We start from the raw sequence: 43,533 nt of genomic DNA, 5'->3' as shown, positions 1-43,533 counted from the left end.
TAGAGTTGAATTCCTTGACGGGGTAGATTCATATATCTCTTTTTTTGTCAACTTCTAATACTGTACCGACGCTCTAGCTGTTTTTTGGGCCAGCTAAATATCAGGGAGTGCATCTACGTGTCAATAAATAAAACGCTCAAAGGCAGAGCCACTACACCTGCCGCCGGTTTTACAATGATTGAGCTATTGATAATGATTTTAATCATAGGAATATTTTGTGCGATCGTCGCCCCCTCTTGGCTCATGTTTATCAACAACCACCGTTTAAAGCTATCGCTCGATCGAGCTTATTGGGCAATGGAACTTGCCCACAGCAACGCCAAACGTGACAAAATTTCATGGCAAGCCAGCTTCAAACAAGTAGGAGAAAATGTACACATAGCTGTTCACCCAGCCGACATTCCCCCAGCCCTAATACCAGCCAGTCAATGGAAAAACCTAGAACCGCAAATTCAAATAGATACAGTTATAAACGACAAAGGAGGATATGAAACAACACTACTTCCAGTAAATGAAAACAACGAGCAAAAAGAAAACGGCACAATCCGGCGCGTCATGTTCAACCACAGAGGTTGCCCCGTATCTCGAAGCGACCACGACTGCACCCTAACGAGTATAAGAGCCAAAGGAACCCTAACACTATATCATCCCAATTTGAGAAACAGCCAACGCTGCATCATCATCTCCACTCTCTTAGGACATAAACGCACCTCCCAAAGACAATCAAAACCCAACGAAAACAAAAGATATTGTTACTGACAGGGGGATAAGAGGAATTATTTTGGAGTAGGGAAACGGCATTACCGCGTCCTCAATAGTCCTGTTGTCGATCGTTATATCCGATCGCGCGATGAATTATTTTGGAGTGGGGAAACGGCACTGCCGTCTCCTCAATAGCCCTGTTGTCGATCGTTATATTCAAGATCAATTCCTGACGCCACATCTCAGATATAATCAACTACTTCTTACTCGGCGCAATCTTCTCAATAGAAATCAACGCCTCCATCACCGACTCCACAATCGGCGCCGCCACCGTACCCCCCGAAGAACCCTCCTTCGGCTCATCAATCACCGCCAAAACCACATACCGAGGAGCCTCCACAGGCATGATCCCCACAAAGCTAGTAATAATCGCCTTGTCTGAATAACCCCCACCAGAATTAGCTTTTTGAGCCGTACCCGTTTTCCCAGCAATCCGATACCCAGGAATTTGTGCAGCTTTCCCTGTACCACCATCAACCACAGTTTCCATCATTTCTAAAACCTGCTTAGTAGTTTCCGGTGAAAAAACCTGCTTCGGAACAGCCCTCGGAAGTTTCCAAAAAGCTTGACCATCCCTATCAAAAAGTCCCCGCACAACATGAGGAGTCACCAACTTACCGCCGTTGGCCAAAGCTCCATTAAGCTGCACCAACTGCATCGGAGTTATCGAAAAACCCTGACCAAAAGCAGTAGTGGCAACTTCCACAGGAGAATTAATAAATTGCTCTCGATTTTTAAGCTGGCTGGTTACTTCAAAAGGCAAATCAGTTCCCGCAGTTTGTCCGAGTCCGAGTTTTTCTAAAGCTTGATAGTAAAGAGAAGGTTTCATGGTTCTCATGATGTGCACCATCCCCACATTACTAGAATATTTCAAAATCTCAGTAACAGTCGAAGGGCCGCGCGCGCCTGCTCTTTGGTAATCGGAATTTTGGATAGTCCAGGGATTCATGTAAATCCGACCTTCATCGTTAAACACAGTATTAGGTTTCACCGCACCCGCTTCCAGAGCGATCGCCACATTAATCGCTTTAAAAGTCGAACCAGGCTCATAAACATCAGTTACAGCCCAATTTTTATAGCGCGACAAATCGAAATTAAAATATTGATTCGGGTCATAAGAAGGTTCCGCTACAACTGACAGTAACTCCCCATTACGGGCATCCATCACTATCACTGTGCCCCGCTTCGCATCGTGTTGCTTCATTTTTTCCTTAAGCGCATTTCGGGCAGCCCGCTGCAAGCGACTGTCGATCGTCAGTTGTAATTTCAAGTCATCAAGCTGCACAAATCCCGCCGTCAGGCGATCGGGAACCCAATTCCCATTGCTCGACCTGCTAAACTGAATCGACGGCATCGATCGTTCCAACAAATTCTGCTGGCTGTATTCCACCCCGGCTTGTCCCTTCCGTTCCCCGTCCACATAACCGAGGATATCCGCCGCCAACTCCTGCTGCGGGTAAAAACGCTGCTGCTGCCGCAGCAACTCCAAGCCATCGACCAGACTCTCTTTAATTTGCATCCCAGCGACGCGATCGGCAACCTCTTGAGGCAGAGAGTCAGCAATTGTAATACCGCTTTCAGCAAGATTAAACCTGCGTATCAATTCAGTTTCCGACGTAGTGCCCGGACTCAGTTCGATCGCCAGCATCGGAGCCAACTTAGCAGCAATTTCCGCCTTCGAGTGGTTAAACAACTTCGGGTGAGCGTAGAGCGTGTACACCTGTCTGTCGATCGCCAAAACATTTCCTGCGCGGTCAATTATCGGGCGTCTCGGTACAAACGGCTTCGTTTTGAGAGTTTGCTGCTGCTCGGCCTGTTTACGTAGCGCCGGAGCTCGCGTCACCTGCAAATAAAACAAATTCACAGCCAGCCCCAGCCCCCCCAGCATCAACACCGCCCACACTGCCCACAAACGGAACTTGCTGCGCTTTAAACGCTCCACCGGTCGTCCCCAAGATGAAGCCGTCTGTTGTGGCGAGCGGCCGAAACTGCCGGAAGATCTAGGTTTGGCTGGTTTTTCCCACCCAGTACGCGCGGCGAAGCTATCCCGTAGGGAATCGCCCGCCTGTTTTGTGCGTTTGAAATTCGGCGATCTGTAGCGGTCAAAACGGGGGTCGTAGCTCATGGCATTAAAAATTCAATAGCAAGTTAGAGCGTTTTAGAATTTAGAATTTATAACTTAAATCTCAAAAGATAAAATTCACCACTTGGGAATGAGCAGTCCCTATCAGGGTTTGGATCACATCTACAGTTGCATTCTGTTTTTTGAAGAAGTGGTCTTAATTATTTTTAATCTGTAACTTGCGGTTGGAAGCAGAAAATCGATCGCGACTTGCAAAAAAGTCAAAAAGGAAATTAGATCCTCAAATTCTCAGGCCCTCGGACACTCAGGCCCTCGGGCGCTCTCCGCTTTGACACAGGTTTAATAGCCCAGCGGTGTTTCCACACCGGCTCGACTCTTGAGAGCGGGCTCAGAATTTGGTGCCGCAACGGGCGATCGGGTTTCAGGGGCCGGCTGCAAGAAAATCGTGTCCCCAGGATTCTGCGGAGCCAAACCGGTTTCTGGATTTTGGGCTTCTTTAGCAAGTTGGTGTTTCAAAACTTCGCTAGCAGCGCTCAACTGCTGTTCTTGGAGGCGCAGAGTTTCCAGTTTTTGATAATCCTGACTCCAGCGCTGCTCGCCGTAAACTGTCAAGCCGTAGAGACTTAGAGCGCCGCCCAAAAGCATAACTGCTGCCACTGAGGAGGCGCGCTGTGCCTGCAGGAGCGATCGCAACCACACTGGCTGCTGCTGGCGATCGGGCATGACTTTCAGCACCGATGCGGACTGCCGAACCTGAGCCTGTTCGTCGGCAGGCGAGTAGTTGGGCAATACCGGCCCTGTCTTCGCCCGCCTAGCTCGGGCAATAGAAGTAACTTTGCTTTTGGCTGCGCCAGCAGCGGGCTTGCGGGTCGATCGGGAGCGGGGAGAATCCGGGGATCTGATAGCAGCGGTCATAAAGTTCACCAATACGTAAAGTGGGGTAGCTTCAGCTTGATTGAGGTTAAGAGTTTTTTGTCTCCCAGATCGCCAGTGGTGGCTATCTGCGTTCGATCGGTTATCCTTACCAAGGATACCTCACAAGCCAACCAACCCATCCTACCACTGGTCTCTTTGACTTCAGGATTTGCCAAAAAAAAGAAATCTTTGCTGGTTAGCGATAATCTATGTGAAATTTATTAATAAATGCAGTATTGTAATCAACGAGCGAATCGTTGAGCTATTCGTGCCAGCATTGTTTCTCAAGTACACTATTCCCTTCCTTGCGATGGGTTTTCAATGTTAAGGAGTTTTTATGAACAAGGGATTAATTCGTTTGACTTTGGTAGTGGCCTTGGCAGCAGCCCTCGGCGCCTGCGGCGATGCCACTACTACTCCGGGCAGCACTAGCCCCTCTCCGGACGCCTCTGGCACTACTACTCCTCCTGTTTCTTCTCCATCTCCAAAGGCTACTCCAACTACTAGCCCTGCCCCTGCTCCTAAAAAGACTCCCTAACTAGGGCTATCCCGGAGTTGGTTCCCAACGAGCCTAGTCTTGGGGTGAAAAATGGTTCGCTCCTCGCATTTTTTCATCTCATCGGTCTAGGTCTCAAGTTGGGTGGTAGTGATTGTCTGATGCTTTTACTACTAAAGTTCAGTGCGTCCCTTACAGCAGCAAAGTCCGCTGATTCGCTGCGTTAGAGGAACATTCCTTTTCAAGTAGAAAAATTTACTCCCGGCCTGCACGTTTTGTTTTGAAACTCAAGCCTGTGACAGGATGCTTGAGGACATTGCCAGTGCTGCTGCCTCAACTGAATATCAACCGGAGGCGATCGCAGACTCGACGCAAATTTTGCACTCGATCAAGTCTCGCTTGCCTTCCCCGCCAGTGTTCCCACAGACGAGAGGAAAGCAAGCAGAGACTTAGATACCCGAAAACTGGCGAGATGAAAGCATCGGCATTGCTACTCGATTTGTTGACTACGAGTTTCGCGCCGGTGCGGGCAAGCACATCGACCCGTCTGTTTTAACCAAGTTTAGTGATTCAATTGGCGTCGCGCCAGTTCGGTATTAACCCTGCCTAGGCAAAACTCGCTCCTGTTGCGCCTGAGTGGTGCTTTAAACCTATTGCACCGTCACTGGTAGGCGATGCCTTGAGCATGGCAGATATGGCTTGCTGCTGTCGCCACGCTGAGTCCTTTAGCTTTCATTCCTCAATATCGAGTTAAGCATCCTTAGCTGTTTGAGGGTATTGCCCAAATTCACTGGCTTTGTGGGCCAACCCAGCCTCTGGGATCTGAAAGTCTACCGATCGGGCGATCGTCCCTGCCGGAAAATTCCAGGTAAACTATTAACTGTTGCCCAACACTTACAGGCTTGACCCTCCGGGAGCGGCAAATCGACAATAGGTTGAAAAAAAATAATTATCACATATTAAATAATAAGTCAAGGGTATTGGGGAAAAAATATAAATTTTTCAATTTGTTTTAATATTTCTATACTTAGGTGTTAGCAGTAAAACCCCAGCTCTGCCGCCGGCAAGGCAACAGCCTGCTGTGTGTGCAAGGGCACGCGCTGGAGCTGCAGCAGGCAAGATCATGCTAATCAGTGGTAGGATCAGCGATCAAAAATGTATCGAAATGTAAAGTGCAGCGCCGCTCTAGGTTTTGAAAGCCATTTAGTTAAAAGATTGAGGTAAGTAGTTTTATGCCCGCGACCGTCCCCTTTGAACAGATTGACCGCATTGTTTGGAATCAGCACCACGATCCATTTGAAGTGCTAGGCCCTCACGCGATCGAAGAAAATGGCAAAAAAGTCTGGGTCGTCCGAGCTTATCTGCCGAATGCGGATGCGGTATCGGTAGTTTTGCCGGAGGCCAGGGCCGAATACCCGATGAAATCAGAACATCATCCTCACTTTTTTGAATGTACGATCGACACCCCAGAACTAGCAAACTATCAATTGCGGGTCAAAGAAGGAGAACACGATCGCTTTATCTACGACCCCTACGCCTTTCGATCGCCCAAACTCACAGAATTTGACATTCACTTATTTTCAGAAGGCAACCACCACCGGATTTACGAAAAACTCGGGGCGCACCTCACCGAAGTAGGCGGCATCACAGGAGTATATTTTGCCGTTTGGGCTCCGAATGCTCGCAATGTCTCTGTTTTAGGAGATTTCAACTATTGGGACGGCCGCAAACATCAAATGCGGAAATCGCAAAACGGCATCTGGGAATTATTTATTCCGGGACTATCCGTGGGAACTTCCTACAAATACGAAGTGAAAAACCAAGACGGACATCCCTACGAAAAGTCCGACCCTTACGGTTTCCAGCAAGAAGTGCGGCCGAAAACAGCATCAATTGTCACGGACTTAGACACCTACACTTGGCACGACAGCGCTTGGATCGAAAAGCGGCGGCACACAGACCAACTGACGCAGCCGATTTCGGTTTACGAATGCCACATCGGTTCTTGGCTGCACGCCGCTACTGACGAACCCGCCGTGCTACCAAATGGGGAAATAGAACCCCCCGTGCAGGTTTCGGAACTCAATCCCGGGGCGCGCTTTCTGACTTACCGGGAATTAGCCGATCGGCTGATACCCTACGTCAAAGATTTGGGCTTCACTCACATCGAAATGCTGCCCATCGCCGAACATCCTTTCGATGGTTCTTGGGGCTACCAAGTAACTGGCTATTTCGCCCCAACTTCCCGCTACGGCAAACCTGAAGATTTCATGTATTTTGTTGACCAGTGCCACGCCAACGGCATTGGCGTACTGGTGGACTGGGTACCGGGACATTTCCCCAAAGACGGCCACGGCTTGGCTTTTTTTGACGGAACTCACTTGTACGAACACGCCGACCCCCGCAAGGGCGAGCACAAAGAGTGGGGAACCCTAGTATTTAACTACGGCCGCAACGAAGTGCGGAATTTCCTAGTATCAAACGCTCTGTTCTGGTTTGACAAGTACCACATCGACGGGATTCGCGTAGATGCCGTAGCCTCGATGCTTTATTTGGATTACTGCCGCGAACCGGGAGAATGGCTGACCAACCAGTACGGGGGCCGGGAAAATATCGAGGCGGCAGATTTTCTGCGTCAGGCGAATCACGTCATTTTTAGCTATTTCCCAGGGGCGCTGTCGATCGCCGAAGAATCCACCTCTTGGCCGATGGTATCTTGGCCGACCTATGTAGGGGGTTTGGGTTTCAACCTGAAGTGGAACATGGGTTGGATGCACGATATGCTCGACTATTACCACATGGACCCGTGGTTCCGCCAGTTCCACCAGAACAACATAACTTTCAGTATGTGGTACAACCACAGCGAGAATTTCATGCTGGCTTTGTCGCACGATGAAGTAGTGCACGGCAAAGCCCACATCATCGGCAAAATGCCAGGAGACGAATGGCAAAAGTTTGCAAACGTGCGGTGTTTGTTTACTTTTATGTTTACTCATCCCGGAAAGAAAACGATCTTTATGGGGATGGAGTTCGGCCAGTGGCACGAGTGGAACGTTTGGGGGGATTTGCAGTGGCAGTTGCTGCAATTCGAGCCACACCAAAAGTTGAAGCTGTTTTTTAAAGATTTGAACAATTTGTACCGCAGCGAAACGGCACTTTACAGTCAAGATTTTGCTGAGGATGGGTTTGAGTGGATTGATTGCAGCGACAATCGACACAGCGTCGTGGCATTTGTGCGCCGAGAGAAGGATGGCGACGAGTTTGTGGTGACGGTGTGCAATTTTACGCCCCAGCCGCACTCTCACTATCGCGTAGGAGTGCCGGAACCTGGTTTCTATACGGAGTTGTTTAACAGCGACGCGCGGGAATACGGCGGCAGCAATATGGGGAATTTGGGGGGCAAGTGGACTGAGGAGTGGTGGTTCCACAACAGTGCTTATTCGATCGACTTGTGTTTGCCACCTTTGGGGGTGTTGATTTTAAAGCTCGATCGGGCAAAAACAACAGCAAAATCTCAACAGTTTTAAGTTGTGAGTCATGAGAGTTTTGAGTTAAGAATCAAAGCTTTATTAAACCTAAAACTTTGAGGGTATTCAGAAACCCGGTTTCTTGGACAAACCGGGTTTTTTCTTTTTTGTTGTGGCAAAAGAAGGAAGTTATGCAACGGATTCGTTTCCTTCGGATTTAAAAAAATTAATATTAATTCCGGTTGCATCGGAATGATTTAACCGCAGAGTACGCAGAGTTCACAGAGGAAGAGAAGAGAGAGATGAATAATTTCGATGCACACGGAAAGGATATAATAACTCTTCTAAATACTTAGGCTACCCCTCGAGTCCGATCGGCGGGGGAACCGCGAGGTTAAAAGTTCCAAATACTACCGCTAGGCGAGCGTACCTCTTACCAATTTTTAATTTCGAGTATCGGAAGCACCAAGATTATAAGAAACTTTTGACGGCTCAACTGTTACTACTTCCGAAATAGATTGTTCTGCTGCTACCTCTAAAGTTGGCAGTGGTAGATGCTTCATTTCCCAAACTTTCAGCAAAATTAGATATTCATAAAAAGCTTGCAGCGTGCACCAAGCCAATCCCGCTTGGCCGTCAAGAAATCCGCCCAGTAAAATATACATATAGAAAAAGCGCACCACAGGCCGCAAAGGCAAGCGCAAAGAAAAATCTTTCAAAGCGCGGCGCCTTTCCACCTCCGACGCGCCAAACAATAAACCCCACCAATTTACTTGACCTGCTTCTAATTGGCGGAGAGTTTCAGCCGCCTCGTCAGTCGAGTAGCGGTTGTGCTTTTCAATCCAGCGGGAAAGACCTTTGCTGCAAGTATAGTGAGGGTAAGTTTCCTTCAAAAAGTGAGTAGGCCCGTTGCAGACTTCGCGTTCAGTGTGACCGTAGTCAGTAAACCACACTCGGTCTTTGCGAAAGAGACGCATTTGATAGCGGGGATATTGAGTGCTGCGGCGAATCCAGCGCTCCATAAATATTACTTTTTCAGCTACGTAATAGCCGATATATTCTTGACTTTCGATCGCCTTTAAGCATTCAGCAAACAGTGCAGGCGTCATCCGCTCGTCAGCTTCGAGGATGTAAACCCATTCGTACTTGCACGGGACTTCTTGGAGCATCCAAGTCCGCTGGCGTCCGTGACTTTCAAAGCGGTGCTGCACTGTTTGCACGGCATAGTTCTGAACAATCTCAAGGGTGCGATCGGTGCTGAAAGAGTCAACTACAATGATATCGTCACAAAGCAGTGCCGATTCAATGCAAGCGGCGATATCAATCTCTTCGTTGTAAGTCAGAATATAAATTGAGAACATTCCCAGCTTTCAGTAAGGGCAAACTATTGGGTAAACAAACTATTTCTCAGGGATGTCTCGACCAGCGCGATCCCTGCCAGCGCTGGTCAATTTTTGCGGCGGCCGAACCGCAGAATTCCCATGCTTCTCAATCCCGTCCAACCAACAGTAATGTAGCCGATCGCTAACAGCAAACTGGTGATTCCCGTCTGCAAACTCGAATTTCTCGATCGAGTTCTTAACTCTTTCTCTTTTTGTTGCTTGCGGGTGCGAATCTCGTTGCGAGCTTGAGTGGGGAGTGATTGAGCTTGCTGTTCCAAGAACTTGTCGAGGGCTTTCGGGTCATTCTTCGACTCCTGAAGCACAGCTTTCAATTCCTTGGGAACCTCTGGACTCTTGAGTGCTTCTTGCAGCTTCCCGTCGTCTTGCAGCAGCGCCCCTATCTGGCTGCGACGCTGGCTTTTGAGCTGTTCTACCTGAGCTTTAAATTGAGGGCTTTTAAGTTGTGCCTCAAGTTGACCTTCCGCTTGTCCGGCTTCTTGATCGACTTGAGCCAGAGCATCCTTGAGTTCCAAACGAGTATTGTTGAGGTGAACGGGAACCAGAGATAGGTAAACTAGACCTAACAAGCTGGAAATCAACAGCGCCCAGAATCGCAAGTCCAGCCAAACGTTGCGTCGCTCAATAGAGACTCCACTGCTGCTGTCCACCCAAAAGCCAGTCATCAGGAGGGCGATACCGATCAAAGGAATAATGCCCTTGTCAACTATCTGAGTTGCAGCAGTCAACTGCCAGCCTCGATTGAGAAGGTCTGAAGTTTCTCCCGGCAGCGACAGAACAATGCAGTCAAGCAAAGCAGAGAGAATCAAGATAATCCCGACTACTTTGAGAGTTCGAGCAGCTACTGAAGAAAATTGACGGCTATTACTTGCTTTCATAATTCGTGTTAGATAATTCTACACCGTTAGATTCAAGGGGGTAGTTGAGTGGATTTTGTTGAACGAGTTTAGCTATTTTCCACCAAAATAGCTGCTTCGGATACCGAACTCGACTTTCCTCTGGGTTTTCACAGGCTGCGGTTGCGATCAAAAAGGTCGAGTTTCTGCACAGCTATATAGAGTTGGACACAGGAGGCTGTGCGCTTCTGGGTTGGCTGTAAAGCTTGGTCAAGATAGCGCCCAGACTCTGCTGCAAGCAACTGCTGGCTTCTTCTATAGTCTGACGAATCCAGCGTAAAGATGAGTTCTGCACGCTTGGGCTCGGTGCTTTTAACTAGCTTTCGCTCGCGCGGCGGTGTCAGAAATAATAGACACAGGAGGAGCGCGTTTCGTTGGGTTTCACCCCCTAGGGCTCTCACTCCCCGATCGCCTGCCCGATGCGGTGGAACTCTCATCCCTTGTCTTATAGTAATTGATATAAGAGAGGGCGGGAATAAATAATTGTTTACCAACCTTTTTAACATCCAATTACCAACAGCACGATACGGCAGTCACAAATACACGAATAGCGGTTTTTTACTGGAAATTCTGTTTACCATATCAGCTTCGTCGCAGGTAATTTTACTTCTATATTCTTGCTTAAGAGTCACACATTACTAATGCCTAGTTAGTCATGTCTGACTATTAATTATTGCCAGGTTGAAGGATTTATTGTTCAATATTAAAAGTGCAAAAATTCAGTTTTTTTGGTAGGATAATTTTGCTCGCTGTTAAAATTTTGTGGTAATGACTGCAATGATTTCTAATGTTTACACGTTGAAAGAACTTGAAAAATCGCTCGCATCCGATCCGGACAAGTGGCGTCCGCTCGTGTTTACTAACGGGTGCTTCGATATCCTGCACTGCGGTCACGTCCGCTATTTGCAGGCAGCAAAAAATTTGGGGCGATCGCTCGTGGTGGGCTTGAATAGCGACGCCAGCGTGCAAGCTATCAAACCCCAGCAGCCGGGATTGCCACCCCGCCCGATCGTACCGGAAAATCAGCGAGCCGAAGTGTTGGCCGCCCTCAAACCAGTAGACGCCGTAATAATTTTTGCCGAGATTACAGCAATTAAACTGATAAATATCCTGAAGCCTGATATATACGTTAAAGGAGGCGACTATCAAGTCGAAACTCTGCCAGAAGCACCGGCTGTTATCGCCGGAGGTGGCAAGATTTCCTTAATCGAAATAGAAGTTCCGAGTTCTACGAGTGCGATCGTCAAACGCATTTTACAATTAGGTACTTAACCCTCGATCGCAAACAGCAAACAGTGAGCTAAACTCAGAAGTTGCCCCATCATCAAAAAACACGCTTGGTGCGCGCGTGCGAAGCTATCCCGTAGGGAATCGCTCGTACAACTTCATTCCAATTGCTAAGCAGGAGATAATTTTAATGGAACTCACAAGCAATAACACGATCGCGGAAATCTTACAAAGACACAAAGCAGAGTTACTAGCAGACTGGCTCAAAGAACTGCAAAATACCGGGCTGCGGCGGGACGACTTGATGAGAGCCAAAGAATTGCGCTCCGAGTGTCAAGAGTTCCTGCAATTGCTCCACATTGCAGTCGGGCACGGTAATTTTAGCGACATCCAGACACCCGAATGGGAAAATATGCGGGTGTTGCTAGCAGAAGTTTCGCGATCGCGCGTTCAGAGAGGCTTTACTCCTTCAGAGATAGCGAGTTTCATTTTATGCTTCAAAAAGCCATTGTTCGATCGGCTTTGTCATGAACTGACAGAAAACCGCGACGCACTTGTCGAACAACTTTGGCTTTCCACCAGTTTATTAGACCAGCTTGGCCTTTGGGTGACAGAAATTTTTCTCAAAGCTCGCGAAGAAGTCATCGAACGCCAGCAGCAAGAAATGCTCGAATTGTCAACACCCGTAGTCAAACTTTGGCAAGGCATTCTCGCTTTACCCATGATCGGGACTCTCGACAGTGCCCGCACTCAAATAGTAATGGAAACTCTGTTGCAGGAAATCATGGAAACCGGCTCAGAATTTGCGATTTTAGACATTACAGGCGTGCCGACTGTTGACACTTTAGTTGCTCAACATTTATTAAAAACTGTCGCTGCCGCCCGTTTAATGGGTACTGAGTGCATCATCAGTGGCATTCGCCCGCAAATAGCTCAAACCATAGTTCACTTGGGAGTTGACTTGCAGGATATTCTCACAAAAGCGACTTTAGCAGATGCTTTTAAAGTCGCTTTGCAGCGCCAAGGTTTAACTATAAAAAATCTTAAAGAGGAAAGATAAAAATATTTAAATTTGACATGAAAGTTTAAGTAAAAATCAACACACAGGTGAATTTGTGGAACGGATACCAATACTTCAAATGGGAGAATTTCTGCTAGTAACAATTCAAGTAGATATGCACGACCGATTGGCAATGACTTTGCAAGACGATCTGACAAACCGCATAGTCAAAACAGGAGTTAAAGGTGTTTTAATAGAAATCTCTTCCCTGGAAATTGTAGATTCCTTTATCGGGCGTATTATCAACAATATCGCTAGTATGTCGCGAATTTTAGATGCGGAAACAGTTGTAGTCGGGATGCAGCCAGCGGTTGCTATTACGCTCGTTGAGTTGGGGCTTTCCCTGACAGGAGTTCGCACAGCTTTAAGCGTTGAAAAGGGCATGATTTTGTTAAGAAAATCATTGAGTGTGTCTGTTGACGAGGAAGCGTAAGCAGTCGCTTAATTGTCCCCTGACTGAGGCACAGGCAGTCAAGAAACCTAGTTTGTTTGTAGATACCTTGTTGACAAAGTGAAGATTTCTTAGGACAGGACTTACGCACTCAATGGGGTTAAATCAAGGGTTTGAGATTCCTGCACTATCTTCTCTTTTGAGAGAAAATCGTAGTAAGTGCGTAATTCCTATTAGCAGAAACTAAGTTGATGATCGTAAGTCCTATATTTTGGGGAGAAGTTCTATTTTGGTACAGTAGCCGCCATGTCAAAACGTGAGACACTAGAAATCCGATCGTCATCCGATATAGTCCACGTCCGACAGCAAGTGCGAACTTGGGCTGTAGCAATGGGGTTCGGTTTACTTGACCAAACGAAAATCGTTACCGCAGCCAGCGAACTCGCCCGCAATACTGTAGACTACGGCAAAGGGGGAACTGTAACTCTCGAAACGCTCCAATTAGGAACCCGCAAAGGGCTGAGGCTGATATTTGAAGACAAGGGCCCGGGAATTCCAGACATCGAATTGGCTATGACTGACGGTTATACTTCTAATCACGGTTTGGGTTTGGGGCTCAGTGGTTCCAAGCGGTTGATGCACGAATTTGAGATTGTTTCCAAAGTGGGTAAGGGGACTAAAATTGCGATCGTCCGCTGGCGGTGAGTAAGTAATACGATTTGAGAGTTGAGATTTTAGATTACAGCATTTGGGAAGGACTGAAAGCATCCAGGATACAAGCCCCCGGATGAATCCGTGGGCTTAATGCTTCAATTCTAAAATCTAAAATCTAAAATCTAAAATCGATTGAGTGAGGACGATCGGGGTTTGGAGCTTGCGTATAGTTGTATTATTTTTTAAAATTGGTATAAATAGCAACCAGCAAAACCAAGAAGTGATTCTTGGAATGCCACACCATACCCGGAGAGGGTTGGCGTATGGAGGATTTCATTATGAGAACTGGTGACATCCTCCTGCGCCAAATCAAAGATTATGGTGTAGGCTTCCCAAGAATCACTTCCTAGGTTTCCTGGTTGCTCTCTTGCGAGATTTCGCCACTTGCCTAGACTCAGTTGCCTCAGTCCCTGGTAGATCGGCTGCACAGGCGCTTTCGATTCCCGTCTGTCCAACGGTACTAATGAGGCATATTCCTCGGTTTCTGATATTCTGACCTGCTGCCACATCTCTATTCGTTGTGTATCCACAGTGAGGACAGCTATGAACTCTAACACTCAGGTCTTTTTTGACGAACCCGCCACACTCAGGACATTCTTGAGAAGTCCCCCTAGCATCAACTTCGGCAAAGAATTTCCCACGCTTCCAGCACACATACTTAACGATGGTTCTGAATTGTCCAAAAGCAGCGTCAAGCATATGCTTCCCAAACATCCCTTTGGCACTGATGCGGTAATCCAAGTCTTCCATGAAAACCATATCACCAACATCACAAAGGGCATGGGCTTGCTTGAAATGGAAGTCTTTCCTCGTGTTGTCAATTTGATGGTGAAGTCGGGCAACTTTAAGGCGTTGTTTTTCGTAGTTTTTAGACCGCTTACTTTTTCTCTTCAGTCTGCGTTGCAGCACTTTCAGCCTACCTTGCAGACGTTTAAAGAACTTTGGCGGTTTTACAAGAACACCGTCACTTGTTGCCAAGAATTTCTCCAACCCAATATCAACTCCAATGGGATGACCGTAGGGTGTTGGGTCGGGAATGTTGACATCACATTGCAGCGAAATAGATGCGTACCATTTATCGGCTTTCCTCAAGATTCGCACTTGTTTGACCACAAACCCTGTCGGGATAGGTCGATGCAAGTTGAGGGGAATCGCCCCAATCTTGGGCAGTTTAATGTGCAAATTCGTCACCGGATTCTCTTGAAACTGAGGAAACAGCAACGACTTAAACTGCCCATACTTCTTGAATCTGGGGAAGCCGAACCCTCTGTTCTGAAAATATTCCCATCCTCTATGCAACTGCTTAATAGCATGCTGGAGAACTTGAGAAGGAACCTGACTCAACTTGGGAAATTCTTTCTTAGCTTTCGGCAAGTTGTTAAGCTGTTGAATTTCGCCTGGGAACTTTAGCTCCGAAGAAATGATGTACTCTTTCTCCAGAGAGCATCTGTCAATCGGACACTTACGACTGTCACACCAATCTTTTATCTCTCTCAGTGCATAGTTAAATGCGCCTCGACAGATTTCCATCCACTCAATGAGTTGTTGCTCTTGAGCGGAGTCTGGATAGATTCGGTAGCGGTGTGTAAGTGTCAGCATTCCAGTATTATACAGTGTTTACTGGTGAGTAGTGTAGCGTTAAATGTTAATTTAAGGGACATGGAGTCCCATAAAATTAACTTGGGGGAGTCCATGTATCCCACATCAAATCAGAGATTATGGTGTGGGTCTTATAGCTTCCCCAAACCCCCACGAAAAGATAAAAAATGATAGATGCCGTAGCCCTGCCCGTAACAGAAGAAAGTCAAGTGGGAGAAGCGCGCCGAATCGCAGTCGCCCTGGCGGCCGAAGTCGGATTTAACGAGACCGATCGCGGTAAAGTAGCAATTGTTACCACAGAAGCAGCAAAAAACGTGGTCAAGCACGCCCGCGAAGGAGAACTTTTGCTGCGAACATTAAAAACAACGGCAGGATATAGCATTGAAATAGTAGCGCTCGATAGGGGGCAGGGAATGGCAAATGTCGCGCTGTGTCTACGGGACGGTTTTTCTACAGCGGGAAGCCCTGGAACGGGACTGGGGGCAATTCAACGCCTCTCTACTTTTTTTGATATTCATTCTGTACCAAAACTGGGGACAGCCTTATTAGCGCGGCTGGAACCGACCCAAAATAGCCGGGAAGCATCCCAAAACAGCAATTACTTGGAATTTGGGGTCGTCCACTTACCGAAAGCAGGAGAGCAAATTTGCGGCGATTCGTGGGCGGCAGAAAATCACTGTGAGAAAAACCTGATTTTAGTTGCAGACGGGCTCGGCTACGGGGATTTGGCCCAGGAAGCGTCTCAGGAAGCAGTGCGGGTATTTGAGGAAAACGCCAAACTTGGGCCGAAAGCAATTTTAGAGAAGGCGCACGCTGCTTTAAAAAATACCAGAGGAGCGGCGGCGGCGATCGCCCAAATCGATCGTACTCAACAAACAATTTGTTTTGCCGGAATTGGCAACATCAGCGGTGTAGTTGTCACAGATAACCAAAGCCGCAGCATGGTTTCCTACAACGGCACAGTTGGACATATGATGCGAAAAGTAGCAGAATTTGTCTATCCTTGGTCGCAGCAGTCCCTACTCATCATGCACTCCGACGGTTTGGCGGCGCAGTGGAATTTAAACCGCTACCCGGGTTTAGCCTCCAGGCATCCTGCTTTAATCGCAGCCGTGCTCTACCGGGACTTCAAACGCACTCGCGATGACATGACAGTTATAGTAGCCAAGGTGAGAGAAGCAGCGTGAGTTACCCAATCCTGACGACGGAAGTCCGTTTTGAACAAGACATCGTACAAGTACGCCAAAGAGCTCGCCAAATTGCTAAAGGGCTGGGATTCGATTCCCAAGTACAAACCCGCATCGCCACAGCAGTTTCCGAAATTGCCCGCAATGCTTTCAAATATGCAGGCGGTGGCAAAGTAGAATTCATTGTGGAAGGGGAATCGCCCCAAATTTTTCGGACTCGGATTTCCGACACCGGGCCGGGAATTGCTGATTTACCGGCTGTGTTAAGCCCCAATTTTCGATCGCAAACCGGCGCGGGACTCGGTTTAGCAGCAGCGAAACGGTTGATGGACGAAGTGAAAATCGACTCGGCGCCCGATCGCGGAACGGCTGTACAATTAATTAAACAGTTTTCCAAAAATATGCCGGCGCTGAGTGCGATCGAACTAAATCAATTAGTTGACAAACTAGCGCGCCAAATTCCCGAAGATCCCTATGCCGAAATTCAGCAGCAAAATCAAGAATTACTACGCACTTTAGACGAACTCCGCCAGCGTCAAGAAGAACTCGTACAATTAAATCAACAACTAGAAGATACCAATCGCGGAGTCGTGGCACTTTACGCTGAATTAAACGATAAAGCCGAATCTCTCCGGCGCGCCAGCGAACTGAAAACCAGCTTTCTCTCCAATATGAGCCATGAGTTTCGCACTCCGCTAACGGCAATTATGAGCCTTTCTGAAATATTGTTAGATCGCCTCGACGGAGAACTTTCAGCCGAACAGGACAAGCAAGTAAATTACATTTATAAATCCGCCGAGTCTCTCGCAGAAATTGTCAACGACTCGTTAGATTTAGCCAAAGTGGAAGCCGGAAAACTAACTGTTCGCTTGGCTGATTTTGAAGTCGAAGATTTGTTCAGCGCCCTGCGAGGAATGATGCGCCCCCTGCTTCCCCAAAACTCTGCTGTTTCTATAATTTTTGAAGATCCTCTGGAACTTCCAATCCTCACAACCGACGAGGGAAAAGTTTCTCAGATTTTACGAAATCTGATTTCTAACGCCCTCAAATTTACCGAAGCAGGTGAAGTTCGAGTTGCTGCGGAAATGGGAGAGGAGGGAACAGTTACTTTTTCAGTAGCAGATACGGGCATCGGCATTGCCCCAGCCGATCAAAGGCGGATTTTTGAAGAATTTGTCCAACTCGAAAACCCCTTGCAGAATGGCGTCAAAGGCACGGGATTGGGATTGTCTCTATGCAAAAAACTGGCGGAATTTTTGGGGGGAAGCATTAAAATCACAAGTTCACCCGGAGTGGGTTCGACTTTTTTTGTCACACTGCCGATTCTGTATCCGGGAGAGGAAGAAAACCCTTTGGAAATGTCCTCTGCTAAGGGAGATGAAATATCGCCCAAAAGCGCAAATTCTCCTAGCTTGCGGGGTTCCGGGCGATCGCCAGCGGCGGGTTCAGCAGCCAAAGTTTTGATTGGAGAGGATGAAGATAGTTTTTCTGTATTTGCTGAAAAACTTGCCACCAATTCATTGTACTGCGATATAGGTCGCCAACGGCGCTGATGGTGGATGCGACTGCTCCTTGAGCAACCGCAAGCAATTTTTATCGACATTAGGATACCGAATCTGACCGAATTTGAGGTTTGGGAAGGGTGGAAATGCGATCGAACTACTTGTCAAATACCTACTATCGTGATGAATTCAAAACATTTTGGATTACATCACTTTTTTGCTGTGCGGGATGCTATGCCTGCACGGTGAAAAATATTATTCCGATGCGAAGGGAAACGATATCAGGAATTATAGCTTTTGAGGACTGAAGTCCGATGCTGCGAACATAATTATTTTTTTTCACCGAATTTTATATTGTTCGTAAGAGAGTTAATTTATAGCAGGCAAGATTTATTTAATTTGCAACAGCATTTAACCTTTGTGCTGTAAAATGTATCAGTTCTCAGTTGCCGACTATATAGTAGGGACTTACCGAGGGCCTATTTTCGTGTCGGCGATCGGCTAAAATCCCTGATAAATCTTGTTCTTAGCAAAGTCTCGATTAATAAAAATAATGCAACAGTAGGCGCGTAATCCAAAACCGTACAAAATAAGCCATTCCAAATTCCCAAATCTAAAATCTAAAATCTAAAATCTAAAATGGTATGACTTTCATCTCCCTTCAATATGCCCTGTTTCTGTTAGTTTTGTTCGCGGCTTACTGGTTGGTTCCGCTGCGGTGGTGGCGGCTGTTCATCATGTTGGCGGGTAGTTTAATTTTTTACGCTTCGCTGCAAATTTGGTACATTCCTCTGCTGTTAGTCGCTGCTTTGTTTAATTACTGCTTGGGGATGGCGATTGGGGAACCTCTGGATTGGCGGATTGCTAATGAATCTTGGAACCGCCGCCGTTTGTTGCTGCTGTGGATAGGAATCTCGCTGAATGTGTTGCTGCTTCTGGGCTTTAAGTATGTGCCTTTTTTATTGAGTTCGATCGGCACTGTGTTAAATTGGCCTTTAGCTATCGACGGGGCTGACTGGGTGAAAAGTCACGTCATCGCACCCCTAGGATTGAGTTTCTTTTGCTTTGAGTGCATTGCTTATTTGATTGATGTGTACCGAGGCGCGCCTGCTGCTACTTCGCTGCTGCATTTTGCTGCTTATAAGTTGTTTTTTCCAAAACTGATTTCCGGCCCGATTACTCGGTATCACAACTTGATCTATCAACTGAAAACCCAGCAATTTCCGACGCCCGATCGCATTTCTGAGGGACTTTGGACGATCGCCTTTGGTGCAGTAAAAAAAGGTCTTTTCGCAGATAACTTGGGAATTTATGTCGATTTAAGCTTTACCAACTTGCAGCGGGCAGGTAGCGAGGATTTGTGGCTGGCTATTTTTGCTTACGGGCTGCAACTTTATCTCGATTTTAGTGGCTATGTGGACATGGCGCGCGGTACTGCTTTGCTGCTGGGTTGGTATTTGCCACCAAATTTTGATTTTCCTTATTTTAGTGCCAGCATAGCTGATTTTTGGCGACGCTGGCACATGACTTTAGGCGATTGGCTACGCAATTATTTGTATTTTCCTTTGGGCGGTTCGCGAGTCGGTTTGTGGCGCACTTGTCTGAATTTGTCGATCGTCATGTTAATTGCGGGAATTTGGCACGGGGCAGCTTGGGGATTTATTGTGTGGGGGGGTTTACACGGTTTAGCTTTGGCGGTTCACAGGCTGACTGATGTGGCGTTTAAGCGGTTGCGGATCGAGTTTTTGTGGGAAAATCCGATCGGGATTGCGATCGGTTGGCTGTTGACTCAGGCGATGGTTTTTGGTAGTTGGATATTTTTCCGCCTTCCAGATTTAAAGGATTCTGGATGGGCGATTTCGCATTTGTGGGGACACACTGCTGACGTGCAGTTTGCTGAGAAAGTTTATGTAGAAGCTTTGGGTTTAGATAGAGTGAGTTTAGCTTGGATGCTGGCTGCTTTGGCTGTGGCGATGCTGGGGAATTATGCGTTGAGTCGGGGTTTGAAATTGGAGTTAAATTGGCCGATGAAATTGGTGTTAGTGCCGCTTTGTTTGTATGCGGTTTGGGTGTTGGCTCCCGAAGGCGGTTTGCCTTATATTTATTTTGATTTTTAGGGTATTCTAGCAGAAGGAAGAAGGAAGTTCGGCAACGGATTCTGTAACGGATGTAACGGATGTCATGAAGAAGGAAGTTTGGCAACGGATGTAACGGATGTAACGGATGTCAGGAAAAAGGAAGAAGGAAGAAGGAAGAAAATCAATCGTTTCAGCCATTAACAACGTCCTAACCGTCTTGGCTGTTGCTATATTTGATTTTCCTTTTATTCCCCGTAAGGTGCGCCGAAGTGATTCCCCGCTTTGGCGCGCGGTGCCCACCCTAGAAATCACAGTCAACAGTCAACAGTCAACAGTCAACAGTCAACAATCATCTTGCTTCTGCACCCTACAACTGATAAGAACACCAGTCGCTCCAGCTACCTACATAAAGTTTAGCATCGGGAATCCCAGCGATTTCTAAAGACAGTAAATTAACGCAAGCCGTCACCCCGGAACCGCAATAAACGATGATTTCTTCCGCTTTTTCTAATTCCGTCCACCGCTGTTTTTGTTCGGATGCCGATCGCACTTTTCCAGTTTCATCCGTCACCCCTTGCCAAGGATAGTTAACCGCACCCGGAATGTGGCCTGCAATGGGGTCGATCGGCTCCCGCAAACCTTCATATCTCTCGCTTTCTCGCGAATCAACCAAAACCTTTCCCGGCAAGTCTTTACGCTCTTTTACCGCCTCAATATCTACCGCCAAATTCTGCTGCAATTGAGCAACAAATTTACCCTCGCGGGGTTCTGGCAAAATATTTGTTACCGGATATCCCCCCGCTTTCCAGCCGCTGAAACCCCCGTCTAACAAAGCGACTTTGCTGTGTCCCATATATCGCAGCAGCCACCATAAACGAGAGGCAAAAGCCAGTCGCGAATCGTCATAGGCGACGACTAAAGTTTCAGGTGAATTAATGCCGATCGCGCTCAATTTATCAGCTAATTCTTCAATATTTGGCAGCGGATGTCTACCGCCGTGTTTACCCACTGAACTCGCGAGATCGCGGTTTAAATCTAAATAGAAAGCTCCGGGAATGTGACCTTCTTGATATTGTTTTTGTCCCAATTCAGGGTCGGAAAGGGAAAACCGACAGTCAATAATTACAACTTGCGGATTGTCGGTATTGGTAGCTAACCATTCAGGAGAAACGATGAAGTTGTTGTCAGTCATAATTATTAAAGTCTATATTTTAACATCTATCGGGAAGGAGATTTTTTCTCTGGTTCTGCTTTTTCGGAAGCAGGTTTTTTAGGAGTTGCTTTTTCCGAAGTTTCTTTAGGCGAATTGGATTTTTTAGGAGTTGCTTTTTCCGAAGTTTCTTTGGTAGAATTGGATTTTTTAGGAGTTGCTTTTTCCGAAGGTGATTTTTCGGCGGGTGCGGGAGTTGGAGTTGGCAGAGGGGGAGTTACTGCTGCTTCTTGAGCGTAAAGCAGATATTTCTGATACTCGATTACTTTTGATTGAGCTAGTTGATGGTTGGGGCTAGAGACTGGTACTCTTCTCATTAATGAGACGGCTTCTTGCCAACGATCGATAACTGTACTCCAATCTTCCTTGGTTTTTGCCGATCGCCCCAATTCTGCTGCTTTGAGTGCGCTGTTAACGGCTTCTCGAAAAGTATCTGGTATAGTATCCGGTGCAGTTGCTAAATTTGCTGTTTCATCGGGATTATTCCCCGCAGTTGCTGCTGGCTGGTTCAAAATTTTACCGACAAACGCCACCACCGCGATCGCCAACATACCCGTTACTAGCCCGACTACAATGAAAGTCGATCGCAGTCGGTTCTCAAATGCAGCAAGTTCCGACGGTTTTTCCTCCTCAAAATTGTTCTCCATCTCTGTGCGATCGTCCATATTAACAACAGCAGTATTTGGTACAGCTTCTCCTGCAAAGCTCTGTGGTTCAAAATTGCTGTTCTCCAAACTAAACTCTTGACTCCAAGCAGCAGCAATCTGACCGCTTTCTCGGCCTTCAACCTTCACTTTGCGAATCGAATCCGGCTGCAAATTTGTCAGCTCGGTGCGAACCAAATCAACTAATGTATTTTCTATGGGTACTTGCTCGGCCTCAAGAATTACATCCAAACAATCGCCGTCGAGATTCGCGGAGGCTGTGATGCCTTCAGATTGCAACTGGCTGTTTAGCCAAGATGCGATCGCAGTGGCGAGATTTCCCTGCTTGGCAAGTTCCTGAAAATTAAGCTCTGTCATAGCTGGACACCTGATAACGCAGAAGATAAAAGGTAAAAGGCAGAAAAAATGAAAAAGTCAGAAATAGTTTTTTGGAGTTGAAAACACAATAACTGAAATTCAACAAATAGTATAATGTATCGTGGCAAATCCAAGCCCAAAGATGCAAATTATCACTCTCGCTACCCCTCGCATCCCTTGGGAAAAGACTTCAGTCCTTTCTACGAACCGAACTCAGGTTTGCAGTACAGCCAAAAATCTTCTCGCTGAGCCGCCAAATACCGCTGCTTCAACCTGGTAATTGATACCGGGCGCGCAAGCAAGTCCAGATACCGCAACGGCGTTAAGTTGAACCGCAAGCATCGCCCCTACAACCAGCATCCGCCTGGAAAAATCCTCGATCGCGCGGATGCGAGATTTGAGATTAAAAAATTGTGCGATCGCAGTGCCATCGGCGGACAGCGAGTGATATCATCAGTTAGTCAATATTCAAGTTTTTATAGCAAATAACTCGATCGCACAATGGTAGCAATAGCAATTTTAGCTGCTGGACGCGGCACGCGCATGAAATCTGACTTGCCTAAAGTTCTACACGAATTGGGCGGTCGATCGCTAGTTGAGCGAGTCCTCCAAAGTTGTCAAGAAATTCAAATTACCAGGCGACTTGTCATCGTCGGTTATCGAGGCGAACTCGTTAAAGAATCCCTGATTCGAGGTCAAGAATTATCAGGGAAAAATCTTCAATCTCCTCTCCTAGAATTTGTCGAACAAACCGAACAATTGGGAACAGGTCATGCCATCCAACAATTGCTGCCTCACTTAGAGGGATTTCAAGGAGACTTGCTGGTATTAAATGGGGATGTACCTTTGCTGAGGGCAGAAACTCTCAAACAATTGATGGTAATTCACAAACAGCACCAAAACTCTGCTACTTTATTGACAGCTAATTTGCCTAATCCTCAAGGGTACGGCCGAGTATTTACCGACAGTCAAAACTTAGTCCAGCAAATTGTCGAAGACCGCGACTGCACACAAGCTCAAAAGCAAAATCACCGAATTAATGCAGGTGTTTACTGTTTTCACTGGCCGGATTTAGAGAAAATTTTGCCAGAATTGAAGGCAGACAATGACCAAAAAGAATATTACCTAACTGATACGGTAAATTTCCTCAGTCCGGTGATGGCGGTGGATGTGGAAGATTATCAAGAAATATTGGGAATTAACGATCGCAAACATTTAGCTACAGCTTGCGATATTTTACAAACGCGGGTAAAGGACAAGTGGATGACGGCGGGAGTGACGCTGCTAGATCCCAACAGCATCACCATTGACGATACCGTAGAGTTGCAGCCGGATGTGGTAATTGAACCGCAAACTCACTTGCGGGGAAATACTTCGATCGCCTCTGGGAGTCGCATCGGCCCCGGCAGTTTGATCGAAAACAGTCAAATTGCAGAAAACGTGACTGTGCTTTATTCGGTGGTTTCTGACAGTATGGTTGCTGAAAATGCGCGAATTGGCCCTTACGCACACTTGCGGGGACACGCAGAAATTGGGTCGAACTGTCGCGTCGGCAATTTTGTAGAATTGAAAAATACTCAAATAGGCGATCGAACTAATGTCGCTCACTTGTCTTATTTAGGCGACGCGACTTTGGGGGAAAAAGTCAACATCGGTGCAGGGACAATTACGGCGAATTATGACGGAAAAAACAAGCACAAAACTCAAATAGGCGATCGGAGTAAAACGGGTTCTAACAGCGTGCTGGTTGCACCGATAACTGTGGGGAAAGATGTTAGTGTAGCGGCGGGGTCTGTGGTGACAGAAGATGTGCCGAATGATTGTTTAGTAATAGCCCGTTCCCGGCAAGTTGTCAAACCAGGTTGGAAGTTGAAAGAACCTAAAAAGTGAACGATTGTTCTCTTTTTATATGATGAGTTTCTACCCGCGAATTTAGCACTCGATACCAAAGAAACCGGGTTTTTATAATGGAAGCGATCGCACTCTAGAAGAGATTTCAGTGAAAAACCCGGTTTCTGCGTAAGTTTCCAACCTTGAGAAATCGGGTGGATCGCGATCGGCTATTTTTGGTTATTTTGTTGGTGCAGATAGTTGTTAATCGCTTTAGCGATTTTTGCTTGCTGGTATGGGTTCATCGTGCGGGGTAGGGAGATGCGAGAGCCTCCACAAACTAACAATCTGATTTCGTACCAAGTGTCATTATCCCGATCTTTTGTTCGATCGACTTCCACGCCATAAATCTCGCACAGAGAGTATTCCATTACTTTACGTGCCAACAAACCCCGCTGTTTAACAGTCAAGGTGTTTAAAGTTCCATCGAAGCTGTAGGTTTCATTATTTCTCAAGACGATCACTGCGATTGCTGTAAGCAAAAATATGCCTCCTGTCCATCCCAACCAGCGATCTTCTTGGCTTAAGCGCAGCAATCGATCTTTTGCATTTTTAACATAAAAATTGATATCCGAAGCAACAGCGTCTTGGGTTCCCCAATTAGTGGAGTTAGCAGTGAAAGGAACATTGCCAATAGAAGTCAAAAGTACAACTCTGGTTTTATAGCCGCATCTTTCAACTTTAGCTCCCCGCAAAGAAGCAAGCTCAATTTCTTTGATGTTCGACCCCAGTAAATTCGATCGCACCAACTGGCAATTTCCTTGTTTTGCCTGCAATCGCTGGCAACTCAAGGTTGCTGCATGATAGTCGAAAGTCACCGATATCAGTCCAACTGCCATGAATAAACAACTAGGGAGCCAAAAATCAAATATGCTTTTAGTCTGAATTATTAATTCACTTGCTGTTTGCTTGATTATTTTCATTTATCTCCCCCTTAAATTCCAAAAATGATGTTGCAGAGCGCCTTACTAACCCCGATTAGCCGAATTGTTAACTTATATATTATTTGAAGTCGTCCTCTGCCATGACCCTTTTATTTTAGTAATAGGTTAGCACTAAAATTCCTGACCGACAACAAATGTCGCGAGTTTACCGTCGGCTTAGTTTAAGATAGCTTTCCATGATTTAAAACACATGAATCTTAAAAATATATTAATTATGTTATGTGGAATAAAACGTTAGCTTCGTGCTCCGTAGGGAAGTAATCACCCAGGTGAGTACAGGTTTACATTTGGTTACATTATCAGTTTTATTTGCGCCTACTTAATTATCGTTAGTTATTAACTTGGGCGATTCCCTACATGATAGCTACGATTCACGGACTTGCACGGCAAATACATTGCTAAGCGTGCGATTATCGCTAATCGATATATAGCTGCGAATCAAGTCAGCCATTTTGTACTGTTCTGTTAGTGAATAGCTTCTTAAACAGATGATATCGCCCCCGAACATCCACAAATGAACATAATAGCTACGATTTCCCTCGCTATCTCTTATTTCCTCTAATTCCACCGCAGAAATCTCGCGAGTTGAGCATTCGGTAACATTATGAAGCCACACACCCCGTCGTTTAATGGTCATTTTGCTAAAAGTTTTATCAAAAATATATGTTTCATCTATCGCCCCGTCCAATAAAGACAGAGAAAACAACAGAAATATGCCTCCACCTATCCAATTTGACGCTAAAATAATCTGCAATAGTCCAATGACGATGAATGGAGAAATTAATAGCAAACCATCCCAGGCGCTGGCAGTTTTAATTGTTAGTTTAGTTGGTGTTTGTTTGAGAATTTTCATGAGTTTAGTTATTGAGTTTAAAAACGAGGTTAATTACTTATATATCCGCTGTCTGCAATTTTTAAGGCACGGATTATTATTTGACACTGCTTTGGACGATCGCACTTTTGGTGTTGTCAACAGCCTTGACAGCATAAGCATCGCCCGGACGTAGCTGTAAAGCTCTGTTAAAATTGATTAAAGCGGTTTGATAGTCTCCCTGTCCGTAGTAGATATAGCCGAGTTTCATAGATTGTTTGAAGTCAGAATTTTGAGCAGCAACATGAGTAGAATTAGGGTCAGCAACAGGTGCTGCAGGAGCAGGAGCTGGCTCGGCTGCAGGAAATGACTCGAAAGCCGGAGATAACTCTTGATAGGGTGATGGAGAAGTGTTGAAATCCGAAGGAAAAGCAGAGGGAAATTGCTCGTTATATCCCTGCTCTAAATTAGATCCAGAGTCAGAGATTTTTACAAAGTTTTTGCCATAAAATACTGAAGTAGTAATGCCTCCCAATACAAACATTAGCAATCCAGCACATTGAATTAAAAAGGTTTTTCTGATTTTTTCATTACTCCAATTTTTGATATAAAAAACTAAGGATGCAAAAGGGACAAGCAAGTAAAGCACTCCCCAAATAGTTTCCTCTCCAAAAGCTTGAACTAACCCCCAAAAATAGCCAACAAGACTTAAAACTAAACCTAAAATGAAAAATAAGGCGATCGCAATACCAGGCATTTTCTCTTTCTCCCATTAATGTAGAATTATTTAGCACACTGTAAAGGTAAGGATTCCGGCACATTTTTAACCTGACACTATTTCCCCTGTTTGCTGTGTTAAAAATAGATTAGCGGTGACAACAGTTCGATCGCGCACAGCGAATGTTAGGATTTAGGTTAGGATTTTGACTAGGAACTCGATCGCGACTGCCGCAAATGATACCCTTTACCCTCGATCGACCCGAAGAACCATTTGCACGCGCAAGCAAAGGCTGGGACATCCAAAAGCTTTATACCGACTTGGCAAATGCCAAACAAGAATTCGCCCCCCACACCAGAAGAGGGCTGACACCCGTAGAAAAGCGGCATCTCTGTGGCTTGTTGTGCGGCTACAGCCCAGCCGAAATTGCGGTTTTTCTCAACAAACAAATCAAAGGTGTAGAAGTTGATTTGTCAAAAACTTTGTACCGATACATAGAAGTATTGACAAATCGGCCGCGAAATGACCTCAAAAATTGGAGAGATGCGATCGACTGGCTGGAAATAGCCGGGTATAAAACGCAGCCAAAAACCTCAACCGGCGCCTTTTTAAAAGCTACTCTCCACCATTCAGACAGGATTTTGTCTGCAGCTATCAGTCCCGACGGACAATTACTCGCAACGGGTTCAGAGGACAGTACAGTGAAAATTTGGAGTTTGCACAGCGGGGAACTGCGGCAGACGATTTTCGGACATTCAACAGCCGTGTTGCTAGTTGCTTTCAGTCCCGCCAGCAAAACGCTGCTGACACGATCGCGCGCGGGTACAGTCAAACTCTGGAACCTGCAAAACGGCCAACTCCTGAAGCGTTTGGCAGACGTACACCGCCACGAATCCGTCGCTGTCAGCCCCGACTGGCAAATTTTGGCGATCGGCACCACCTGCGGCACAATCAAGCTTCAGCACCTCAACAGCGGCCAACTGCTGCAAATTTTGGAAGGCTACCAAGGGGATGACATAAGTGCGATCGCCCTGAGTCCCAACGGCAAAATGCTAGTAGCCAGCGGCCTCAATGCAGCCAGCGGTTTCTGTCGCGCCACAGTCACTTTGTGGGAATTGCCGGGAGGCGAAGTGAGGCGAACATTTGGTAGCGAAAATTATGTAGCGATTTCTTCCGATAGCCAAATTCTTGTCAGTCATGGCGGCCAAACTATCAAACTGTGGAATTTGCAAACAGGCGAATTATTGCATTCGCTGCAAACAGGAATTCGCATCACTTCCGCCGCCGCAATTAGCCCTGATGGGAAATACTTTGCAGTGGGGTGTTTTGACGGCACTGTTAGACTTTGGAATCTTCGCGGCGAATTACTGCACACTTTAGATGGACATTCTAGCCCTGTGTCTGCGGTGGCGATCGGGCTTTTGGGCGAAACTATCGTCAGCGGCGGAGAGAATGGTACTGTTAAACTTTGGCAACTGCGGATTTAAGAATATCGATTCCGGTTGCACCGTCCGTGCTTGTTGACTGTTGACTGTTGAGTGATGACTGTTGACTGTTGAGTGATGACTGTTGACTGTTGACTGATGGCTGATGACTGATGACTGATGACTGATGACTGATGACTGATGACTGTCGGATTTGATATCAAACTAATGCCGATCGAGATACCCGACTTGTTCAAAAAGTCGGGTATCTGAACCACATACTGACAATTTCGATCGCCCTTTTAAGCAATAAAAATCAGCGTTCCCTTGCTCATTTCCAAAGTATCGCCCATTTGCATACCATTGTGAAAAGCACCCAAAATAACCTCGCTAGTTTTGCCGAAAGCGATCGCCCCGCTAGCATCAATTCCAATTGCGCCAAAATCCCGTTGACGTTCGTCAGCTTCAGTAAAAGAACGCTCAAAAGCAGCTTTCAAACTCAAACCATCCGTTACCCGAATCACAATTCGCGCGGCCAAACACTCGTCCATAATGTGCTCGCCAATCCCCGTACAGCTTACCGCCGCACTTTGGGCTGCGTAATTTCCCGCCGGCATCGCCGAGTCACTAACCCGCCCAATCCGCTCAAAACCCTTGCCACCAGTCGAAGTCGCAGCAGCCAAGCGTCCATGCACATCCAAAGCTACGACTCCGATCGTACCCATACCGGCCGGTTCGGCAACCACGTCAGCCATTGCTTTGCTAAAATTGCCTTGGCGTTCCTGCATCCACTCGTGCAAACGCAAATCCGTCATCGGATCGTAAATCGGCAATTGAAGTTCTCGCAGCAATTCCGCCGAACCAAAATCAGAGAGAACTCGATCGTCCGAATGCTGCAAAAATTGAGCAAGTTCGATCGGATGTTGAACGCGAGAAACATTAATCGCCCCGCTGAAACGCTGCATCAAACCGTCCATTAGCGAAGCACTCATCCGAATTTGACCGTCCGACTGCACTACAGAACCAGTACCGGCATTGAATCGCGGGTCATCTTCCAACAATTGGCAGCCCCGCACCACTGCATCTACGGCACTTGCACCGTCTTTCAGCAGCGGATAAACTTCCTCCAAAACATCGTAAAGCGATTTCCGCACCGCCTCAATTCCGCCTTTACTATGTAGAGAACTGCCCGCACCGCCGTGAATAACTAGCTTTGGTTGCACTTGTTGCGATGCCATAATTTATAACCTAATAACCTAAAATTTTTCCTTTGCAATCTTAGCTTTGATCGAGCAACTTGCCCTACATTCTTAATCTTGAGCCGCCAAACGGCGGCGACGACAACGTTCGGAGCAGTATTTGACCTCATCCCAGCAGTCGGCCCATTTTTTGCGCCAAGTAAAAGGTCGATCGCACACCGGGCACATTTTTGTCGGTAAATCAGATTTCGATCGTTGCTTGGCCATGTTAATTTGGACATTACATTAGTTAGTGATTAAATTTTAATCAAAACAAACAAAACAACCAATTTCTGCCTAACACCTCCCCAAATAAAAATGCTCGAAACGGCCGACGCCAACATCCGAATAGTTTTAGTCGAACCGGCAGGCCCATTGAATGTCGGTTCTGTTGCCCGCGTCATGAAAAATATGGGTTTGCACCAATTAGTTTTGGTAAATCCCCAGTGCGATCATTTAGGGGAAGAAGCCCGACTGATGGCTGTTCGCGCCGCCGACATATTGGAAACGGCTAAAGTAGTCGAGAGTTTGCCCGCTGCTTTGGTTGGGTGTGTCAGAGCGATCGCAACTACAGGAGATGATTGTCGATCGTTGCCAACACAACTAGAAGAACCCGCAGATGCCTTGCCTTGGCTACTAGAAGCCCCCAGCGCCCTAATTTTCGGCCGAGAAGACTGCGGCTTAACCAATGCCGAATTAAACCGCGCTCAACGCCTGATCCGCATTCCCAGTAGCGATGCCTACACATCCCTAAATCTCGCCCAAGCCGTCGCTATCTGCTGTTACGAACTATACCGGGAAGAAGGAAGAAGGAAGAAGGAAGAAGGAAGAGGGAAGAAGGAAGAAGGAAGAAGGAAGAAGGAAGAGGGAAGAAGGAAGAAGGAAGAAGGAAGAAGGAAGAAGGAAGAAGGAAGAGGGAAGGAAGAAGAAGATGCCTCGTTCCCAGGCTCAGCCTGGGAAGGCATATCCAGAGGCTCTGCCTCTTCAATACCCGATGCCACAGATAATTTATCAACTTGTTACCAAGAAAAACTTGCCACCCGCCAGACAGAAAATCCCTCAATTCCCCTCGCCAGTGCTCCCTTGGAAAATTTAGAGGGATATTACCAGCAACTAGAAACGCTGTTACTCAAAATAGGATATTTGCAGCAGCACACAGCAGCAAGCCGGATGGAAAAATTTCGGCGTTTGTACAACAGGGCTTATCCGACAGTGGATGAAGTCGCCATGCTGCGGGGTGTCCTCCGCCAAACAGAATGGGCAATCAAAACTTACCCACGAGAGGCAAATTCTGATACTCTGGATGGGGCGTTACCGGAAAATCCAACGGATAGCTAGCAGAAATGCTGATAATTGGGGATGTGAGATTGAGGATTTTTTTCACAGAGAACTTTCCTTCACCCACTTGTCACCTTCATAACAGAGTTTCTTGACTAAAAACCTAAGCTTTGCGATAATTTGCGAGCAATAAACCCGGTTGCTGATACCATGCAGCGTCTGGGGTAAATCTAAAATCTAAAATCTAAAATCTAAAATTGATTGGCTGACAAGCTGAAAAATCTTAAACTTGAACTTTACATTAGTGATGAAGGAGTAAGACGTGGCAGAGCGGTTTCCCAAAGGATCGATATTATCGGTGATATCCTCGTCGATATCCTCTCCCAACTCCGGCTCAAAGCAGCCTAAGTCCGGCAAAGCAAGTCAGTCTGGCAACTCGGGCCGCCGCCGTCCTCCCCAACCGCAAAACGGCAACCCAGAAATTCGATCGCCCGAACCTGCAACTTTGCCACCGCAACAGGGCCGGGGTAGCAGAAATGGAGCCAATTCTCCCACATCTTCGGAAGAATTTACTACGCAAGACTTTTTATCCGATCCTCGATCGGCAATTAACCCCAGAAAACCCAGAACCAGCAAAACTCCGCAATCGAAGACTCGCCAACCAAGCAAAAAAGGCCTCGCTGCTGTCGATATGTTCGAGTTTCCCGATCCGACTCTGGAGCGGGAAAATGTGAGTTCGATCGCCAGCAATCCCAACAGCCAGCTCCCAACTGCCACTCAGCCTGCAACCCGTGGAAGTCGTTCCAGTTCGCCCCCAGTTCGCATTTCAGACACGGTAATCTCCGCAGATACCAAAAAACCCCCCGTGCCTAAACCGCGCCCAAAAGCGAGTCAGAGACCAGGTAAACGCTCTGCACCTCGGAGCGTGCCGCCGTTGGTGTATGCTACTCGCTTGCTGATTTTGGGAGTTGGGATAGCGGTGATTTGCGGTACGCTGCTGTCGGTGGTGAATGCCGTCAGTCGAGCATCCACGGTAGCGACAGAAGAACCAACCACCGCAGGGCAGAAAAACCCAGCCGATAGCGCATCTGCGGCATCCGCAACCCCAGAAGTGCTACAACTCAATCAAGAATTAGGAGCTTTGAAAACCCAAGTTCAGGTTTTAGCAACAGAAAATCCTAGTTTGACAGCCGGAATATTTCTAGTCGATTTAGATACTGGAAGCTACCTAAATTTTAATGGCGATACTGCTTTTGCTTCAGCTAGCACGATTAAAGTGCCAATTTTAGTAGCTTTTTTCCAAGCAGTAGATGAGGGCAAAGTGCAGTTAGATCAGATGCTGACGCTGAAGCCCGAACACATTGTCGGCGGTTCTGGGGATATGCAAGACCAGGCTCCTGGCAAGAAGTATTCGGCTTTGGAAGTTGCCCAAAAGATGATTGTTGTCAGTGACAATACGGCGACAAATATGATGATTGAGTTGTTGGGAGGTGCTGAGGTGTTGAATCAGCATTTTGCCAATTGGGGTTTGAGTACGACGGTTCTGCGTAATAAGTTGCCAGATTTGGAGGGAACTAATACTACCAGTCCGAAGGATTTGATTAATATCATAGCCCAGGTCGATCGAGGTAATGTGGTATCGGTGAAATCGCGCGATCGCATTTTGCAAATCATGCGCCAAACTAAAAATGATTCTTTGCTGCCGAAAGGTTTAGGCGAAGGTTCAATTATTGCTCACAAAACCGGCAACATTGATACAATTCTTGCGGATGCGGGTATGGTGGATTTGCCGAACGGTAAGCGTTATTTGGTGGCGGTGATGGTGAAGCATCCGCCGGAAACAGAGAAGCCAGCTCAAACATTGATTCGGGAGGTTTCTCGGATGAGTTACCGCTATTTGTACGGTGGGGAAACGCCAGCCGATTCACAAGTGAAAATTAAAAATTGAAGATTCAACCGGGTTTTTTCCGGCTAGTCTCGTAGACTTTATCAAACTATAAATCAGTTTGTGTTATGAAACTAAACATCGGCCTTGCTTGTCTAGTAGCGCTCTCAACTTTAGCCGTTGGAGTCTTCCCTACCTTGAGTAATGCTAATCCTGCTCCTGAATCTGAGACGGACGGCGTGAGAGTGATCAACAATAATATCGAACTCAATCGGGCAAAAAACTTAGCCCGTCAAGCAGCAGAAAGGGCTAATGGGGGTTTAGGCAACTATCGAGCTGAAGCTTCTATGCACGGTACTTCTAAGGAATCGCCGTTTGTTGACAATGGCGATGGAACTTGGACTTTTACTTTTAAGGGTAACAAGCCTGGTTCGTCTGTCTATACGGTAGAAACGGTTGTTACGGTTTCTCAAGATGGCCGAATCAGAGTTGATTACAATGGGCGAATCCGCGAGTTATCTCCATTGTGAACAACTGTGCAAATATCGGGCTATGCAGTTTCAATCCTCGATCGGGATTTAAGTTAACGGCATTTTTTCCCTTTGTTACAATCAAGGGAATTCCCATCCTCAGATCAGCGCTAATGCAAATTATCCTAGAAGTTCCCGATATCCTTGGCGAAAAACTGCAACAATTGGGCGATCGTCTCCCGGAAGCCCTGGATCGGGCACTTCGGGAACTCGCCCCCGCAGAAACCATCCCCTACCAAGACGATCGCCAAATCGTCGAACTGCTAGCGAGTCAACCCAGCCCAGAAGAAATCCTCGCAATCCGCCCCACACCTGCGTTGCAAGCCCGCATGAGCCAACTGCTCGATCGCAATAAATCCGGCACTATTTCGGCCAGAGAGGAAGTCGAACTCGATCGCTATTTGCTGTTAGAACATTGGGTGCGTTTAGCCAAAGCTCACGCCTACAAACGCTTACAGACAGAAGCATGAGTTATGCTTGATGTTGAATTTTGGGTTTCAATCCCTGATAGGGATTTATGTTAATTTCGGCGTGAGAATATCGCCGGAATTGATCCGGCGACAGGTGCGTTTCAATCCCTGATAGGGATTTAGGTTGATTCCGGCTTTCGGGGTTGCTCTAGCCCCCATGGGCTTCATGGTGTTTCAATCCCTGATAGGGGTTTAGGTTGATTTCGGCGAAACTACCGTTAATTTACCCGCGAAAATTGATTTGTTTCAATCCCTGATAGGGGTTTAGGTTGACTCCGGCGCAGTTTTTGCTGCTGGTCTTGCTCCTTGGGCAGCTCGGTTTCAATCCCTGATAGGGGTTTAGGTTGACTCCGGCAAAGATTTTGCGGTAGTCGCTCGTCACATCCACCAGTTTCAATCCCTGATAGGGGTTTAGGTTGACTCCGGCCTGACTCCCTATTTTTACCCCTCCAACCATGTCAGAGCCGTTTCAATCCCTGATAGGGGTTTAGGTTGACTCCGGCCGTGGGTACCACTACCATTAACAAAGATGGATATCAGTTTCAATCCCTGATAGGGATTTAGGTTGATTCCGGCGGAGGATATGAGAGCGCTAGAAAACAATATAACGTTTCAATCCCTGATAGGGATTTAGGTTGATTCCGGCTCAATAACGACCCACCAAATCAATTCAATGACGTGGTTTCAATCCCTGATAGGGATTTAGGTTGATTCCGGCCCGAAGCTTGGCCGATATCACCAGGCGGCATATCAGTTTCAATCCCTGATAGGGATTTAGGTTGATTCCGGCGCGTGACCAAAGATACCGTGCTGCCGTGACCGAGTACGTTTCAATCCCTGATAGGGATTTAGGTTGATTCCGGCAAATACCGACTGGCTACATTCCAAATCCTGACTATGTTTCAATCCCTGATAGGGATTTAGGTTGATTCCGGCGATTACAGCAGGGATTCCGAGCATTCACTCAAAGTTTCAATCCCTGATAGGGATTTAGGTTGATTCCGGCTAGGAGTTACAAAGGTGGCGGGAAGCAGTCGATTTAGTTTCAATCCCTGATAGGGATTTAGGTTGATTCCGGCTGTGAACAGGTATTCCCGTCTCTCGCGCCATTTTGTAGTTTCAATCCCTGATAGGGATTTAGGTTGATTCCGGCCATAGTCCCTCCGCCCCCTACGCCGCTGTTCTTGGGTTTCAATCCCTGATAGGGATTTAGGTTGATTCCGGCGTCGAACCTCATCTTGAGATTTCAAGGTCACTACCGCGCGCTAACTGGTTTCAATCCCTGATAGGGATTTAGGTTGATTCCGGCTTTCAAGGATTACTTTGCATTGTTTAATATCACGAAGTTTCAATCCCTGATAGGGATTTAGGTTGATTCCGGCGGGAATCCGGCCCCCTGGAAAGAGCAGATTGGAGTTTCAATCCCTGATAGGGATTTAGGTTGATTCCGGCGATAGTAGTAGAGACAAGCAAAGAGAGCGCCACGGTTTCAATCCCTGATAGGGATTTAGGTTGATTCCGGCCGCCCGTGCCAGAAGCCTTACAGTATTTAGTTTTCAAGGTACTGTTCCGTCAAGCATCCCAAAAATATCATTTCAGCCACCGCCCTGTCAAGATACAAAATTTTCAACAACCATCAAAGCTATACACAGCAATAATTTCAGCGTTTCCGTGAACCTCCTTTTTCCGCATAGAGGCTCAAACCCTTGCCGCACCAGCCATACAGCCGAAAGATTTGACCTCCTCAAAAAACACCTACCCATTCACGGAAATTCCAGGAACCAGAAAGCGATTAAACACTCGCGACTGCTAACTGTTCGGCCGCCTCTTTCTCGTTCATCTCGTCGAGTTTCTGCCAAACTTGCTGCATTAATTCATCCAATCCAACTCTACTAACGGCGGAAATCAACAAAATCGGAGCGCCGCTAATTTCTTTAAGTCGGCTGATTAAATTACCGATTTCTTCGCTTTCGAGGTCGATCGCATCTACCTTATTAAAAGCCAAAATCTGCGGTTTATCGGCTAAACCACGTCTGTAAGCCTTCAATTCTTCCTGAATTGTGACGTAATTGGCGATCGGATCTTCATCGGTAATATCAATCAGATGCAGCAACAACCGAGTTCGTTCGATGTGCCGCAAAAACTCGTAACCCAAACCAGCGCCTTCGTGAGCTCCCTCAATCAATCCCGGAATGTCTGCAAAAACAGTACCGTCGCCGGTCGGTTTTCTGACTACGCCCAAATTCGGGACTAAAGTTGTAAACGGATAATCTGCTATCTTGGGGCGAGCCGCAGATAAAGCTGAAATTAAGGTGGATTTGCCAGCATTCGGCATCCCCAGAATTCCCACTTCAGCTAATAGCTTCAATTCCAAACGCAAAAATTTGTGTTCTCCTTCTTTTCCCGGCATCGCATAATCTGGAGCACGGTTGGAATTGGTCAGAAAACACTTGTTGCCCAAGCCACCTTTGCCGCCTTGGGCAACGCAAAACGTCTGTCCGGGCGTTACTAAATCTGCTAAGATTGCCTGAGTTTCCGCGTCGTAAACTACTGTACCGCAGGGAACTTCGATCGTGCGATCGTCCCCAGAAGCCCCCGTCATATTCTTCGGCGCGCCGCGCTTCCCGTCATCGGCTTTAAAAATCCGGTTGTACTGAAAATCCAGCAGCGTTTGCAGGCTTTCCACCGCTACCATATACACGGAACCGCCCCGCCCGCCGGTGCCGCCACTCGGCCCGCCCGCCGGTACATACTTTTCTCTGCGAAAAGCTACCATACCGTCGCCGCCTTTGCCGGCTGCGACTTGAATATCTGCTCGATCGATAAATTGCATAATTTAGTCAGTAGTCAATAGTCAGTGTCAATAGTCATTAGTTATTATTATACCAGATGCAAGTACCATATTGCCCTTTTCCTTTAGTCCGCGTCGGCCGACGAAAGCCAAGTTTACTTGCGATTGACAGTTGCCGCAAAAATATAATTATACCAATTCTCAAAAGTAGTGCCGAGCGAGAGATTGTAGGCGAGCATCTCTAGGGAATCGGCACTGCCGTTTCCTGCTCCTAAATCGGCCACTTTTAATAATTTGTATAAGATGGAAGATTGTACAAAAACTTTTGTTGAATTGGTATTATCAAAGCCGATTTAATATTAGCAGGACTCACGCACAAAAACTGAATAAACCGGGTTTTTCTACTGGCTTTTTCTACTGGCGCGGATGGGTGTAACGATCTTTTGTCCTAGAAAAACCCGGTTTTTGCATTTTGGACAAATTAGTAGTCATTGGTTAATAGTTACACTCATTAATCCAAGATTTCACAAGAATGACAACTGCCTACTGACAACTGACAACTGACAACTGACTACTAACAATAGGACGATACATCTTCCTTACATTCATCTGCCAAATAGCAGAGAGCTCGAAAGCGCATCCCGACTAACTGTTCGTAAAGCGGGTTAATCTGGCACATCGCCGGAATGTGGACGATTTTGCGACCAAATAACACGACATCTCGCTCAAACGGACACTGGGGCGGAATAATTTTACAGACAAAGTGTGCCAATTTTGGGTCGTGAATTTCCCAGCCGTCGAGCCAGTCTTTGACGGGTTGCAGGACATCTTTGTGGTGAGGTTTAGGTAGCCGAGATGAAAGCGGTGTTCCGGTGGTGGGGGCGACATTCGCATCAAAGACTATTTGGCTGCTGGGCCCCTGGGGATCGCACTTGCTGTCTTCGATGGTGTGTCGCAGAGCTTCGAGTACCTCTACGTTCTGACCCAAAGCTGTACAAAACTTGTAGATTACCTCGTCTTCGCTGAGCGAGTATGTACCGTCTGCCAAGGCTACCATTACTGCTGTCCTCAAAAAATCCTCGCCTTTGGCGGTGTCTTCCCCTAACACAGCGGCTAGTTCCTCTGCGGTAATGGGTTCAAAACCCGCCTCAAAAGATACCGGATGTACTTCATCCTGAGTTAGATTTGCAATCATTTTTTGCTCGTATTCGTCAAAGTTGCCGTCTGCCCAAGCAATTGTCAGCAATCCGCGCAGCCAAGCAGTAATCTCTTCATTGGTGCAGGAAGATTTAGCGTTACTCATTAGCATTTTCATTTGGATATACCAGTCAATTTGTTCGTTTACAGCGGGCTCAATATTCCCCTCCCAAGAATTTTCGCTGCTTTTTTGTTCGATAGATGATGTATTTCTAGAAGGTTGGTGCCTGAAGATTGCTCCAAACGTTTGTAGTGGACGTGTTAAAAGCATATTTGTTTCTCAGGAGCATCGCTGACTAGCGAGCTAATCTATTGGGATATCCTATTCCCTAAAATGTCATCTATCGGGAGGAATAGGTTGGTTGAATTCATCTTAACTCTAGTTGCACCGATTGAGATGGCGATCGACTTTTATTCAAGCCCGATTGCCCTTAGAAACCCAATTTTTCGCAAGAAGTAAAAGGTTGGCAAGCGTGGGATCTAATCAGACACTGGGTTTGTCACCCAGAGGCGATCGAACTTCGCTCTGTTTACATTTTAATATATATTTTTGTAAATTTTTCTATGCCGGCAGCACAATATTAACAGCGAGTTGGCTTTAAGCTGTTGAAAAAAAAATATATGAGGAAAATTTTACCGCCGATAAAACGTTTTGATTGCTGTGCCCGTCTAGAAATGATTGATTTTTTTTTAACTTCGGCGGCACAAAATCCAGCGCAATTCCATTGGCGGGCGTGCGTTTGCCATCGGGAAGACATCTCGACCGGTGGCCCAACTGGGAAACCAGGGCGTCGGTGGCCAGGCTCCTTCCGGCAGGTGGTGGCGTTCATACTCAAACACCAATTCATCGGATATTTGGACTAAGGGCAACCCTTCCATGGCGGTGGCGAGTTCTTGGGGTGTAAATAAAGTAGACCAGGAGAGTTGGGCAACTTGTCGCACGAGGGCATCTGGCTGGTAGTCGCCGACAGTTAAAAACGTGCTGAACAGCAACAGGCCTCCGGGAGACAGGGAATCGCACATTTTAGCGAGGAAAAGCCGTACTTGATCGCTGTCTCGAAAATGCGAAATGACTTCGGCGGCAACTGCTAACTGATAGCGGGCCGGTTTCATCCGCATTAAGGGGTCGAGCACATCGCCTTCAGTCACTGTGACGGGAAGGTTTTCGGCTGTTACTGCCGCTTTCAATTGTTCTGCAAAAGCGGGAGTTAGTTCGATCGCATCCACAGAATAGCCTAATCTCGCCAGCGGCAAGGTATTGCGGCCGGTACCAGCCCCCACGTCCAAAATCCGCACTCGATCGGGTGTGCCCAATTTAGCAGCCGTTGTCATCAATTTTGCATCGGGATGAGAACCGAAAAGCGGAGGTTCTCTGGTGTCTACCCAGCTTTTGTACTGTTCTCCAACTGTTGAGGTAGTAACAATCACTTTGCAGGCTAAACCGGTTTGTGGCGGCTGCACTGATTCGTATTGCAGAATCAGCATCGATGCTGTGGAGGTGCGGTAGCCTTGTTCTAACTTGGTGGCTAAAAGCTTGCTGAGTTCGTCTCTGCGGTCTTCGGGCAGGGGTCTGTCGAGAGTGCTAAATAGATTTTCTATTGCCTTGAGATAGTGGCTTAGCATTCCCGGTACGCAGGGGAAAATTAATTCTCCGCGAGCGTTTACGCGGGTATTAATTTTGTAGAGGATAGCTTGCTGGAGAACGTCGGGATTTACTACCAGCGGTAGCTGTTCGGTCTGGTTGATTGTACTTTCGGCGCCCATAAATTCCGCGAATAAGTCATTAGTTATTAGTTATTAGTCATTAGTCATTAGTCATTAGTCATTAGTCATTAGTCATTAGTCATAGGGAAGTCCTTTGAGATCTGACTGTACAATTTAAAAGTATAAAAAGCCGATTTTAGATTTCTTCGGTTTGGTTGCTTAGTATTTTTAAGATTTTAGAAAAGGCGATTTTAGAGCTTTATTTTGCATAAAATTCCAATCTCTAATCTCAAATCGATCGACCAAGCCCAAAACCAGATTAGGTCTGAAAATCGGAGTTAGTATCAAGATAAGCTTTGACACTCCTGGGCCTAAAGGCGTGAGAATTCTTAGTTCAAAGACTGGACTTAAATTAAGAACGTTGCCGCACCTAATCCAGAGGTCTAGTCTCCCTAAGCGTTTACGATCTCTAGGATCGAAGTTCCGACATGACCTGTCGTACCTATCCCGCGATTCAGGATGTTAATTGCAGCATTATGATCTCTATCCATTTCGCATCCACATTTACAAATATGAGTACGAGTGGATAGAGACTTCTTAACGATTTCACCGCAGTTACTACATTCTTGGCTAGTGCAAGCAGGGTTTACTGCAATTGTAATCCGACCAAACACTTTTCCGAAATATTCTAAGAACATTCTGAACTGATACCAAGAAGCATCGCTAATGGACTTTGCCAGACAATGATTTTTAACCATGTTGGACACCCTCAAATCTTCATAGACTACTACATCGTTTGATGTGATTACGCACCTTGCTAACTTGATAGCATGGTCTTTACGTTGCCTACTTATTTTGAGGTGTCGCTTACCTAAAATCACTCTAGCTTTGCGGCGATTTGAACTCCCTTTTGTTTTCCGACTTACTAAGCGTTGAGCACGTTTTAACTGCACTTCACCCTTACGCAGAAATCTAGGATTAGGAATCATTTCGCCATTTGAATCGGTGTAAAACTCCTTTAGCCCTACATCTAATCCGATAGTTTTCCCTGTTGATGGGGCTAACTCAATTCTGTCTACTTGAATGCAAACTTGAGTGTAATATCCATCTGCTCTTTTAACCAGCCTCACCCGTTTAATCTGCTCTGGCTGATAGAAATTTAGGTCACGAGTGCCTTTTAACTTTAATCTCCCAATCCCGCATTTATCGGTAAAGGTGATTGACTTTCTATCTGCTGAGAGTTTCCAAGAATTGGTCTTGTACTCCACAGAACGGCAGTCTTTTTGGAAATGTGGGAAACCAACTTTTTTCCCTTTAATCCCTTTTTTGACGTTTTCATGGAATCGAGAAATACTAGCCCACGCTCTTTCTGCACTTGCTTGCCGAGCCATTGCGCCTAACTTGTTTGCAAAGTCAAACTCTTTAGCCCAAATAGCACAGTATTTAGAAAGATCGAACCAAGATTTAGCCCCACCATCCATCCACAAGCGAATAGACTTGTTGCGAATGAATTGACAAATTCTAATCGCTTCATCAATCGCTTGAAATTGGTTCGGTTTTGCATAAATCTTAAATTCTAGAGTTAGCATCTTTTTTTCTCCTGTTATTCCTATGATAAAATATCCATCATAGGAATAGATCAATTAATAAAAGTCCCCCTAGAAGAGGGAGGCTCTAACCCCGAATTTTTGTTAGCGAATTCAAATTTTATCTTTCACGGCGAGGTGGAAAAAGCGTCAAATCCTCTCGCCTTCTCCCCTCTCTCCTTCCCCTCGTCAGCCATAACAGGCAATTTATATGGGTAGCAACTTAAAGCTGGGCTTAGTTGCTGCCGGTAAAAGTCACTTGAGGGAACTTTGACTGAGCTTCAGTCATCGGGCGCCGTCTGCCTTCTTCTTGCCAGTAGTTGATTACTTCTGTCGCTTGGTTGAGGATTTCGACGCGATCGTTATCAGCAATCCAGTGTTTGGCTTCGAGTTCGTTTTTGAGGTCTTCCCACGCATCTTTGCGAGGCCAGAAAAAGTAGGATGTCAGCGGGCTAGTTCCTTTGCCGACAACTTGGTCAACGGCGAGGGCAACATTCTCTTCTAGCCAGAGAACTTTTAAGATGAACTTGGACAAGCAAACCTCCAGGGTTCCGATCGAACTTGTTAAAAATTTCTACAATCGCTAAGCGTAGCACACTCTGTTCGATAATTGGTCATCGGCTATGAAAAGTTTTGTGGCGCGGCTGGTTTTAGCGCCACTCAGGGGCTGGGAACAGATAAAATTTGGGTTCTCACCGCAATACGCTTGGGCCCGAGCCCGATCCCCCCTAGCTCCCCTTAAGAAGGGGGGGACAAGAACTTACTCTTGCGTCCCCCTTCTTAGGGGGATTTAGGGGGATATCGGAGGAATAAACAGTTTTAACCCAAGCTTATTGATTCTCACCGGCCCTAGGTACAAGGATTAGTTAAGTTGTGAACAGAGTTATTGTAGTTTTTGACATTGACGGTGTGGTGCGGGATGTGTCTGGTTCCTACCGGCGGGCGATCGCCGATGCGGTGGAACATTTCACGGCGGGTGCTTTTCGTCCGAATTCTCTCGATATCGACTCTCTGAAGTCGGAGGGAGTGTGGAATAATGACTGGCAGGCGTCTTTTGAGTTAGTTTGCCGTTATTTTGAGGGGATTGGCCGATCGAGAAATGAACTCGCTCTCAACTATGACGAGTTAGTGGCTTTTTTCCAAAGTCGCTATCGCGGGCCCGATGAGAAAAATTGGACTGGTTACATTTGCGACGAACCGCTGCTGTTAAGTCCGGCTTATCTGGAAAATTTAACGGTTGGGGGCATTGTTTGGGGCTTTTTTAGCGGGGCGATGCGGGATGAAGCTGCTTATGTTTTGTCAGGGAAACTGAGTTTAAATTCCCCGGTGTTGGTGGCGATGGAAGATGCACCGGGAAAACCCGATCCGGCTGGACTTTTCGCGGCAATTGAACAGTTGGAAAATCTGCACGGTTTAGAAAAAAATTTGCCCGTGATTTACGCGGGAGATACTGTTGCGGATATTTACACGGTTGTGAAGGCGCGGGAAGTGCAACCAAATCGGGTTTGGCTGGGGGCTGGAATTTTGCCACCTCATGTTTTGGATGATGCTGTGCGCTGCGAGGCGTATGCTGCAGCGCTGAAAACTGCTGGTGCAGCAGCGGTTTTCAGGAATGTCGAGGAGTTGACGGCTGCGCGAATTAGAGAATTAGTTCTGTTGACTGTTGACTGTTGACTGTTGACTGTAGAAGGAGGGGTCATACCAATTTTTTATGAGGTTCCATAGAATCCGATCCCCCCTAGCCCCCCTTAATAAGGGGAGTAGGGGGTGGGACAAGATTCTTCTCAAAGTCAACCCCTACTCCCCAACAATCAGGGGGATCGAGATATGTGCAACTTCACATTAAATTCGTATTAGTTGTCAGTTGTTAGTTGTCGAAATAACAAATAACCAATGATATCGTTTCCGGTTGTATCGGAATAATAAAATCGAGTCAACAGTTAACAGTCAACAGTCAACCGTCAACCGTCAACAGTCAACAGTCAACCGTCAACAGTCAACAGTCAACCGTCAACAGTCAACCGTCAACAGTCAACTTTCCCTTTGAGACTATTGCAAGTGCAAGAATTTGTCTAATGCACTGACAGCAAGTGGTGGCCAGCGGCGGTTATTGGCAACCCAATTGAGGTCTTTGTAGCGGGAGTCGAGGCCGATGGCTGCTACCCAATTGCTCTCAGCTTCGCCGCGATTTCCTGCTTCCCAAAGACAGGCGCTGAGGGCGGCTCTCATGTCGGCAAATTGGGGGTATCTGCGGACGATGTTTTTCATGTTGCGAATTGCTTCTTTGGTTTGCCCGTTTTGATAAAGTGCGAGGGCGTGGTTGGCGCGGGCAAAGGCGTATTCGGGGGCTAGTTCAAAGGCTTTGCTGTAGTCGGCAATTGCTTGTTCCCATTTTCCTAAACCTGCTTCGGCGTTGCCTCGGTTGTTGTAGGCGGCTGGATCTTGGGAGTCTAATTCTAGTACATGATTGTAGTCGGCGATCGCATCTTCCCAGCGTCCTAAACCTTCTAAGGCGGTGCCGCGGTTGAGGTAGGGATCGGGGGCGTCGGGTGCTAGCTCGATCGCTCTTTCGTAGTCGGTAATAGCGGCTTGTAGTTTGTTTTGGCTGACTCTAGAATTGCCTCGGTTGCTCCAAGCGGCGGCTTCTGAGGGAAATTTGTCAATGATTTGAGTCCAAAAAGTTTCTGCGGCGGGAAATTTGCCTTCATTTGTAGCTTCAAAAGCTTTTTGAACGAGTTCTCCCAATTCCTGTTGGGGATCGGTGATATCTGTTGGTTGTACTTGGGCGGCAACGGGCGCGATATTTCCTAACCATACTAACCCGGTTACAATTAATACTGTAAAAAATGTGAAAAGTGAGCGAATCATTGTTGTTGGTAGTTTAAACTTTGCTAAACATATTATTAACCGAATTTGCCGGGGTTGCTTGGATAAGTTATACCAATTTTTTATGAGGTTGCATAGAATCCGATCCCCCCTAGCCCCCCTTAATAAGGGGGGGACAAGATTCTTCTCAAAGTCAACCCCTACTCCCCTTCTTAAGGGGGATTTAGGGGGA

The 43,533-nt window shown here is 46.7% G+C and carries 41 protein-coding genes and 1 CRISPR repeat array; of the genes, 20 read left to right on the top strand and 21 right to left on the bottom strand.

What is annotated here, in order from left to right; genetic code table 11:
- The first annotated feature begins 192 nt into the window (after nucleotides 1-192).
- Complete coding sequence (locus QUA36_RS24005) at nucleotides 193-759, top strand: transcriptional regulator (RefSeq protein ID WP_333454896.1); 567 nt, start codon at nucleotides 193-195, stop codon at nucleotides 757-759.
- Nucleotides 760-958: 199 nt separating this feature from the next.
- On the opposite strand, the gene QUA36_RS24000 is transcribed toward QUA36_RS24005, so the two are convergent.
- Both QUA36_RS24000 and QUA36_RS23995 read right to left on the bottom strand, forming a co-directional pair.
- A complete protein-coding gene (locus QUA36_RS24000; protein WP_333161503.1) occupies nucleotides 959-2,887 on the bottom strand; it encodes a penicillin-binding protein 2 in 1,929 nt (642 codons plus the stop codon).
- Nucleotides 2,888-3,184: 297 nt separating this feature from the next.
- On the bottom strand, nucleotides 3,185-3,760 hold the full coding sequence (locus QUA36_RS23995; protein WP_333161501.1) for a hypothetical protein: 576 nt from the start codon (nucleotides 3,758-3,760) through the stop codon (nucleotides 3,185-3,187).
- A 337-nt stretch (nucleotides 3,761-4,097) separates the two neighbouring features.
- On the opposite strand from QUA36_RS23995, the gene QUA36_RS23990 reads away from it, so the two are divergent.
- From QUA36_RS23990 to glgB, 3 genes are all read left to right on the top strand, one after another.
- On the top strand, nucleotides 4,098-4,298 hold the full coding sequence (locus QUA36_RS23990) for a serine protease (protein WP_333161499.1): 201 nt from the start codon (nucleotides 4,098-4,100) through the stop codon (nucleotides 4,296-4,298).
- A gap of 261 nt (nucleotides 4,299-4,559) precedes the next feature.
- Complete coding sequence (locus tag QUA36_RS23985) at nucleotides 4,560-4,709, top strand: hypothetical protein (protein ID WP_333161497.1); 150 nt, start codon at nucleotides 4,560-4,562, stop codon at nucleotides 4,707-4,709.
- A gap of 779 nt (nucleotides 4,710-5,488) precedes the next feature.
- Nucleotides 5,489-7,783, top strand: a complete 2,295-nt coding sequence (gene glgB, locus QUA36_RS23980) for a 1,4-alpha-glucan branching enzyme (RefSeq protein ID WP_333459330.1) — start codon at nucleotides 5,489-5,491, stop codon at nucleotides 7,781-7,783.
- Nucleotides 7,784-8,166: 383 nt separating this feature from the next.
- Here the strand turns inward: glgB and QUA36_RS23975 are convergent, their stop codons facing one another.
- The 3 genes from QUA36_RS23975 to QUA36_RS23965 form a co-directional block, all read right to left on the bottom strand.
- The gene (locus tag QUA36_RS23975) at nucleotides 8,167-9,084 is read right to left on the bottom strand and encodes a glycosyltransferase family 2 protein (RefSeq protein WP_333161493.1); all 918 of its coding nucleotides are present in this window, start codon (nucleotides 9,082-9,084) and stop codon (nucleotides 8,167-8,169) included.
- 86 nt (nucleotides 9,085-9,170) lie between these two features.
- Complete coding sequence (gene hpsJ-B, locus QUA36_RS23970) at nucleotides 9,171-10,001, bottom strand: hormogonium polysaccharide biosynthesis protein HpsJ (RefSeq protein WP_333459329.1); 831 nt, start codon at nucleotides 9,999-10,001, stop codon at nucleotides 9,171-9,173.
- A gap of 128 nt (nucleotides 10,002-10,129) precedes the next feature.
- Nucleotides 10,130-10,456: a hypothetical protein gene (locus QUA36_RS23965; protein ID WP_333233353.1), complete on the bottom strand. Its 327-nt coding sequence runs from the start codon at nucleotides 10,454-10,456 to the stop codon at nucleotides 10,130-10,132.
- Between the two features lie 340 nt (nucleotides 10,457-10,796).
- Between QUA36_RS23965 and QUA36_RS23960 the strand changes: the two genes are divergently transcribed.
- The 4 genes from QUA36_RS23960 (at nucleotide 10,797) to QUA36_RS23945 (ending at nucleotide 13,402) form a co-directional block, all read left to right on the top strand.
- A complete protein-coding gene (locus QUA36_RS23960; RefSeq protein WP_333161491.1) occupies nucleotides 10,797-11,291 on the top strand; it encodes an adenylyltransferase/cytidyltransferase family protein in 495 nt (164 codons plus the stop codon).
- Nucleotides 11,292-11,436: 145 nt separating this feature from the next.
- On the top strand, nucleotides 11,437-12,306 hold the full coding sequence (locus tag QUA36_RS23955) for an STAS domain-containing protein (RefSeq protein WP_333161489.1): 870 nt from the start codon (nucleotides 11,437-11,439) through the stop codon (nucleotides 12,304-12,306).
- A gap of 55 nt (nucleotides 12,307-12,361) precedes the next feature.
- Nucleotides 12,362-12,739, top strand: a complete 378-nt coding sequence (locus QUA36_RS23950; RefSeq protein WP_333161487.1) for an STAS domain-containing protein — start codon at nucleotides 12,362-12,364, stop codon at nucleotides 12,737-12,739.
- A gap of 264 nt (nucleotides 12,740-13,003) precedes the next feature.
- Nucleotides 13,004-13,402, top strand: coding sequence for an anti-sigma regulatory factor (locus QUA36_RS23945; protein WP_333161485.1), 399 nt, complete (start codon nucleotides 13,004-13,006; stop codon nucleotides 13,400-13,402).
- A gap of 348 nt (nucleotides 13,403-13,750) precedes the next feature.
- Here QUA36_RS23945 and QUA36_RS23940 read toward each other — a convergent pair whose 3' ends face one another.
- On the bottom strand, nucleotides 13,751-15,010 hold the full coding sequence (locus tag QUA36_RS23940) for a transposase (RefSeq protein ID WP_333161483.1): 1,260 nt from the start codon (nucleotides 15,008-15,010) through the stop codon (nucleotides 13,751-13,753).
- Between the two features lie 167 nt (nucleotides 15,011-15,177).
- Between QUA36_RS23940 and QUA36_RS23935 the strand changes: the two genes are divergently transcribed.
- The 3 genes from QUA36_RS23935 to QUA36_RS23925 all read left to right on the top strand — a co-directional run bounded on the left by QUA36_RS23935 (nucleotide 15,178) and on the right by QUA36_RS23925 (nucleotide 19,816).
- Entirely contained in the window at nucleotides 15,178-16,197 is a 1,020-nt protein-coding gene (locus QUA36_RS23935) for an ATP-binding SpoIIE family protein phosphatase (protein WP_333459328.1), read from the top strand.
- Nucleotides 16,194-17,750 (top strand): ATP-binding protein, encoded by a 1,557-nt coding sequence (locus tag QUA36_RS23930; protein WP_333459327.1) that lies wholly within the window; start codon nucleotides 16,194-16,196, stop codon nucleotides 17,748-17,750. The genes QUA36_RS23935 and QUA36_RS23930 overlap by 4 nt, the downstream gene beginning before the upstream one ends.
- Before the next feature lie 593 nt (nucleotides 17,751-18,343).
- Nucleotides 18,344-19,816: an MBOAT family protein gene (locus QUA36_RS23925; RefSeq protein ID WP_333454728.1), complete on the top strand. Its 1,473-nt coding sequence runs from the start codon at nucleotides 18,344-18,346 to the stop codon at nucleotides 19,814-19,816.
- 328 nt (nucleotides 19,817-20,144) lie between these two features.
- Here the strand turns inward: QUA36_RS23925 and QUA36_RS23920 are convergent, their stop codons facing one another.
- Nucleotides 20,145-20,969, bottom strand: a complete 825-nt coding sequence (locus tag QUA36_RS23920; RefSeq protein ID WP_333459326.1) for a sulfurtransferase — start codon at nucleotides 20,967-20,969, stop codon at nucleotides 20,145-20,147.
- 26 nt (nucleotides 20,970-20,995) lie between these two features.
- Complete coding sequence (locus tag QUA36_RS23915; RefSeq protein ID WP_333459325.1) at nucleotides 20,996-22,009, bottom strand: hypothetical protein; 1,014 nt, start codon at nucleotides 22,007-22,009, stop codon at nucleotides 20,996-20,998.
- Between the two features lie 114 nt (nucleotides 22,010-22,123).
- On the opposite strand from QUA36_RS23915, the gene QUA36_RS23910 reads away from it, so the two are divergent.
- The 3 genes from QUA36_RS23910 to glmU all read left to right on the top strand — a co-directional run bounded on the left by QUA36_RS23910 (nucleotide 22,124) and on the right by glmU (nucleotide 23,899).
- A complete protein-coding gene (locus tag QUA36_RS23910; RefSeq protein WP_333459324.1) occupies nucleotides 22,124-22,258 on the top strand; it encodes a hypothetical protein in 135 nt (44 codons plus the stop codon).
- A gap of 78 nt (nucleotides 22,259-22,336) precedes the next feature.
- The gene (locus QUA36_RS23905; protein WP_333161471.1) at nucleotides 22,337-22,498 is read left to right on the top strand and encodes a hypothetical protein; all 162 of its coding nucleotides are present in this window, start codon (nucleotides 22,337-22,339) and stop codon (nucleotides 22,496-22,498) included.
- 12 nt (nucleotides 22,499-22,510) lie between these two features.
- Nucleotides 22,511-23,899, top strand: a complete 1,389-nt coding sequence (glmU, locus tag QUA36_RS23900) for a bifunctional UDP-N-acetylglucosamine diphosphorylase/glucosamine-1-phosphate N-acetyltransferase GlmU (RefSeq protein WP_333459323.1) — start codon at nucleotides 22,511-22,513, stop codon at nucleotides 23,897-23,899.
- Nucleotides 23,900-24,069: 170 nt separating this feature from the next.
- On the opposite strand, the gene QUA36_RS23895 is transcribed toward glmU, so the two are convergent.
- From QUA36_RS23895 to QUA36_RS23885, 3 genes are all read right to left on the bottom strand, one after another.
- Nucleotides 24,070-24,822, bottom strand: a complete 753-nt coding sequence (locus tag QUA36_RS23895) for a hypothetical protein (RefSeq protein ID WP_333161468.1) — start codon at nucleotides 24,820-24,822, stop codon at nucleotides 24,070-24,072.
- A gap of 385 nt (nucleotides 24,823-25,207) precedes the next feature.
- Nucleotides 25,208-25,696, bottom strand: coding sequence for a hypothetical protein (locus tag QUA36_RS23890; RefSeq protein WP_333161466.1), 489 nt, complete (start codon nucleotides 25,694-25,696; stop codon nucleotides 25,208-25,210).
- Between the two features lie 76 nt (nucleotides 25,697-25,772).
- Nucleotides 25,773-26,411: a tetratricopeptide repeat protein gene (locus QUA36_RS23885; protein ID WP_333161464.1), complete on the bottom strand. Its 639-nt coding sequence runs from the start codon at nucleotides 26,409-26,411 to the stop codon at nucleotides 25,773-25,775.
- Nucleotides 26,412-26,608: 197 nt separating this feature from the next.
- Between QUA36_RS23885 and QUA36_RS23880 the strand changes: the two genes are divergently transcribed.
- Entirely contained in the window at nucleotides 26,609-27,859 is a 1,251-nt protein-coding gene (locus QUA36_RS23880; RefSeq protein ID WP_333161462.1) for a WD40 repeat domain-containing protein, read from the top strand.
- Here QUA36_RS23880 and QUA36_RS23875 read toward each other — a convergent pair.
- From QUA36_RS23875 to QUA36_RS23865, 3 genes are all read right to left on the bottom strand, one after another.
- Nucleotides 27,856-28,074 (bottom strand): hypothetical protein, encoded by a 219-nt coding sequence (locus QUA36_RS23875; RefSeq protein WP_333161460.1) that lies wholly within the window; start codon nucleotides 28,072-28,074, stop codon nucleotides 27,856-27,858. The two genes, QUA36_RS23880 and QUA36_RS23875, sit on opposite strands and share 4 nt — an antisense overlap.
- Nucleotides 28,075-28,098: 24 nt before the next feature.
- Nucleotides 28,099-29,034: an isoaspartyl peptidase/L-asparaginase gene (locus QUA36_RS23870; protein ID WP_333161458.1), complete on the bottom strand. Its 936-nt coding sequence runs from the start codon at nucleotides 29,032-29,034 to the stop codon at nucleotides 28,099-28,101.
- A gap of 72 nt (nucleotides 29,035-29,106) precedes the next feature.
- Nucleotides 29,107-29,262 (bottom strand): DUF2256 domain-containing protein, encoded by a 156-nt coding sequence (locus tag QUA36_RS23865; RefSeq protein ID WP_006631540.1) that lies wholly within the window; start codon nucleotides 29,260-29,262, stop codon nucleotides 29,107-29,109.
- Between the two features lie 90 nt (nucleotides 29,263-29,352).
- On the opposite strand from QUA36_RS23865, the gene QUA36_RS23860 reads away from it, so the two are divergent.
- The 4 genes from QUA36_RS23860 (at nucleotide 29,353) to QUA36_RS23845 (ending at nucleotide 33,197) form a co-directional block, all read left to right on the top strand.
- Nucleotides 29,353-30,372 carry an RNA methyltransferase gene (locus QUA36_RS23860; RefSeq protein WP_333161456.1) on the top strand — a complete coding sequence of 340 codons (1,020 nt, stop codon included), beginning with the start codon at nucleotides 29,353-29,355 and terminating at the stop codon, nucleotides 30,370-30,372.
- 298 nt (nucleotides 30,373-30,670) lie between these two features.
- Entirely contained in the window at nucleotides 30,671-32,260 is a 1,590-nt protein-coding gene (locus tag QUA36_RS23855) for a serine hydrolase (protein WP_333459322.1), read from the top strand.
- Nucleotides 32,261-32,325: 65 nt separating this feature from the next.
- Nucleotides 32,326-32,727 carry a hypothetical protein gene (locus QUA36_RS23850; RefSeq protein WP_333459321.1) on the top strand — a complete coding sequence of 134 codons (402 nt, stop codon included), beginning with the start codon at nucleotides 32,326-32,328 and terminating at the stop codon, nucleotides 32,725-32,727.
- Nucleotides 32,724-33,197, top strand: a complete 474-nt coding sequence (locus QUA36_RS23845; protein ID WP_333292717.1) for a hypothetical protein — start codon at nucleotides 32,724-32,726, stop codon at nucleotides 33,195-33,197. The genes QUA36_RS23850 and QUA36_RS23845 overlap by 4 nt, the downstream gene beginning before the upstream one ends.
- A gap of 24 nt (nucleotides 33,198-33,221) precedes the next feature.
- Nucleotides 33,222-34,720: direct repeats of the CRISPR family, unit length 37 nt; unit sequence GTTTCAATCCCTGATAGGGATTTAGGTTGATTCCGGC.
- Between the two features lie 269 nt (nucleotides 34,721-34,989).
- Here QUA36_RS23845 and obgE read toward each other — a convergent pair.
- The 6 genes from obgE to QUA36_RS23815 all read right to left on the bottom strand — a co-directional run bounded on the left by obgE (nucleotide 34,990) and on the right by QUA36_RS23815 (nucleotide 41,022).
- Nucleotides 34,990-36,030 carry a GTPase ObgE gene (gene obgE / locus QUA36_RS23840; RefSeq protein ID WP_333459320.1) on the bottom strand — a complete coding sequence of 347 codons (1,041 nt, stop codon included), beginning with the start codon at nucleotides 36,028-36,030 and terminating at the stop codon, nucleotides 34,990-34,992.
- A gap of 113 nt (nucleotides 36,031-36,143) precedes the next feature.
- Nucleotides 36,144-36,272, bottom strand: coding sequence for a hypothetical protein (locus QUA36_RS23835; protein WP_333459319.1), 129 nt, complete (start codon nucleotides 36,270-36,272; stop codon nucleotides 36,144-36,146).
- Between the two features lie 290 nt (nucleotides 36,273-36,562).
- The gene (locus QUA36_RS23830) at nucleotides 36,563-37,291 is read right to left on the bottom strand and encodes a Mo-dependent nitrogenase C-terminal domain-containing protein (RefSeq protein ID WP_445301451.1); all 729 of its coding nucleotides are present in this window, start codon (nucleotides 37,289-37,291) and stop codon (nucleotides 36,563-36,565) included.
- Nucleotides 37,292-37,875: 584 nt separating this feature from the next.
- The gene (locus QUA36_RS31430) at nucleotides 37,876-38,517 is read right to left on the bottom strand and encodes a class I SAM-dependent methyltransferase (RefSeq protein WP_445251289.1); all 642 of its coding nucleotides are present in this window, start codon (nucleotides 38,515-38,517) and stop codon (nucleotides 37,876-37,878) included.
- An 824-nt stretch (nucleotides 38,518-39,341) separates the two neighbouring features.
- Entirely contained in the window at nucleotides 39,342-40,478 is a 1,137-nt protein-coding gene (locus tag QUA36_RS23820; RefSeq protein WP_333459317.1) for a transposase, read from the bottom strand.
- Nucleotides 40,479-40,710: 232 nt separating this feature from the next.
- Complete coding sequence (locus QUA36_RS23815; protein ID WP_263053625.1) at nucleotides 40,711-41,022, bottom strand: 30S ribosomal protein PSRP-3; 312 nt, start codon at nucleotides 41,020-41,022, stop codon at nucleotides 40,711-40,713.
- A 326-nt stretch (nucleotides 41,023-41,348) separates the two neighbouring features.
- Here QUA36_RS23815 and QUA36_RS23810 point away from each other — a divergent pair, with 326 nt between their 5' ends.
- The gene (locus QUA36_RS23810; RefSeq protein WP_333459316.1) at nucleotides 41,349-42,149 is read left to right on the top strand and encodes a TIGR01548 family HAD-type hydrolase; all 801 of its coding nucleotides are present in this window, start codon (nucleotides 41,349-41,351) and stop codon (nucleotides 42,147-42,149) included.
- 375 nt (nucleotides 42,150-42,524) lie between these two features.
- Here the strand turns inward: QUA36_RS23810 and QUA36_RS23805 are convergent, their stop codons facing one another.
- Nucleotides 42,525-43,343: a tetratricopeptide repeat protein gene (locus tag QUA36_RS23805; protein WP_333459315.1), complete on the bottom strand. Its 819-nt coding sequence runs from the start codon at nucleotides 43,341-43,343 to the stop codon at nucleotides 42,525-42,527.
- Between the last annotated feature and the right edge of the window lie 190 nt (nucleotides 43,344-43,533).

It is taken from the genome of Microcoleus sp. Pol10D4, assembly GCF_036701555.1.
GTDB lineage: Bacteria > Cyanobacteriota > Cyanobacteriia > Cyanobacteriales > Microcoleaceae > Microcoleus.
Note: the sequence above shows the minus strand (reverse complement) of the source record. Positions and strands in the feature narration are given on the sequence as shown.

Coding starts and splice junctions, on each gene's coding strand:
- QUA36_RS23985 (WP_333161497.1), top strand. CDS start 4,560: ATGCTTGAGGACATTGCCAGTGCTGCTGCCTCAACTGAATATCAACCG.
- QUA36_RS23925 (WP_333454728.1), top strand. CDS start 18,344: ATGACTTTCATCTCCCTTCAATATGCCCTGTTTCTGTTAGTTTTGTTC.
- QUA36_RS23860 (WP_333161456.1), top strand. CDS start 29,353: ATGCTCGAAACGGCCGACGCCAACATCCGAATAGTTTTAGTCGAACCG.
- QUA36_RS23965 (WP_333233353.1), bottom strand. CDS start 10,456: ATGAGAGTTCCACCGCATCGGGCAGGCGATCGGGGAGTGAGAGCCCTA.
- hpsJ-B (WP_333459329.1), bottom strand. CDS start 10,001: ATGAAAGCAAGTAATAGCCGTCAATTTTCTTCAGTAGCTGCTCGAACT.
- QUA36_RS23940 (WP_333161483.1), bottom strand. CDS start 15,010: ATGCTGACACTTACACACCGCTACCGAATCTATCCAGACTCCGCTCAA.
- QUA36_RS23885 (WP_333161464.1), bottom strand. CDS start 26,411: ATGCCTGGTATTGCGATCGCCTTATTTTTCATTTTAGGTTTAGTTTTA.
- QUA36_RS23890 (WP_333161466.1), bottom strand. CDS start 25,696: ATGAAAATTCTCAAACAAACACCAACTAAACTAACAATTAAAACTGCC.
- QUA36_RS23870 (WP_333161458.1), bottom strand. CDS start 29,034: ATGGCATCGCAACAAGTGCAACCAAAGCTAGTTATTCACGGCGGTGCG.
- QUA36_RS23805 (WP_333459315.1), bottom strand. CDS start 43,343: ATGATTCGCTCACTTTTCACATTTTTTACAGTATTAATTGTAACCGGG.
- QUA36_RS23910 (WP_333459324.1), top strand. CDS start 22,124: ATGTATCGTGGCAAATCCAAGCCCAAAGATGCAAATTATCACTCTCGC.
- QUA36_RS24000 (WP_333161503.1), bottom strand. CDS start 2,887: ATGAGCTACGACCCCCGTTTTGACCGCTACAGATCGCCGAATTTCAAA.
- glgB (WP_333459330.1), top strand. CDS start 5,489: ATGCCCGCGACCGTCCCCTTTGAACAGATTGACCGCATTGTTTGGAAT.
- QUA36_RS23865 (WP_006631540.1), bottom strand. CDS start 29,262: ATGGCCAAGCAACGATCGAAATCTGATTTACCGACAAAAATGTGCCCG.
- QUA36_RS23975 (WP_333161493.1), bottom strand. CDS start 9,084: ATGTTCTCAATTTATATTCTGACTTACAACGAAGAGATTGATATCGCC.
- QUA36_RS31430 (WP_445251289.1), bottom strand. CDS start 38,517: ATGACAACGGCTGCTAAATTGGGCACACCCGATCGAGTGCGGATTTTG.
- QUA36_RS24005 (WP_333454896.1), top strand. CDS start 193: ATGATTTTAATCATAGGAATATTTTGTGCGATCGTCGCCCCCTCTTGG.
- QUA36_RS23945 (WP_333161485.1), top strand. CDS start 13,004: ATGTCAAAACGTGAGACACTAGAAATCCGATCGTCATCCGATATAGTC.
- obgE (WP_333459320.1), bottom strand. CDS start 36,030: ATGCAATTTATCGATCGAGCAGATATTCAAGTCGCAGCCGGCAAAGGC.
- QUA36_RS23895 (WP_333161468.1), bottom strand. CDS start 24,822: ATGAAAATAATCAAGCAAACAGCAAGTGAATTAATAATTCAGACTAAA.
- QUA36_RS23920 (WP_333459326.1), bottom strand. CDS start 20,969: ATGACTGACAACAACTTCATCGTTTCTCCTGAATGGTTAGCTACCAAT.
- QUA36_RS23830 (WP_445301451.1), bottom strand. CDS start 37,291: ATGAGTAACGCTAAATCTTCCTGCACCAATGAAGAGATTACTGCTTGG.
- QUA36_RS23960 (WP_333161491.1), top strand. CDS start 10,797: ATGATTTCTAATGTTTACACGTTGAAAGAACTTGAAAAATCGCTCGCA.
- QUA36_RS23955 (WP_333161489.1), top strand. CDS start 11,437: ATGGAACTCACAAGCAATAACACGATCGCGGAAATCTTACAAAGACAC.
- QUA36_RS23880 (WP_333161462.1), top strand. CDS start 26,609: ATGATACCCTTTACCCTCGATCGACCCGAAGAACCATTTGCACGCGCA.
- QUA36_RS23990 (WP_333161499.1), top strand. CDS start 4,098: ATGAACAAGGGATTAATTCGTTTGACTTTGGTAGTGGCCTTGGCAGCA.
- QUA36_RS23935 (WP_333459328.1), top strand. CDS start 15,178: ATGATAGATGCCGTAGCCCTGCCCGTAACAGAAGAAAGTCAAGTGGGA.
- QUA36_RS23915 (WP_333459325.1), bottom strand. CDS start 22,009: ATGACAGAGCTTAATTTTCAGGAACTTGCCAAGCAGGGAAATCTCGCC.
- glmU (WP_333459323.1), top strand. CDS start 22,511: ATGGTAGCAATAGCAATTTTAGCTGCTGGACGCGGCACGCGCATGAAA.
- QUA36_RS23995 (WP_333161501.1), bottom strand. CDS start 3,760: ATGACCGCTGCTATCAGATCCCCGGATTCTCCCCGCTCCCGATCGACC.
- QUA36_RS23820 (WP_333459317.1), bottom strand. CDS start 40,478: ATGCTAACTCTAGAATTTAAGATTTATGCAAAACCGAACCAATTTCAA.
- QUA36_RS23850 (WP_333459321.1), top strand. CDS start 32,326: ATGAAACTAAACATCGGCCTTGCTTGTCTAGTAGCGCTCTCAACTTTA.